The organism is Actinoplanes sp. NPDC048988 (assembly GCF_043197815.1).
GTDB lineage: Bacteria > Actinomycetota > Actinomycetes > Mycobacteriales > Micromonosporaceae > Actinoplanes.
Genome location: NZ_JBICTW010000009.1, coordinates 264,355 through 311,120, shown reverse-complemented (window position 1 = coordinate 311,120; position 46,766 = coordinate 264,355). Strand labels below are relative to the sequence as shown.

At 70.5% G+C, this 46,766-nt stretch carries 39 protein-coding genes and 4 pseudogenes; 21 read left to right on the top strand and 22 right to left on the bottom strand.

Going from position 1 to position 46,766, the window contains the following annotated elements; genetic code table 11:
• Positions 1-232 (bottom strand): annotated as a pseudogene (locus ACGFJ7_RS27740) (IS3 family transposase); the annotation flags it as partial.
• Entirely contained in the window at positions 229-540 is a 312-nt protein-coding gene (locus tag ACGFJ7_RS27735; protein ID WP_392644547.1) for a transposase, read from the bottom strand. The gene ACGFJ7_RS27735 and the pseudogene ACGFJ7_RS27740, both read right to left, overlap by 4 nt.
• A gap of 29 nt (positions 541-569) precedes the next feature.
• On the opposite strand from ACGFJ7_RS27735, the gene ACGFJ7_RS27730 reads away from it, so the two are divergent.
• The gene (locus ACGFJ7_RS27730) at positions 570-851 is read left to right on the top strand and encodes a hypothetical protein (protein ID WP_392644545.1); all 282 of its coding nucleotides are present in this window, start codon (positions 570-572) and stop codon (positions 849-851) included.
• A gap of 127 nt (positions 852-978) precedes the next feature.
• On the opposite strand, the gene ACGFJ7_RS27725 is transcribed toward ACGFJ7_RS27730, so the two are convergent.
• The 10 genes and pseudogenes from ACGFJ7_RS27725 to ACGFJ7_RS27680 form a co-directional block, all read right to left on the bottom strand.
• Positions 979-1,365, bottom strand: coding sequence for a DUF3040 domain-containing protein (locus tag ACGFJ7_RS27725; protein WP_360252937.1), 387 nt, complete (start codon positions 1,363-1,365; stop codon positions 979-981).
• A 101-nt stretch (positions 1,366-1,466) separates the two neighbouring features.
• Positions 1,467-2,762: a DNA polymerase IV gene (gene dinB / locus ACGFJ7_RS27720; RefSeq protein WP_360252934.1), complete on the bottom strand. Its 1,296-nt coding sequence runs from the start codon at positions 2,760-2,762 to the stop codon at positions 1,467-1,469.
• A 48-nt stretch (positions 2,763-2,810) separates the two neighbouring features.
• Positions 2,811-4,022: an alkaline phosphatase family protein gene (locus ACGFJ7_RS27715; protein WP_392644569.1), complete on the bottom strand. Its 1,212-nt coding sequence runs from the start codon at positions 4,020-4,022 to the stop codon at positions 2,811-2,813.
• Between the two features lie 49 nt (positions 4,023-4,071).
• Positions 4,072-4,818, bottom strand: a complete 747-nt coding sequence (locus ACGFJ7_RS27710; RefSeq protein ID WP_360252931.1) for a methyltransferase domain-containing protein — start codon at positions 4,816-4,818, stop codon at positions 4,072-4,074.
• Positions 4,819-4,867: 49 nt separating this feature from the next.
• Positions 4,868-5,269: an SSI family serine proteinase inhibitor gene (locus ACGFJ7_RS27705; protein ID WP_360252928.1), complete on the bottom strand. Its 402-nt coding sequence runs from the start codon at positions 5,267-5,269 to the stop codon at positions 4,868-4,870.
• Positions 5,270-5,327: 58 nt separating this feature from the next.
• Positions 5,328-8,678, bottom strand: coding sequence for an error-prone DNA polymerase (locus ACGFJ7_RS27700; protein ID WP_392644542.1), 3,351 nt, complete (start codon positions 8,676-8,678; stop codon positions 5,328-5,330).
• Between the two features lie 1,144 nt (positions 8,679-9,822).
• Positions 9,823-11,020: pseudogene (locus tag ACGFJ7_RS27695) on the bottom strand (DNA polymerase Y family protein); the annotation flags it as partial.
• 426 nt (positions 11,021-11,446) lie between these two features.
• A pseudogene (locus ACGFJ7_RS27690) lies at positions 11,447-12,223 on the bottom strand (hypothetical protein); the annotation flags it as partial.
• A 462-nt stretch (positions 12,224-12,685) separates the two neighbouring features.
• Positions 12,686-13,087 carry an SAV_6107 family HEPN domain-containing protein gene (locus ACGFJ7_RS27685; RefSeq protein WP_360253162.1) on the bottom strand — a complete coding sequence of 134 codons (402 nt, stop codon included), beginning with the start codon at positions 13,085-13,087 and terminating at the stop codon, positions 12,686-12,688.
• 549 nt (positions 13,088-13,636) lie between these two features.
• The gene (locus tag ACGFJ7_RS27680) at positions 13,637-14,500 is read right to left on the bottom strand and encodes a GNAT family N-acetyltransferase (protein WP_392644540.1); all 864 of its coding nucleotides are present in this window, start codon (positions 14,498-14,500) and stop codon (positions 13,637-13,639) included.
• Positions 14,501-14,563: 63 nt separating this feature from the next.
• Between ACGFJ7_RS27680 and ACGFJ7_RS27675 the strand changes: the two genes are divergently transcribed.
• The 8 genes and pseudogenes from ACGFJ7_RS27675 to ACGFJ7_RS27640 all read left to right on the top strand — a co-directional run bounded on the left by ACGFJ7_RS27675 (position 14,564) and on the right by ACGFJ7_RS27640 (position 22,307).
• On the top strand, positions 14,564-15,376 hold the full coding sequence (locus ACGFJ7_RS27675; RefSeq protein WP_392644538.1) for an SDR family NAD(P)-dependent oxidoreductase: 813 nt from the start codon (positions 14,564-14,566) through the stop codon (positions 15,374-15,376).
• A gap of 73 nt (positions 15,377-15,449) precedes the next feature.
• Positions 15,450-16,733 carry a ferredoxin reductase family protein gene (locus tag ACGFJ7_RS27670; protein WP_360252917.1) on the top strand — a complete coding sequence of 428 codons (1,284 nt, stop codon included), beginning with the start codon at positions 15,450-15,452 and terminating at the stop codon, positions 16,731-16,733.
• A gap of 10 nt (positions 16,734-16,743) precedes the next feature.
• Positions 16,744-17,217, top strand: a complete 474-nt coding sequence (locus ACGFJ7_RS27665) for a YbaK/EbsC family protein (RefSeq protein WP_360252914.1) — start codon at positions 16,744-16,746, stop codon at positions 17,215-17,217.
• An 863-nt stretch (positions 17,218-18,080) separates the two neighbouring features.
• A pseudogene (locus ACGFJ7_RS27660) lies at positions 18,081-18,470 on the top strand (monooxygenase); the annotation flags it as partial.
• Positions 18,467-19,045 carry a GNAT family N-acetyltransferase gene (locus ACGFJ7_RS27655; protein ID WP_392644536.1) on the top strand — a complete coding sequence of 193 codons (579 nt, stop codon included), beginning with the start codon at positions 18,467-18,469 and terminating at the stop codon, positions 19,043-19,045. The pseudogene ACGFJ7_RS27660 and the gene ACGFJ7_RS27655, both read left to right, overlap by 4 nt.
• Complete coding sequence (locus ACGFJ7_RS27650) at positions 19,046-19,780, top strand: carotenoid biosynthesis protein (protein ID WP_360252908.1); 735 nt, start codon at positions 19,046-19,048, stop codon at positions 19,778-19,780. It abuts the gene before it with no gap.
• The gene (locus tag ACGFJ7_RS27645; protein ID WP_360252905.1) at positions 19,777-20,871 is read left to right on the top strand and encodes a glycosyltransferase; all 1,095 of its coding nucleotides are present in this window, start codon (positions 19,777-19,779) and stop codon (positions 20,869-20,871) included. Before ACGFJ7_RS27650 ends, ACGFJ7_RS27645 begins: the two co-directional genes overlap by 4 nt.
• Positions 20,868-22,307, top strand: a complete 1,440-nt coding sequence (locus tag ACGFJ7_RS27640; RefSeq protein ID WP_360252902.1) for a phytoene desaturase family protein — start codon at positions 20,868-20,870, stop codon at positions 22,305-22,307. The genes ACGFJ7_RS27645 and ACGFJ7_RS27640 overlap by 4 nt, the downstream gene beginning before the upstream one ends.
• 81 nt (positions 22,308-22,388) lie before the next feature.
• Here the strand turns inward: ACGFJ7_RS27640 and ACGFJ7_RS27635 are convergent, their stop codons facing one another.
• Together ACGFJ7_RS27635 and ACGFJ7_RS27630 are read right to left on the bottom strand one after the other, a co-directional pair.
• Positions 22,389-23,279: a hypothetical protein gene (locus tag ACGFJ7_RS27635; RefSeq protein ID WP_392644534.1), complete on the bottom strand. Its 891-nt coding sequence runs from the start codon at positions 23,277-23,279 to the stop codon at positions 22,389-22,391.
• Between the two features lie 52 nt (positions 23,280-23,331).
• Entirely contained in the window at positions 23,332-23,727 is a 396-nt protein-coding gene (locus ACGFJ7_RS27630) for a hypothetical protein (RefSeq protein WP_392644532.1), read from the bottom strand.
• Between the two features lie 271 nt (positions 23,728-23,998).
• Between ACGFJ7_RS27630 and urtA the strand changes: the two genes are divergently transcribed.
• Positions 23,999-25,279: an urea ABC transporter substrate-binding protein gene (gene urtA, locus ACGFJ7_RS27625; protein ID WP_360252896.1), complete on the top strand. Its 1,281-nt coding sequence runs from the start codon at positions 23,999-24,001 to the stop codon at positions 25,277-25,279.
• A gap of 6 nt (positions 25,280-25,285) precedes the next feature.
• Positions 25,286-26,170 carry an urea ABC transporter permease subunit UrtB gene (gene urtB / locus ACGFJ7_RS27620; RefSeq protein ID WP_360252893.1) on the top strand — a complete coding sequence of 295 codons (885 nt, stop codon included), beginning with the start codon at positions 25,286-25,288 and terminating at the stop codon, positions 26,168-26,170.
• A 58-nt stretch (positions 26,171-26,228) separates the two neighbouring features.
• On the opposite strand, the gene ACGFJ7_RS27615 is transcribed toward urtB, so the two are convergent.
• On the bottom strand, positions 26,229-27,398 hold the full coding sequence (locus ACGFJ7_RS27615; RefSeq protein WP_392644530.1) for an RNA-guided endonuclease InsQ/TnpB family protein: 1,170 nt from the start codon (positions 27,396-27,398) through the stop codon (positions 26,229-26,231).
• Between the two features lie 159 nt (positions 27,399-27,557).
• Between ACGFJ7_RS27615 and urtC the strand changes: the two genes are divergently transcribed.
• The 6 genes from urtC to ACGFJ7_RS27585 are packed head-to-tail and all read left to right on the top strand — an operon-like array spanning position 27,558 to position 32,987.
• Entirely contained in the window at positions 27,558-28,655 is a 1,098-nt protein-coding gene (gene urtC, locus ACGFJ7_RS27610; protein WP_392644528.1) for an urea ABC transporter permease subunit UrtC, read from the top strand.
• Complete coding sequence (gene urtD, locus ACGFJ7_RS27605; protein WP_392644526.1) at positions 28,652-29,401, top strand: urea ABC transporter ATP-binding protein UrtD; 750 nt, start codon at positions 28,652-28,654, stop codon at positions 29,399-29,401. The genes urtC and urtD overlap by 4 nt, the downstream gene beginning before the upstream one ends.
• Position 29,402: 1 nt before the next feature.
• Positions 29,403-30,086 carry an ATP-binding cassette domain-containing protein gene (locus ACGFJ7_RS27600; RefSeq protein ID WP_392644524.1) on the top strand — a complete coding sequence of 228 codons (684 nt, stop codon included), beginning with the start codon at positions 29,403-29,405 and terminating at the stop codon, positions 30,084-30,086.
• Positions 30,087-30,142: 56 nt separating this feature from the next.
• Entirely contained in the window at positions 30,143-31,846 is a 1,704-nt protein-coding gene (locus tag ACGFJ7_RS27595) for a purine-cytosine permease family protein (protein WP_392644522.1), read from the top strand.
• Positions 31,846-32,415 (top strand): TetR/AcrR family transcriptional regulator, encoded by a 570-nt coding sequence (locus ACGFJ7_RS27590; protein WP_360252878.1) that lies wholly within the window; start codon positions 31,846-31,848, stop codon positions 32,413-32,415. The genes ACGFJ7_RS27595 and ACGFJ7_RS27590 overlap by 1 nt, the downstream gene beginning before the upstream one ends.
• The gene (locus tag ACGFJ7_RS27585) at positions 32,400-32,987 is read left to right on the top strand and encodes a TetR/AcrR family transcriptional regulator (protein WP_392644520.1); all 588 of its coding nucleotides are present in this window, start codon (positions 32,400-32,402) and stop codon (positions 32,985-32,987) included. The genes ACGFJ7_RS27590 and ACGFJ7_RS27585 overlap by 16 nt, the downstream gene beginning before the upstream one ends.
• 3 nt (positions 32,988-32,990) lie before the next feature.
• Here the strand turns inward: ACGFJ7_RS27585 and ACGFJ7_RS27580 are convergent, their stop codons facing one another.
• A complete protein-coding gene (locus ACGFJ7_RS27580; protein ID WP_392644518.1) occupies positions 32,991-34,328 on the bottom strand; it encodes an FAD-dependent monooxygenase in 1,338 nt (445 codons plus the stop codon).
• A 36-nt stretch (positions 34,329-34,364) separates the two neighbouring features.
• Here ACGFJ7_RS27580 and ACGFJ7_RS27575 point away from each other — a divergent pair, with 36 nt between their 5' ends.
• Positions 34,365-34,940 (top strand): TetR/AcrR family transcriptional regulator, encoded by a 576-nt coding sequence (locus tag ACGFJ7_RS27575; protein ID WP_360252869.1) that lies wholly within the window; start codon positions 34,365-34,367, stop codon positions 34,938-34,940.
• A gap of 126 nt (positions 34,941-35,066) precedes the next feature.
• Here the strand turns inward: ACGFJ7_RS27575 and ACGFJ7_RS27570 are convergent, their stop codons facing one another.
• Genes ACGFJ7_RS27570 through ACGFJ7_RS27560 form a run of 3 tightly spaced genes read right to left on the bottom strand, consistent with a single transcriptional unit; the run spans position 35,067 to position 38,496 of the window.
• Complete coding sequence (locus ACGFJ7_RS27570) at positions 35,067-35,813, bottom strand: succinate dehydrogenase/fumarate reductase iron-sulfur subunit (RefSeq protein WP_392644515.1); 747 nt, start codon at positions 35,811-35,813, stop codon at positions 35,067-35,069.
• Complete coding sequence (locus ACGFJ7_RS27565; protein WP_360252863.1) at positions 35,813-37,759, bottom strand: fumarate reductase/succinate dehydrogenase flavoprotein subunit; 1,947 nt, start codon at positions 37,757-37,759, stop codon at positions 35,813-35,815. Before ACGFJ7_RS27565 ends, ACGFJ7_RS27570 begins: the two co-directional genes overlap by 1 nt.
• Positions 37,760-37,761: 2 nt before the next feature.
• Positions 37,762-38,496 (bottom strand): succinate dehydrogenase cytochrome b subunit, encoded by a 735-nt coding sequence (locus ACGFJ7_RS27560; RefSeq protein WP_392644513.1) that lies wholly within the window; start codon positions 38,494-38,496, stop codon positions 37,762-37,764.
• A gap of 71 nt (positions 38,497-38,567) precedes the next feature.
• Here ACGFJ7_RS27560 and ACGFJ7_RS27555 point away from each other — a divergent pair, with 71 nt between their 5' ends.
• The gene (locus tag ACGFJ7_RS27555) at positions 38,568-39,491 is read left to right on the top strand and encodes a LysR family transcriptional regulator (protein ID WP_392644511.1); all 924 of its coding nucleotides are present in this window, start codon (positions 38,568-38,570) and stop codon (positions 39,489-39,491) included.
• 1,276 nt (positions 39,492-40,767) lie between these two features.
• On the opposite strand, the gene ACGFJ7_RS27550 is transcribed toward ACGFJ7_RS27555, so the two are convergent.
• On the bottom strand, positions 40,768-41,469 hold the full coding sequence (locus tag ACGFJ7_RS27550) for a maleylpyruvate isomerase family mycothiol-dependent enzyme (RefSeq protein WP_392644509.1): 702 nt from the start codon (positions 41,467-41,469) through the stop codon (positions 40,768-40,770).
• Between the two features lie 61 nt (positions 41,470-41,530).
• On the opposite strand from ACGFJ7_RS27550, the gene ACGFJ7_RS27545 reads away from it, so the two are divergent.
• Positions 41,531-42,286: a class I SAM-dependent methyltransferase gene (locus ACGFJ7_RS27545; RefSeq protein ID WP_392644507.1), complete on the top strand. Its 756-nt coding sequence runs from the start codon at positions 41,531-41,533 to the stop codon at positions 42,284-42,286.
• Between the two features lie 164 nt (positions 42,287-42,450).
• Positions 42,451-44,130, top strand: a complete 1,680-nt coding sequence (locus tag ACGFJ7_RS27540) for a substrate-binding domain-containing protein (RefSeq protein WP_392644505.1) — start codon at positions 42,451-42,453, stop codon at positions 44,128-44,130.
• 47 nt (positions 44,131-44,177) lie between these two features.
• Here the strand turns inward: ACGFJ7_RS27540 and ACGFJ7_RS27535 are convergent, their stop codons facing one another.
• Positions 44,178-45,341, bottom strand: coding sequence for an MFS transporter (locus ACGFJ7_RS27535; RefSeq protein ID WP_392644567.1), 1,164 nt, complete (start codon positions 45,339-45,341; stop codon positions 44,178-44,180).
• Positions 45,342-45,392: 51 nt separating this feature from the next.
• Positions 45,393-45,872, bottom strand: coding sequence for a hypothetical protein (locus tag ACGFJ7_RS27530; protein ID WP_392644504.1), 480 nt, complete (start codon positions 45,870-45,872; stop codon positions 45,393-45,395).
• Positions 45,873-46,766: the final 894 nt, after the last annotated feature.

The window sequence follows — 46,766 nt, the reverse complement described above, 5'->3', positions numbered from 1 at the left end:
CGCGGATCCCGTCGCGGCGCAGTTGCCGATGCACCCGGTCGGCGCCATAGGTGAACCCGGAGGCCTCCCAGATCTCATAGATGTTGGAGATCAAACCCAGGTCGACCAGGTCCCGATCACAAGGCTGTTCGGCCTGCTTGACCCACTGGTAGTAGGTCGACTCGGCGATCTGAAGGACCCGTAGCAGGAGCGCGACCGCGAAGCGGTCACGGTGTTCGTCGATGAACCTCATGACCGTCGCCGGGTCGGGCCGAGCTCCGAGGCGAAATACGAGGACGCGGCACGCAGGATCTCATTGACCCGGCGCAGCTCAGCGACCTCTTCACGCAGCCGGCGGTTCTCTTCGGCCATCTCGGTAGTGGGCCGGTCCTGACGTTCACCCGCGTCGGCCTCGGCCTGCCGGATCCAGTTACGCAGCGCCTCGTGATGCACGTTCAACTGCTCGGCCAGCCGGCGGATGGTCGGCTTTGGGTCCGACTCGCGATACAAGCGCACAGCACGCGCCCTGAGCTCGTCGGGGTACTTCTTCGGTGCGGCCACGGATACTTCCTCCCCATGATCAGTCGATCATGTTTGAGAAGCTCCGCCAAACCGGGGGGAACTCAGCGCCGGGCAAGGCAGCGAAGGGCAAGGCAGCGCCGGGCAAGGCAGCGAAGGGCAAGGCAGCGCCGGGCAAGGCAGCGCCGGGCAAGGCAGCGAAGGGCAAGGCAGCGCCGGGCAAGGCAGCGAAGGGCAAGGCAGCGCCGGGCAAGGCAGCGAAGGGCAAGGCAGCGAAGGGCAAGGCGGCGCAGGGATCAAAGGGCTGCGGTGGGCCTGTGGTGGGCGTGGGGAAACGGCAGATGGCGGCCTGAGGCCGCCATCTTGCGCTGCCGGTGTCTTTGGGCATCGGCTCGGAGCCCCGCTGACTGGGCCGGAGGCTGGTCAGGTGGGCTGGGGCCGGCCGGCGGGGCCGGTCGGCACGCTATGTGGTTGTGGGCTTCAGCGGTGGCCCTCGGGACGCTGGCGCCAGCGGTCCTCCAGGCGGTCCAGGAAGCCTGACTTGCGGGTCTGGCGGGTGCGGCGGGTGGCTGTGCCGCCCACCGCGTGGAGGTCGGGGGCCGAGCCCTTGCGACGGGACTGCATCGCGAAGGCGGCCGAGCCGAGCATGACGACGAAGCCGGCCACGCCGAGTGGTGTGTTGCTGCTGACCGTCCCGTAGACGACCAGGGCGAGGCCAAGGATGATCACGAACGCGGCGATGAGGAGCCGGCGCCGTGCGTGGAAACGCGGGTCGCTGGCCCGCACAGCCGAGGCGAATTTGGGGTCCTCGGCAAGCGACCGCTCGATCTGATCGAACAGCCGCTGCTCGTGCTCCGAGAGCGGCACGGCATTCCTCCCCGGGCGCGTAACCGACTCCTCGGGTTGGAGTCGGGGTGTCACTAAGGTAAGTGGCTCGGGACAGCCGTCGGCTGCCTTACCGAGCAAGTCTACGAGGGGGTTGGCGGGTCGGAAAGCGGGACGACCGTCGAGTGCGGGTGATTTTCGGTTCGGCGTAGATCGCTTTGTCCCAAAAGACTGGCCGGACCGACGCTGGCCCGGCCGAAGCGGGCGATCACCGCGTCGGTCGCGGCCTCCGCCTCGCGCCAGCCGCGCTCCGGTTCGCCCAGGCTGAGCTGGCGTGATGTGGTCGCGGCGGCGGTCAGGCCCTCGACCCGGACGCCGACCAGACGAATGTGGTCGCGCGCGCCCAGGGCCGTGAACAAATTCCAAACCGTCTCGAAAATCTCACGTGCCACATCGGTGCTCGTGGGCACCGTGCGAGATCGGTTGACGGTCCGGAAGTCGGCCAGCCGTACCTTGATCGCGATCGTCCGGCCGACGTGGCCGCTCGCGCGCAGACGGGCCCCGACCTTTTCGGAGAGGGCGAGCAGGCTGCGCCGGATCAGGAGCGGATCGGCCACGTCGGTGTCGAACGTCATCTCGGCGCCGATCGACTTCTCCTCGCGCTCGGGGGTGACCCGGCGCGGGTCGCGGCCCCACGACAGCTCGTGCAGGTGGGTGGCCGAGGCGTCGCCGAGCGCGCCCCGGAGCATGCTCACCGGCGCGTGGGCGATCTCCCCGACCGTGCTGAGCCCGAGCCGGCGCAGCGTCTCGGCCGCTCGCTCGCCCACGCCCCAGAGCGCGTCGACCGGCAGCGGGTGGAGGAAGTCGAGGACGAGCTCGTGTGGGATGACGGCCACGCCGTCGGGCTTGGCCCGGGTCGAGCCGAGCTTGGCCACGAACTTGGTCGAGGCGACACCGACCGAGCAGGTCAGCCGCTGCTCCTCGAGCATGCGCCGGCGGATCAGCTGGGCGATCTCGACGGGGCGTCCGAGCAGCCGCTGCGCGCCGGCCACGTCGAGGAAGGCCTCGTCGGAGGAGAGCGGCTCGACCAGGGGCGTCACGTCCCGGAAGATCGCCATGACGGCCCGGGAGGCCTCGCCGATGGCCGGGCCGTCGACCGGGAGGTAGATCGCTCGCGGGCAGAGCTGGCGGGCCCGGGCGGTGGGCATGGCGCTGCGTACGCCGTACCTCCTGGCCTCGTAACTGGCCGAGCTGACCACGCCGCGCGGGCCGACGCCGCCGACGACCACCGGTTTGCCCCGCAGTGAGGGGTCGGCCCGCACGGCGACGGACGCGAAGAAGGCGTCCATGTCGACGTGCAGGATCGTGCACCCCGCGTCGTCGGCATCGGGCCCGAAACGCGGGTCCCGCCCCCTCGGCACTGCCTGGCTTCGTCCCACGTCAGCGAGGCTAGCCGGACCCTCTGACAAAAATGCCGTGGGAACGGGTCACGCGCGGGCGATCAGGAGCGGGACTGTCATCTCGGCGGCGGTCACCGAGCCGTGGTAGGCGATCAGGCGGCCCACCGGCGGCGGCTCCCAGCCGCTGGCCAGGGCGACCGCCCGGTTCTGGCAGACGATCACCACGTCGCCGACGCGGGAGCGGTGTCCGGCCGGGACCGGGCCGAACCAGCCGCCGTCGATGATCTCGTCACGGGTCATGACCCACGCGTCGCCGCCCATGACCGAGCGCCAGGCCGCGATCAGGTCGTCCGTCGCGCCCGGCTCCGCGTGCAGGTAGCGGACCCGCGGCTCGCCGGCCACGGTCACCACCCCGTCCGACAGCGCCGGATCGTCAGCCATGTCGTAGCGGGACTCGACCGGCACGTTGAGCTGCCCGTGGTCGGCGATCACCAGAAGCGCCGAGCGTGGCGGCAGCCCGTGGACCAGCCGGTCGACCAGGCGGTCCACTCCTTGCGCGGCCATGCGCCAGTAGCGCGAGTCGACCCCGTACAGATGACCGGTCTTGTCCAGATCGGCGTGGTAGCCGTAGACCAGCGACGGTCCGGCCGCCAGCGCCTCCAGCATCTGATCGGCGAGCTCGGCCCCCTCGGAAGCGCTCCGGAACGCCGCTCCCCGATAGGCCGCCACCGTGAGGCCGCTTCCCTCGAACTCGGGGCGCACCACCTGCGTGGCCCGCACCCCCGCGGCCTCGGCCAGCTCGAAGCGTGTCGGCACCGGCTGCCAGGCCGCCGGGTCCGGGTCGTCGTTCCAGTGGACGTGGTTGAGCAGCCGCCCGTCCGGCCGCCGCGTGGTGAAGCCGAGTACCCCGTGCGCGCCGGGCGGCGCCCCGGTGCCCACCGTGACGAGGCTGACCGGTGTGGTGGAGGGGAAGCCGGTGGTCACGGTCCGTGATCCGGTCACCAGTTCGTTCAAGACCGGGGTGTACGGGTGCATGACCGGCAGCTGGTAGGCGCCGAGCCCGTCGACGAGAAGCACCGCGATCCGGTCGACGCCGTCGAGGCGTTCCCGCAGCCCAAGCGTGTCGGCCGCCCCCGGCACCCCCAGCACCGCGCTGGCGCTGGGAAGGACCTCGGCCAGGCTTGCACTGCCGTACGCCGGGCGGACCGGCTGGAAGGCGTTGTCCGGCAACCGATCGCCGGGCACGACGAGCGGCCCGGTCATGGCGGGCTGCGTGTCGGGCGGGATCCGCCCGGTCAGCGCCTCTTCCTCGGACAGTGACGCCGCCGTACGCCGGGGGATCGACATGTCACGAGTGGCGGGCGAAGACGTGCAGCTGGGAGGCGATGTCGCGGAACGGCGGCCGGGAGGACAGCTCGAGCTCCAGCGCCAGCAGGGCCTGCGGGTCCTCCTCGACGACAGCGGCCGGCAGGAGGTCGGCCAGAACCCGTACCCCATGGGTCTCCTCCGGCTCGAGACCCGCCGAGCGCAGGAGAGCCGTGGCACTTTCGGCGTCGAAGCGCCGGCGCAGGGTGTCGCGGGCGCCGGCCCGGCCCTCGGGGTCGGCGGCGACCGCGGCGGCCGCACCGAGGTGACCGTTTATCGCGCGGCCCAGGATGGCCGCGGCCTTGCTCGCGACCAGCAGGCTCACCGCTCCGCCGGGGCGCAGCGCGGCCGCGATGGCGGTGACCACGGAGGCCGGGTCGTCGACGACCTCGAGGACCGCGTGGCAGAGAACCAGGTCGGCGCTGGCCGGCTCGACCAGGCCGGCGAGCGCGTCGCCGTCGCCCTGGACGGCCCGGACCCGGTCGGCCACGCCGGCGTCGGCGGCCCGGCGGGTCAGGGCGGCCAGCGCGTCGGGGCTGGCGTCGACGACGGTGACGGTGTGGCCGGCCTCGGCCAGCGGCACGGCGAACCCGCCCGTACCGCCGCCGACGTCGATCACGGTCAGCTCGCGGCCGGCGTTCCGCTCCAGCTCCCGCCGGAGCACCGCCCAGACGGCAGCGGTCCGGGTGGTCACGAGCGGTCGGGCGGTACGCGTCGATGCGATTTCCACACGCGCAGCGTAACGGCCCTGTGCCCGGGTCGCGCTTGTGGAGCCCTGGTCAGAACTCGAACAGGACGCCCGTGGCGCGGCGCATCTCGCAGGTGTTGCCGAACTTGTGGGTCCACTTCACCGGCATGCGGCGCCACACGCCGGTGATCTCGGCCGTCACCGGGGCGTAGATCATGACGCAGGCGGTGGTCTTCGGCTCGATCCGGTCGGGGTCGGCGCCGACGGCGCTCAGGGTCTCGCAGGCCGCCTCGGGCTTGGGGTGCCCGCCGCCGGAGGGCTCGCAGTCCAGGGTGACGGCCATGGCGAAGCCGGACTCCGACGTGTACTGGAGCTTGAGCGCGACCTTCGGCTCGGTCGGGCGCGGCGGCGACCCGTACGGCTTGGGGTCGGCGACCGGACCGGGCAGAAGAGCAGCCAGAGCGGCGACGGAAGTAAGCAGAGTCGTGAACACAGAAGCCCCCTAAAACCGACAAATCATCCTCAAGGGTAACGAGGGCTGAGCCTGCCGGTTACCGGAAGTCACGGGAGGCCGGCGTCACCGGCGGGGTCACCGCCTCGAGCCGGTCCGCCACCAGGTTGAGCACCCCCTCGGACTTCTCCAGCCGCCCCCTGACGATCAGCGCCGAACTGGTGCGGGCCACCCGCCGGTAGCGCTGCCACAGCCCGGGCGAACAGGTCACATTGAGCATCCCGGTCTCGTCCTCGAGGTTGACGAAGGTGACCCCGCCCGCGGTGGCCGGCCGTTGACGGTGGGTGACGATGCCGCCCACCCGGATGCGGGTGCCCGCCTCGACGGCGCCCAGCCGGGAGATCGGCAGCGCGCCCGCCCGGTCCAGCTCGGCCCGGATGAACTGGGCCGGATGCGAGTCCGGGGACAACCCGGTGGCCCAGACGTCGGCCACCAGCTCGTCGACCTCGCTCATACCGGGCAGCATCGGGGCGTCGGTGCCGGTCACCGTGCCCGGGAGGCGGTCCGGCCGGTCCTGGGCGGCGGCGCCGGCCGCCCACAGGGCCTCGCGGCGGGTCAGCCCGAACCCGGCGAACGCGTCGGCCGTGGCGAGCGCCTCCAGATGGGCCGTCGTGCACCCGGTCCGGCGCGACAGATCCGTCATGCTGGTGAAAGGCCCGTTCGCCCGGCGTTCCTCCTCGATGCGCTCGGCCAGCTCCTCTCCCAGCGTACGAACGGAAGAAAGACCCTGACGCACAGCCGGGCCACCCAATCCCCAGGCGTGCGGCGGCTCGCCCGGCAATGACCCCCATCGGGTCTGCGGGGTCGATTCGAGAACGGCCGCGGCGTCGCTGAGATTGATGTCCGGGCGGCGGACCTCCACGCCGTGCCGGCGGGCGTCGTCGACCAGCGACTGCGGCGAATAGAAACCCATCGGCTGGGCGTTCAGCAGAGCCGCGCAGAAGGCGGCGGGGTGATAGCGCTTGAGCCACGCGCTCGCGTACACCAAATAGGCGAAGCTCATCGCATGGCTCTCCGGAAAGCCGTAACTGGCGAACGCGGAGAGCTTGAGGAAAAGGTCGTCGGCCAGCTCGCCGGTGATCCCCCGCTCGGCCATACCCCCATAGAGGCGGTCCTTGATGCGGTCCATCTTCTCGACCGACCGTTTCGAGCCCATCGCCCGGCGCAACTGGTCGGCCTCGGCCGGGTCGAAACCGGCGACGTCGATCGCCAGCTGCATCAACTGCTCCTGGAAAAGCGGGACGCCGAGCGTCTTCTCCAGGGCGTTGCGCATGAGGGGATGCGGATAGGTGATCTCCTCCAGGCCGTTCTTCCTTCTGATGTACGGATGAACGGAACCACCCTGAATCGGGCCGGGCCGGATGAGCGCGACCTCCACCACCAGGTCGTAGAACTCGCGCGGCTTCAGCCGGGGCAGCGTCGCCATCTGCGCGCGGCTCTCCACCTGGAAGACGCCCACCGAATCGGCGCGGCACAGCATGTCGTACACCTCGGAATCGGTCAGATCCATCGAACCGATGTCCAACTCGGACTGAATCATCTCGTGGGCGTAGCGCAGCGCCGACAACATGCCGAGCCCGAGCAGGTCGAATTTGACCAGTTCGATGGCGGCGCAGTCGTCCTTGTCCCACTGGAGCACGGTCCGGCCCGGCATCCGGCCCCACTCGACCGGGCACACCTCGATGATCGGGCGGTCGCAGATCACCATGCCGCCCGAATGGATGCCGAGATGCCGGGGAAAATCCTGGACCTGATTGGCGTACGAGACCACCTGCTCCGGAATGCCCTCGACATCGACCGTGGCCGCACTGCCCCACCGGTCGATCTGCTTGCTCCACGCGTCCTGCTGGCCCGGCGAGAAACCGAAAGCCTTCGCCATGTCCCGCACGGCCGACCGCGGCCGATAGGAAATGACGTTCGCGACCTGCGCGGTGTGCTCACGGCCGTGCTTGCGGTAGACGTGCTGAATGACCTCCTCGCGCCGATCCGACTCGATGTCCACGTCGATGTCGGGCGGCCCGTCCCGCTCCGGAGCCAGGAAACGCTCGAAAAGCAGATTGTGGGCGACCGCGTCCACATTGGTGATACGCAGCGCGTAACAGACGGCCGAGTTGGCGGCCGAACCGCGGCCCTGCGCGTAGATCCGGTTGTTCCGGCAGAACTCGACAATGTCGTAGACGACCAGGAAATACCCCGGGAAGCCAAGCTCCTCGATCATGCGCAGCTCGTACTCGATCTGCTCGTACGCCTTCGGATGCGCCTCCGGCGGCCCATAACGCTCGCGGGCGCCGCGCATGGTCAGCTCGCGCAGCCAGCTCATCTCGGTGTGGCCCGCCTCGGGAATCGGAAAATCGGGCAGCTTCGGCGCGACCAGATTGAGGTCGAAGGCGAGATCCTCACCGAACATCGCGGCATTGGCGACCGCACCCGGATAAGCGGCGAACCGGCGCGCCATCTCATCCCCGCCACGCAGATGCGCGGTACCGGCCGCGGGCAGCCAGCCGTCGATCTCGTCCAGGCTGCGCCGAGCCCGAACAGCGGCGAGAGCGGTGGCGAGACGCCGCCGGGCCGGAATCGCATAGTGGACGTTATTGGTGGCCACCACCTCCAGATGCCGGCTCTCGGCCAGCGCGAACAAAACATCATTGCGGTCGTCGTCATAAGGGTCGCCGTGCGAGGTCAACTCGACCGCCACATTGGGCCGCCCGAAAAGAGCGACAAGCCGGTCCAGCTCGTACGCGGCGGCCTCCACCCCCTCGGTGGCCAGCGCCAGGGGCACACTGCCCTTGCGGCAGCCGGTCAGCACGAGCACGTGGTCACGCAGCTCCGCCGCGACATCCTCCAGATCGCCGTACGCGGGCCGGCCCTTCTCCCCACCGGCCAGCTGCCCCCGCGAGATCACCCGGGCCAGCCGGGCATAACCCTCATGGCCGTGCGCGAGAGCGAGAAGATGACGCCCCTCGGGATCAGGCTCACCGTTCTGCGGCCGCGAAAGATCCAGGGAGAGCTCCGCACCGAAAATAGTGGGCAGCCCCAGCTCACGGGCGGCCTGCGAGAACCGGACCACCCCGTAGAACCCGTCGTGGTCGGTGACGGCCAACCCGTTCAGGCCGAGCCGGGCGGCCTCCTCGGCCAGCTCCTCGGGGTGGCTGGCCCCGTCCAGAAAGCTGAAGTTGGTATGACAATGCAGCTCGGCGTACGGGGTACGGTTCTCGCTCTTGATGAGGGCGGGCGCTTCGTACGGTTGACGCTTGCGCGACCAGGCGGGCGAGTCCCCACCGTCCCCGTCCACCGCGAGCGGATCGACGACATACTCGGGCTGCTTGCCTTTGCGGCCGGAGAGCGCGCCCTCCAGCTCCGACCAGGGGATACCGGGGTTATTGAAGCCCACGAGAGCTCCCGCCCACAGAGCCCGCCCCGCCCACAGAGCCCGCCCCGCCCACAGAGCCCGCCCTCCCGAGGGGGCCCCCGCCTGCTCCAGTCTGACGGAGAAGCGCAAGATCGCGGGGGCGTCCTGTGGACAACCGGTGGACTGTGGACAAGCTTGGGTGTTCGCCCAGACGTGTGCCAGCCATCGCGACGTCAGTCATAGACGGCCTCGACAGCCCAGTGTCCCGAAGCGAGAACCAGCAGGAACGCTCGCTCGTCGGCGAGAACAACCTGGAAGCGGGCCCGCCGCCGCGCCTCGCCGGCCGCCCACCACCGTTCGTCGAGCGGCCACGGCCCGGCCCAACCGGTGATCTCCACCGGCTGGCCCCGCTCGACCACGAGAGCGGACGGCTCGCCGGTGAGCTCGAGCCGAGCGCTGACCCCCACGGGCGTCCCGTTCTCGTCAAGGACCACGGCCCCCCACGGCTGCGGCAGCACGAGCGCCGGCGCCGGCTTGGGAAGCCGCCCCGGCCACGGCGGCCGAACCGGCGGTTTGGGGGGTTTGCGCCCGACTCGCTGAGCCCACGGCCGTACCGCGAGCACTGTGACCTCACCCGGCGAGCCCGACTCGCTCGTGGCCGCCGCACCTCCACCGGCAGCCGCCGAGGACGCAACAGACGCCAACGGCGCAGCGGACGTGGGCGGCACGACGGAGATGGGTGTCTGCGGCGCAGCGGACGTGGGCGGCACGACAGAGATGGGTGTCTGCGGCGCGGCGGACGTGGGCGGCACGACAGAGATGGGTGTCTGCGGCGCAGCGGACGTGGACGGCACGGCGGGTGGCTGCGTAGGTCGGTGGTCGGAAAGGTGGGAAACCGAGGCCAAGCCGCCCCGGGCCGTACCGGGAAAATCCGTTTTTGGTGGGGTGGAGGCGGGCGGGCGCTCCAACTCCTCCCAGGACGGGACAGGTCCGGTAGGGGGTGTCTTACGGCGCGAGGACAGGGCGATCACCGTGCCGTCGTCGGGGTGCTCCGGGCGTACCTCCGGAAGAGGGTTGGGGGTTGGGGGTTCGTAATCGGGCAGGTCGGGGCTCAAGGCGGGCGCTGTGGAACGCGGCAGCAGCGGAGCCGTGAGCACGCCGGGGATGGGGTCGTCGTGGATGGTCGAGGGGCGGGTGGGGTCGCGTTCGTCGCCCCACGGGACCAGGCGGATCTGGTCGTCGGTGGAGCGGCCGCCGCCGAGGACCGGTGTGACGACGGCGTGGGGGCCGAGCAGGCCCTGCACGCGGCTGAAGGCTCGGTGGGCCCGTTCCCGTTCGGCGCCGGTGTCGCCCCACAGGCCGGGCTGCAGTCCCAAGTGGACGAGGACGCCGTCGGGGATCAGTCGCAGCCGTACCAGGCCGGCGGTGGGGCGGGCCGGGGCGCCTCGGCGGGCGCCGGTCAGCCAGCCGTCGAGTTGCCAGCGGACGCGTTCGGCGATGGCGGCGGCGGTCAGGGTGCCGTCGTGGCGCCAGACGCGGTGCAGTTCCTGGCCGTCGGCGGTGATCGCCTCGATGCCGAGGCGGGTGCAGGCCAGTCCGTACGCCGAGAGCCCGTCATGTAACCGCTCGGCGAGGGCCCTTCCCGCGAAGGCCGCCACATCGACCCTTTCCAGCGGTTCGTCGTACGTCTCCTCGACCTCCAGATCCGGCGGCGGCTTCCGCACCGCGAGCGGCCGGTGATCGAAACCGCCGGCGAGCCGATGCGCGAGCGCCCCGTCGAACCCGAAGCGGCCGAGCACGTCCCCCGCCGGCAGCCGGGCGAAGTCGCCCAGCGTCGTGATGCCGAGCCGCTTGAGCAGGTCGATGAGCTCCGGCCGTTCCAGCGCCTCGATCGGCTCCCCGGCCAGGAAAGCGGTCGTCTCCCCCGGCGGAATCAGCAGCCCCTTCCGCGCCGCCAGCCCCGCCGCGAAGACCCCGTCGGCGACGCCGGCCTGACTCTCCACCTCGCACTGCTGCGCGACCTGCTCCACGATCCGCTCGGCGGCCGCTTCCTCCCCACCGAAGTACCGCGCCGGCCCCCGAGCGGCGAACGCGCACGCCCCCGGCCGAATCACCTCGACCCCGACCGCCACTTCCTCGACGGCCGCCACCACGGCTTCGAAGGCCCGGGCATCCCGCCCGGGATCGTCTTCGACGACAACCAGCTGAGGGCATCGGCTCTGCGCTTCCCGGCGTCGCAGTCCTTTCCGTACGCCCTCCCGCCGCGCCCCTTCCGAACAGGCCACCACCCGGTTCCCCCGCAACACGACGACCGCCCCCGCCGCCGGCACCCCTTCCACGATCTCGGCCGCCACCACGGCCCAGTCCGGACACCAGAGCAGCATCGTCCGGATCCCCGCCGCCCCGGTCGTCCCTGCCACAGCCACTCAAACCACCGCCGCCGACTCGGCCCGAAGCCGCCCCGCCCGAAGCCGCAGCACCTGCCCCAGCTCATCCCCCGCCCGCACACCGTCCACAGGGGACCCGTGTCCCGAAGGAGGCACCGAGGAGCCCTCCCCCGAAGAAGCAACCACAGCGGCCCGGGAGTCAACGGCGGGCGGCGCCCCGACCACGGCCAGCCGCCGCCCCGAGTCCGCCCCTGCCGCCCGCATCGGAGCGCCGGAAGAACCGCCCATCGCGGGCAAAACCGTCGAGGGCTGACCAGTCGCAACCGCCCGGGTCTGGTCGCTCGGGACCCCGGAAGACCCAGTGGACGACGCAGCTTCGGAAGACGCCGGGAGAGGTTGACCGGACGAGACCGCGGAAGACCCCGCGGGCGATACCGCGGAAGGCTGGGCGGGTGGACGCGAGGAAGGCTGGGTGGGCGGTGAATGTGCGGGAGGGCGGTGCGGGCTGGGGTCACCGGCGGAGGGTGCCGGGGGCAGAGTGATCGGGCGGATGGTGATGCCGGGCATCCACATGGTGGCCTGTTTGGGGCGGGCGGCGGCGCCTCGGCCGTGGGCTCGGATGGTTACCTCGCGGCGGCGCAGGCGGCCGTGGCCTGCGCCCAGGCCTTCCCAGCGGGCGGCGGTGACGTGCAAGGTGACGTCGGCGCCGGACCAGGCGCCGAAGGGGACCAGGACGCTTCCGCGCTGGCGGGCCCGGGCTACCAGGCGGGAGGCTATCGAGCCGGAGACGCCGCCGGGGACGGCCGTGACGACCACGTCGACGCCGTCGATCAGGGCGGCCACCACCGTGGGCCACTCGGGGCCGGGGTCGGGGACCAGGGCCAGGCGGTCCAGGGCCACGCCGCTTTCGGCGGCGGCGATGGCGCCGAGTGAGGGTACGCCGACGACGGCGCACCACGAACCGGCCCGGGAAGCCTCGGCGAGCAGGGCCAGCAGCAGTGACGTTCCACCACCGGCGGTGGCCTCGCGGCCGGTGGTGACCGCGACGGTGCTGCCGCGCCGCAGGCCGCGCCCGGGCAGCAGACCGCTCAGCTCGGGGGCCACCGGCAGCATCCGCTGCACGCCGCTGGTCTCGGTCTCCCCGGCCGCCCGAACCAGTTCAGCAAGGGCGGCCGCACCGCTGCTCATGCGTCCCGCCATGTGTTGCCTCGCTCTGTTGCTCTCGTCCCGGCCAGCAAGCCTGTGACGCCGTCGCCCAGCCGGCGGCCATCGCCGACCAGCCCGTGATGCCATCGCCCAAACCGGCGACCACCGCCGGCAGAGCACGTGACGCCATCGCCCAAACCGGCGACCACAGCCGGCAGAGCACGTGACGCCATCGCGTGCGAAGCCGGCGACCACCGCCGGTAAAGCACGTGACGCCATCGCGCGCGAAGCCGGCGACGCATCGCCCGGAACCGCGACCGGCACCGACGAGTCCAGGTCATCGGGAAACGGCTTCTTCGAACGGGCCGCCCTCCGTGGCGGCTGCCGTCCGGGCCCGCGCCGCCGCACGATCGCGAAGGCGGGGGCCATGTCTGCGCCGGTCGCTCCCACCGGCTGTCCCGCGGAAGCGGGCATGCGGAATCGAGCCGAGGGCTGCCCCGGCTCACTGCGACGGCGTCAGGCGGCCAGGCGGGGCTGGTAGGCCAGGCCCAGGGCGGACTCGACGACGGCCACGAACTGTTCGGCGGCTCGAAGGAGGTCGTCGGCCTCGCGGGGGCTCACCACGCGGGGGATGCCGGCCTCGGCGGCGGCTCGTTTGCCGGCGCCCAGGGCGAAGTAGTTGGCCCACTCGCCGAACTCGGGGGCGACCAGAACCAGCAGCGACCAGACGCTGGTCACGCGGCTGCGCCTCGTGGACGTGGCCGGGCGGGCGCGGGCGGCCAGGACCGCGGCGGCGGCGCGCAGGGCGGCCAGGTGGGCCGCGGCGTAGCGCAGGCCGTCGGGGCGGGTGCGTGCCGCCTCGTCGAGGCCCTGGCGGGCGATGGTCAGCAGTTGGGCTGGGGTGCGCTGCGGCAGCATGTGCGCCGGAACCGTGGGCGCCTCGGCCCGAGCCGCGGTCGGCGCGTGCGCCAGACCGGGCACCTGGGCACCGGGCGCGTGGGCACCGGGCACCTGGGTGAGGGCCGGCGCCGTGTTGCTCGCCATGGTTTCTCCTCGCGTGTGTCGCATCCGACGAACTGGTCGAACCGATCAGCTGCGGAGGAAGACGCAGCAGCTTGCCGTTCAGGGGCAGCCGGCCGGGCGTGAAGCTTCCCCACACCACACCCGGCCGGACTCACCGGCGGGTCCGTCGCCCGCCACCCGGGGGTCGGGGGCAGCGGACGACGGTCCTGCCTTGTCTGAAGGCCCCGGGCCCGCGAATGCCCGGTGCCTCACGCGCGGCACTTCGCGGGTGCCGCGCACCGGGCGCCGAGCCGCGAAACTCGGCCCCCGGCGTCAGAGCGGACGCTCGTTCGAACATCCGTTCTAACTAAGGAAGAGACTAGCACTCGTGTACGACAAAAAAGCAACTCCGCGGGCGCGGCGCCCCCGTCGTGTTGCGGCATGCGTCACACGGGAGGAAAAGGATCAGAGGGGCTTCTCGAAGGCCAATTGGTTGTACGGGGACTCGTCGTACGGCGGGATCTCCCGGTACCCGGCGCTGCGGTAGAGGGCGATGGCCTCCACCAGCGTGGAGTGGGTACCCAGGCGGACCGTCGTGACGCCGCGGGCCGCGGCGTCGGCCTCGAGGGCCGCGAGCAGCCGCCGCGCCAGCCCCAGCCCACGAGCACGGGGGCTGACCCACAGGTGCCGGATCTCCGCCGTCCCCGGGGAGCCGCCCTGCCACAGCCCGCAGCCGACGGGTTCGCCCTCCTCGGCGGCCAGCAGGAAGGTGCCGTCGTGCAGGGTGCCCGGTGGCAGCAGGGCACCCTCGGCGTCGTAACCCTCCGGGAAGCGGGTCACCAGCTCCGCCGCGTACGCCCGCAGGCAGAACCGGGCCTCCGGCGCGGCGTCGGGCACCGGGGTCAGGGTGATCGCGGCCAGCCGCAACAGGCGCTGGATCGCCGTCTGCGCCTCCACCAACTCGGCCCTCTGCCGCGGGCTCAACGGCTCCAGCAGCTCCGCCACGTACACCCGGGAACGCTCCTCCAGCTCGGCCACCTCCCGCCGCCCGGCCGGCGTCAACGTCGCCGTCCGCACCCGGGCGTCGCCCGGCCGTGGCGCCACCGCGACCAGCCCCTGCGCGCTCAGCGACCGCAGCATCCGGCTCAGGTAGCCCGAGTCGAGCCCCAGCCGGCGCCGCAGGTCGCGCAGGTCGGCCCCGGCGCCGATCTCGAACAGCAGGCGCGCCTCGCCCAGCGGCCTCCCCTGACCCAGATATTCGTCGTTCAGCACCCCGATGCGCCGCGTGTAGTACCGGTTGAAGTCGCGCACCAGGTCGATGTCGTCCACCCGTACAACCTAAGACCTGAGTCAGAGATTGCGGGACGAAGGATCGACAGGGAGGATCCGAAGATGGACCGGATCGTGGTGATCACCGGAGCGAGCTCCGGCATCGGCTTGGCCGCCGCCGAGCTGTTCGCCCGGCAGGGTGACCAGCTCGTCCTCGTCGGGCGCAACCCCGCCAAGCTGGCCGAGGCCGCGAAGCGCGTGCACGCCGCGGTCCGGATCTACGCGCCCGACCCGTACAAGGAGCCCGACGTCCAGCGGGCCGACTTCGAAGACCTCGACCAGGTACGGGAACTCGCCGCCCACCTGGACCGGACCTACCCCCGCATCGACGTCCTGGCCAGCAACGCCGGCGGCATGGTGGCCGAGCACCGGATCACCCGGGACGGCTTCGAGGCGACCATGCAGAGCAACCACCTCGCCCCGTTCCTGCTGGCCGGCCTGTTGCACGAGCGCATCGGGCGGCTGGTGGTCACCGCCTCCCGGGCCCACATGCGCGGTAAACCCGGCCCGCACGACTTCGCCGGCAAGAACACGAGCTGGCAGGCCTACAGCAAGGCGAAGGCGGCGAACGTCCTGTTCGCCGCCGAGGCCGCCCGTCGCTGGCCCGGCATCACCAGCGTCTCCTTCCACCCCGGGGTGGTGCGCAGCGACTTCGGCGCGGGCAAGCTGACCCGCTTCTTCTACCGTTTCGCCCCGTTCCTGACGACGCCGGAGACGGCCGGCGAGCTTCTCGTCTGGCTGGCCGACAACCCGGTCGTCAACGGCGCCTACTACGTGGGCCACCAGCCCCGGCAACCGTCGCGGCACGCCGCCGACCCGCAACGGGCCCACGAGCTCTGGCAGGCCAGCGTGGAGGCCACTGGCCTGGGCAAATAACCGAAATTCGGTAAGTCGTTAGCTTCTTCACGGGACCCTCCCGCGCGCGCGAGACAGACCGTACAAAGGCCTCGTGCCGAAGTTCATCGCCGCGTTCAGCCTGGTCGTCGTCACGGCACTGTGGACCGTCAACCGGGGCGAGGCGCCGGGCGGGATCGCGGCCGCGGGACGCCTGGCCGCGCTCTGGTCGGCCGACCTGCTGCTGATCCAGGTGCTGCTCATGGCCCGGATCCCGTGGGTCGAGCGGGCGTACGGGCAGGACGCGCTCGCCCGCTGGCATCGCTGGACCGGTTTCGCGTCGTTCACCCTGCTGCTCGCTCATACGGGGCTGGCTGTCATCGCGTACACCCGAATGGGCCGTCTGTGGGAAACCCTGGCCCTGGAGAGCATGGTTCTGGCAGTGGCGGCCCTGGCCGCCCTGACGCTCGTGGTGATCACTTCGACGAGGCACCGGCGACGTCGGCTGCGCTATGAGTCATGGCATTTATTGCATTTGTACGCCTACGCGGGCATCGCCTTGGCGCTGCCGCACATGCTGCTGCTCGGCAGCGATTTCCGATCACCGGCCGCGCGCGCCTACTTCTGGGGTCTCTATCTGATCGCCGCGGGCTCCATCCTGATCTTCCGCATCGGCCTGCCGATCTGGCGCACGGCGAGGCACCGGCTGGTCGTCCAAGGGATCAAGACCGAAGCACCCGGCCTCGTCTCCGTCTACCTGCGAGGACGGCAGCTGGAAAGGCTTCCGGCGCGGGCCGGCCAGTACTTCGTGTGGCGCTTCCTGGACGGGCGGGCCGGCCTGCGCGGCAACCCGTTCTCGCTCTCCGGCCCGCCGCGCCGCGACTCGCTGCGGATCACGGTGAAGGCGGTCGGCGACGGCAGCGCCCGCGTCGCCACGCTGCGGCCCGGCACCCGCGTGCTGATCGAGGGACCGTTCGGCCGGATGACGGCGGCGACGTACGCCGGCGGCCCGGTGACCATGCTGGCCTGCGGTGTCGGGGTGACGCCGCTGCTCGCGCTTCTCTGGGATCTGCCGTACGGGCGGGGGAAGGCCACGCTGGTCTACCGCACCCGGCATCCGCACGAGGTGGCGTTCCTGGAGGAGCTGGAGTGGCTGGCCGCCGACCGCGGGGTGCGGCTGGTGCCGCTGGTCGGCCCGCGCGCGTCGGACACGTCCTGGCTGCCGGCCGACTACGCCGAGTACGACGACGCGCAGGCGCTGCGGGCGCTGGCCCCGGACATCGCCGGCCACGACGTCTACGTCTGCGGGCCCGACCCGTGGGCCGAGGCGGTCTTCCGAGCGGCCCGCCGGGTGGGGGTGCCACCGGCCCGCCTGCACCGGGAGCGGTTCGGGTGGTGAGAATAGTGGGATGCAGGCACACCCGAACGTCATCGCCGTGCAGGACGCGCTGGACGCCGCCGGCGCCGCCGACTCACAGGTGATCATCCTGGACGAGGCCGTGCACACGGCGGCCGCGGCGGCCGACGCCCTCTGCATCGAGGTCGGCCAGATCGCCAACTCGCTGATCTTCGACGCGGACGGCGAGCCGCTGCTGGTCCTGACGTCGGGCGCCCACCGCGTCAACACCGATAAAGTGGCGGAAGGCCTCCAAATCGGACACCTCAAGCGCGCCACCCCCGAGTTCGTCCGCGAACACACGGGCCAGCCGATCGGCGGGGTCGCACCCCTCGGCCATCCGAAACCGGTGCGCACGCTGATCGACAAAAGCTTGCGGGAGTACGAGGTGATCTGGGCGGCCGGCGGCGTTCCCCAGGCGGTTTTCCCGATCACGTACGACGAGCTGGTGCGCGTCACCGCCGGCACACCGGCCGACGTGGCCTGATGCCGATCACGCTGCACGTCTGGCGCGTCCCCGCGCGGCGGGTCGGCTCCGCCATGCTGCGCATGGCCCGTCCCAAGGTCCCGCCCGGCGTGACTTTCGCCAAGTTCCTGGGTACGGCGAGCGGCTTCCGCCCCGGCGACGCCGATGTGACGCGGTACGCCGCGGTGACCGTCAGCGCCGAGCCGGTGAGCTTCCCCGAGTGGGACCGGATAGCGATCGCGCGGGCCACGATCGACCTGATACCGCTGCACAGCCGCGGCACCTGGTCCGGCCGCGAGCCGTTCTCGCTGGCCCCGACGCTCCCGGCCACAAGCCGTTCAACCCTCCCGGCCAGCAGTTCCCCGCCGTCGTCGGACAAAGATTTCCAGCCATCGTCGGACCGAAGTTCCCGGTCATCGTCGGACAGAAGGTCCGCGCCGTCATCGGACAGAAGGTCCGCGCCGTCGTCCGACAAGAGCTTCCCGCCATCGTCCGACAAAAGCGAAAAATCGGATATGGACGGCAGGATTGCGGCTTTCAACGCGGCGAGCACCGGCAGCACGGCCGCGGGCAACAGCGGCACGGCGGCGGGCAACAGCGGCACGGCGGCGGCAGGTACCGGCGATGCGGCAGCGGACTACGACGGCGGCGCGGCACCGGGTAACAGCGGCGGCGCGGCAGCGGGCGCCAACGGAGCAGCGGGTAACGGCGACGGCGCGGCAGCGGGCCACGGCGCGGCAGCGGGCCACGGCGACGGCGCGGCAGCGGGCGGTGGCGGAGCAGCGGGTCACGGCGGCGGCGCGGCAGCGGGTCACGGCGGCGGCGCGGCAGCGGGCGGTGGCGGAGCAGCGCGTCACGGCGACGGCGCGGGAGCGAATCACGGCGGTGGGGCGGCGGGGCGCGAATCGGGTGGGATGGTTCTTTCTCTCACTCGGGCGAGGCTTCGGCCGACGCGGGCGCTCACCTTCTGGCGGGCGATTCCGCCGGTTGTTCGGGAGCTGGACGGGGCGCCTGGGCTGCTCGCGTACTTCGGGATGGGTGAGGCGCCGATCGGCTGGCAAGGGACTGTCAGCCTATGGAGTGATGCGGCGGACCTGGCTCGATTCGCGTACCGTCAGCCGGAGCATCGCGCGGTGATCGCGCGGACGCCGACCGATCGGTGGTACGCGGAAGAGTTGTTCGCGCGGTTCGCCGTTCAGGCGATCAGCGGCGACCGGGCGGTGCTGGGCTGGCTGTCGGAAGATGTCGGAGCAGGGGGCGGGACCGGACGATGAGGCTCGTTGCGTGGCAGCCGGACGATCTGCTGCGGCGGCTCGACGACGTGGTCGGCGTCTACGGCGAGGCGATGGGCTACCGCCAGGAACTTTTGCAGACCCGCCGCGGTTACATCGGCGCCCACGTACGCCGGGCCGGCTTCCGGGCCGTGGCCACCCTGACCACCGACGGCCGGCTGGCCGGTTTCGGCTACGGGTACACCTCCGGGCCCGGCCAGTGGTGGCACGACCAGGTGCGGTCGGCGCTCGACGACCGGGACCGGCGGCGCTGGCTGGCCGACTGTTTCGAGGTGGTCGAGCTGCACGTGCGCCCGGTCGCCCAGGGGCACGGCGTCGGCGCCCGGCAACTGCGGGCGCTGCTGGCCATGGCCGAGGGTGAGACCGTGCTGCTGTCCACCCCCGAGGCCGACGAGCGCAAGTCGCGGGCCTGGCGGCTGTACCGCCGGTTCGGCTTCTCCGACGTGCTGCGCGATTTTCTCTTCCCGGGCGACGAGCGCAAGTTCGCCATCCTGGGCCGGGGCCTTCCACTGGTGGAGCGCCCGGCCGAGGAAGCACCAGGCATCGTCGGCATCTGAATGCGGCTTCCCTGGTTTCTGCTCGGCGCGCTCGTCCTGCTCCAGATCTGCTACCCGCTCACCAGCGGTGACACCCGGGCCGGCTTCACCGTCGCCACCGTGGTCCTGGGCTACGTGCTGTCGGTGTCGCACGCCTATCTCAGCCGGGGCCCGCGGGCCGCGCTGGCCCTGGTCGGCACGGCCACGCTGGGCGGCTTCGCGGTCGAGGCGATCGGCGTCGCCACCGGCTTCCCGTTCGGCACGTACGTCTACTCGGGCCAGCTCGGCCCGAAGCTGCTCGGCGTCCCGCTGATCATCCCGCTCGCCTGGACGTGGATGGCCTGGCCGGCGTGGCTGGCCGTGCAGCGGCTGCCGTCGCGGGCGCGGATCGCGGTGGCCGCGTTCGGCCTGGCCGCCTGGGATCTCTTCCTCGATCCGCAGATGGTCGCCGAGGGCTACTGGCGGTGGGAGTCGCCCACCCCGGCCCTGCCGGGTGTTCCAGGTATCCCGATCGGCAACTATCTCGGCTGGCTGGGCTTCGCGCTGCTCCTCATGACGGTCCTGTGGAGGACGGCCGGGGTGACCGGGCCACGGCCGGCGGACGCGCCCATGCTGGCCCTCTGGTTCTGGACGTACGCTTCCTCAGTGCTCGCCCACGCCGTCTTCCTGGATCTTCCCGGCTCCGCGCTGTGGGGCGGCGTAGTCATGGGCGCCGCCGTCCTGCCCGTGGCGTGGCGGCTACGGCCGCGCCGATGATCTGGCTCGCGCTTCTGCCCTGGGTCGCGCTGACCGCGCACACCGCCGTGAACGCGTTGCTCCTGCGCCGGGTGCCGCGGGGCGCGGTCACCGGTGAGACGGTGGCGCTGCTGTTGCCCGTACGCGATGAGGCCGCGCGCGTCACCGCCTGCCTCGAGTCGCTGCTGGCCCAGCGCGGCGTCGCCGGCCTGACCGTCTATGTGCTCGACGACGGCTCGACCGACGGCACCGCCGAGATCGTCCGCTCGATCGCCGGCGACAAGGTCGTGCTGCTCACCGGCACTCCCCCGCCGCCCGGCCGGCTCGGCAAGCCGCACGCCTGCCAGCAGCTGGCCGACGCCGCGCACGAGGCCGACGTGCTGTCCTTCGTGGATGCCGACGTCGTGCTCACTCCCGACGCGGTCGCCTCGGCGGTCACGCTCCTGCGCGACGCCGGGGTCGACCTGCTCTCCCCGTACCCGAGGATCGTCGGCGCCGGCCGCCTGGTCCAGCCTCTGCTGCAATGGTCGTGGCTGACATTTCTGCCGCTGCGGGCCATGGAACGCTCCCGCCGCACGTCGCTCGCCGCGGCCGGCGGGCAGTGGCTGGTGATCGACAACGCCGCGTACCGGAAAGCCGGTGGGCACGCCGCGGTCGGCAGCGAAATCCTCGAGGACATCGAGCTGGCCCGCGCGGTCAAACGCTCGGGCGGCCGCATCGCCCTCGCCGCCGGCGCGCCGCTGGCCACCTGCCGCATGTACGACTCGTGGCGCGAGCTGACCGACGGATACGCCAAATCGCTCTGGAAATCGTTCGGCACGCCTTTCGGCGCCGGCGCCGTCGTGGTCCTTCTTCTTTTCTTGTACGCGTCCCCACCGCTCGCAACCGCAATCTTCGCCCTTACGGGCTCTTGGGGTGCGGCGGGGGTCGCGCTGACGGCGTACGGCCTGGGTGTGCTCGGAAGGGTGATCTCCGCAAGCGCGACGGGCGGCCGAAGCTGGCCCGACGCCCTGGCCCAGCCGATCTCGATCGCGGTTTTCGGGTGGTTGGTCGTGAGGTCGTTCCGGCGGCGCCGCCGCGGCGCGCTGAGCTGGCGAGGAAGGCCGGTATGAGCAGAGTTGTCGTCATCGGCGCGGGGGTCGGCGGCCTGACCGCGGCCGTCCGCCTGGCCCGCGCCGGACACGACGTCACGGTGCTGGAACGCTCGGGCGTGCTCGGCGGCAAGCTGGGCGTCCACGAGCGGGACGGCTTCCGCTTCGACACCGGGCCCAGCCTGCTGACCCTGCCGCAGGTCTTCACCGAGCTCGACCTGAACCCGGTGAAACTCGACCCGGTGGTGCGGCACTTCTTCGCCGACGGCACGGTCCTCGACTCGTCGTCCGACCACGACGTCTTCCTGTCGCGGATCGCCGGCACCCTGGGCCCGGGCGCCGCCGAGGACTGGGATCGTTTCTGGAAGCGGGCCGCCCGCATCTGGAACGCCTCGTGGCGCTCGGTACTGCGCAAGCCGGTCACTCCCGCGTCGCTGCTGGGCCTGACCTGGCGGGTCGGCGACCTGGCGGCCATCGCCCCGGGCATGACGCTGCGCGGCCTGGGCCGCCACTACCTGCGCGACCCCCGGCTGCGTACGATGCTCGACCGCTACGCCACCTACACCGGAGCCGACCCACGCCGCGCCCCGGCCGCCCACGCCGCCGTCCCCTACGCCGAGCTGGCCTTCGGCGGCTGGTACCTCCCCGGCGGTCTGGGCACGATCGCCACCGCCCTGGCCGGCCGCTGCACCACGGCCGGTGTCCGGATCGTCCGGAACACCACAGTGACCGCGATCGAAACCGTCGACGGCCGGGTCCGCGGCGTACGGACGCCCGAGGCTGTCGTCCCCGCCGACATCGTCGTGTCCAACGTGGACGCGGTGACGGTCTACCGCGATCTGCTGCCCACCCCCGGCCGGCTGGCCGGGCTCACCGACCGGAGCCTGGCCGGCTTCGTGCTGCTGCTCGGCGTGCGCGGCGAGACCCCGTCGCTCGCCCACCACAACGTGTTCTTCCCGAGCCACTACGACGCCGAGTTCGACGCCATCTTCGGCTCCGCCTCACACCGGGCGCGCCCCGCCTCCGACCCCACCGTCTTCGTGACCCGGGCCGGCGACCCCACGGTCCACCCGCCCGGCTCCGAGGCGTGGTTCGTGCTGGTGAACGCTCCCCCGCACGGCACCGGCTGGCAGTCGGTCGACTGGCGACGCCCGGGGCTGGCCGAGGCGTACGGCAAACACGTCCTTGACCTCCTGGCCCGCCGCGGCCTGGACATCCGCGACCGCGTCTCCTTCATGGAGACCCGGACCCCCGCCGACCTGGCCGTTTCCACGGCCGCACCCGGCGGGGCCATCTACGGGACCGCCGGCGGCCTGATGCGCCCGGTCAACCACGGCCCGGTCAAGGGCCTGTACCTGGTCGGCGGCTCGGTCCACCCGGGCGGCGGCCTCCCCATGGTCACCCTCTCGGCCCAGATGGTCGCCGACGAGATCGGCCCCGCCCGGGGAGATCAGTAGCGGGCAGTGCAAATGGCCCCAGTCGTTCCGTTTCTTCACGCAGGCTTGCACCCATCCGGTCCGCAGCCCATCGTCCGCGGGTCATGGTGATGGCACGACGACCGGTGACAGCCGGCCGCCGGCGCGGGCTCGGCGACCACCGCCACCGGAACCGTGGTGACGAGGGCAAACGCCAGGACGGCCGTCGCCCGGCGGAACCATCCACTCATGGGGCGCTCGCGAACTCGACGACCAGATCGGCGAACGCGCGCGCCACGCCGGCCCGGGCGGTCCCGGACACCAGCACGGGGGTGGGTGCCAGCACGTCACGAACTGGTCCCACCAGAAGGCGTTCCGGATTCCAGCGGTCTTGGCGTCGCCGGGCTGATCGAACATGTTGGCCGCGCAGACCCGGGCCCGGTCGGCGTTGAGGCCGAACCGCCGGGCGAAGAAGCCGCCGAAGCGGTTGGCCGCCGTGTCCCGTGTCGCGTACTGCCGCCGGAACAGGGTGGACAGGGGAATCGCCGGGTCGAGCCGGCTCTGCTGTCCGATGACCCAGGCATCGACGTCGGCGAAGTAGTCGCCGAGGGACAGAAACGAGTTGTCGGCCCTGGTGGCGAACCGGTCGGCGGCGAACGCGTACGCCTCGTCGCTGGACAGCCCGCTCTGATACCACTGGCAGCCGTCCGGGCGGCCGGGGTAGCCGCGGACGACATCGATGAACCCGGAGTCGAGCTCGCCGAAGACGGTGTCCGCGCCGTGGAACGCGAACGCGTTGGAGCGCATCCGCAGCCACTGCGCGACCAACTCGGGGCCGGACCGGCCGGGGTGGTCGACCCACCACTGGCTCGCCCGGGCCTCGATCCAGATCAGCATGGTGGAGAAGCCGTCGTTCGGATCCCGGGGCCGGGTCACACTGTTCACGCCGAGGCCGCGGCCCGAGACGATGTCGTTGTCGATCTCCACCTCGCCGGCCGTGCCCGCGGCCAGCACGGTGTTCGTGATCTGGTCGAAGGCCCAGTTGGCGGGCAGCGGGAAGCCGAGGTCACCGCTGTAGCGGTGGACATGCCGCGGAGTGGGTCAGCACCTTGGTGGTGCCGCCGGTCAGGTACCGGCCGACGATTTCGTAGCCGTGATTCTTGACGGTTGTGATGGTGGCGCGGCTGAGCGGGATCTTGCAGTCGATCGCCTGGCCCACGCGATCGGGGTCGCCGGCACCGGTTTCCGGCAGCATGCAGAACCGCTGGAAGACCTTGACGATCCGGGTCATGTCGGCGGTGTAGACGCCGGCCCCACCAGGGCGGGCCGCACGTTGCGCGAGAAGTGCCCGTCGGCCGGTCCGATGAAGAACCGGCCGCGCCCCGATGCAGGCGCCGTTGAGCCACTGCTGGCAGGTCCGCACGGCTTCGCTGCCGCCCGCGGTCATCACGAAGGCGTCCATGGTGAGCAGGGCGGCGCCGGGTGGCCGTCTATCAAATCAAAGACGCAGCATGTCAGAACCATGCCACGAGCTCTCTGCGCGATCTTCAGATGGCAGAATCATGACATCAGTTTCGCCCGATTTATTGGTTTTTACCGGCGCTGCAAGTCTCTAACCGTCGCGGCGGCTACAGAGTTGGAACAGACAAGAAATGTCAAAGCAATGACACGAGACCAGTCTGCTTGCACCTGGCCGACGGCACGGCAGGATCCCAGGAACGGAGTTCCCGCTTATGTCCCTCTCCCGACTGCGCGCGCTCGTGGCTACGGGCGCCATCGTGACCGTGCTCGCCGGCTGCGGCGCCCGCGCCGGCGACGACATCGCCGGCGGCGGGTCGTCCGCCGCGGCCAGCTGCGTCGACACCTCCGGCAGCACCGTCAAGCTCGGCTTCCTCAACTCCCTGACCGGCGGCATGGCGATCTCCGAGAAGACCGTCTCCAACGTGCTGCACATGGCCGCCGACGAGATCAACGCCGGCGGCGGTGTTCTCGGCAAGAAGATCGAGTACGTCCAGGAGGACGGCGCCACCGACTGGCCGACCTTCGCCGAGAAGACCGAGAAGCTGCTCACCCAGGACTGCGTCGCCGCGATCTTCGGCGGCTGGACCTCGTCGTCCCGCAAGGCCGTGAAGCCGGTCGTCGAGAAGCTCAACGGCCTCTTCTTCTACCCGGTGCAGTACGAGGGCCTCGAGTCGTCGCCGAACATCTACTACACCGGCGCGACCACCAACCAGCAGATCATCCCGGCGATGGACTTCCTCGCCTCCAAGGGGGTGAAGACGCTGTTCCTCGCCGGCAGCGACTACGTCTTCCCCCGCACCGCGAACGCGATCATCAAACTCTACGCGGCCAAGCTCGGCATCAAGATCGTCGGCGAGGAGTACGTGCCCCTCGACAAGGACGACTGGACCAGCCAGGTGGCGAAGATCGCGGCGGCCAAGCCCGACTTCATTTTCAACACCATCAACGGCTCGTCGAACGTCGGCTTCGTCAAGGCGTACTACGACGCCGGCCTCACCCCCGCCAAGACGCCGATCATCTCGGTGTCGATCGCCGAGGAGGAGGCGCCGGCCATGGGCCACGAGGTCACCGGCAACTACGCGTCCTGGAACTACTTCCAGTCACTCAAGACCGCCACCAACCCGAAGTTCATCCAGAGCTGGAAGGCCTACCCCAACAGCAGCGGCGTCACCTCCGACCCGATGGAGGCCGCCTACATCTCGCTGTACCTGTACAAGGCCCTCGTCGAGGCGGCCGGCTCGTTCGACGTCAACGCGGTGAACGCCGCGGCGAAGAAGACCACCATCACGTTCGACGCCCCGGAGGGCAAGGTCACGCTCGACGGCGAGAACCACCACATCTCCAAGCCCGGCCACATCGGGCAGATCAACGCCGACAACCAGTTCGACATCGTCTGGGCCTCCGACAAGTTCATCGAGCCCGACCCGTACCTCGAAGGCTACGACTGGTTCCCGGCGGACATCCGCAAGCAGCTCACGGACGCGGCGGGCTGACCGCACGTGGACGCGCTGATCCCCCAGTTGCTGAACGGCAGCGCACAAGGTGCCCTGCTCCTGCTCGCCGCCCTGGGCCTCTCGCTCACCTTCGGGCAGATGGGCGTGATCAACATGGCCCACGGCGAGTTCCTGATGCTCGGCGCCTTCACCGCCTACCTCGTCCAGCAGGTCGTCGCGGCCAGCGACCTGTCGATCCCGGTCGCGCTGCCGGTCGCGTTCGTGGTCGCCGGCCTGTTCGGCCTCCTGCTGGAGGTCACCGTCATCCGGTGGATGTACCGCAGGCCGCTGGACACCCTGCTCGTCACGGTCGGTGTCAGCCTGATCCTTCAGCAGGCGGCACTGCAGATCTTCCCGTCCCAAGGCGTCCCGGTGGAGAAACCCCGGTGGCTCGACGGGCAGCTGACCGTCCTCGGCTACGACTGGCCGATGCGGCAGCTGTTCACCATCCTGCTCGCGGCGGTCTGCGTCGCCGCGCTGTCGGCCTGGCTCAAGTACACCTCGTTCGGCCGCCGCATCCGGGCGACCGTGCACAACCGGGACCTCGCCGAGACCACGGGGATCTCCACCCGCACCATCGACCGCCTCACCTTCTTCGTCGGCTCGGGCCTGGCCGGCGTCGCGGGTGTGGCCGCGTCACTCATCGGCGGAACGAACTCCCAGATGGGCGCGCAGTACATCATCCCGGCCTTCCTCGTCGTCGCCGCCGGCGGCATCGGCCAGCTCAAGGGCACCGTCATCGCCGCGTGGGCGGTGGGTGTCGCCCTCTCGTTCTTCGCCTACTGGACCACCGGCAGCCTGGCGCAGGTGCTCGCCTTCATCCTCGTGATCGTCTTCCTGCAACTACGCCCGCAGGGCCTGTTCACGGTGCGAACCAGGAGTCTGGCTTGACATCTCCCCGTCCTGAGGGACGGGAATTCCACCGGGTCGCCCCGGAGTGTTTCCTGTTTCATCGCCGATCGCCCGCTCGGGAGGTGGTTCCCCGTTGAGGTCTTATATCAGCTCCACAGGCCGTCGCCGCCAGCCCGGCGGCCAGAATGTTGCGGGCCGCGTTCACGTCCCGATCATGCCTGGTGCCACAACCGGTGCAGGTCCACTTCCGCACCGAAAGGTCGATCTTCTGCGCCAACAGCCGGCACACCGAGCACAGCCGGGTCGACGGGTACCACCGTGGAACCACGAGCAGCGTCCGCCCATACTCGGCGGCCTTGTATTCCAGCAAGGTACGGAACAAACCCCACGAGGCGTCGTGGATCGCCCGCGCGAGGGTGTGGTTCTTGAGCATGTTGCGTACGGCGAGGTCCTCGATCACGAGCACTTGGTTTTCACGCACGAGATCGGTCGTCACCTTGTGCCACAAGTCCCGGCGCCGGTCAGCGATGCGGGCATGCACCCGCGCCACCCTCAGCCGGGCCTTCTCCCGGTTCCGGGAGTCCTTCGCCTTACGCGCCAGAACCCGCTGCGCCCGAACGAGGGCGGCACGTTCGCGGCGTTCCTGCCGCGGGTTGTCCACCCGCCCGCCATCGGAACGGGTGAGCAGCCGGTTCAACCCGGCATCGATCCCGACCATCCCCTCGCTGGCAGGTGCGGTAGTGGCGGGCGCCTCGACACGCAGGGAGACGAACCATCGACCGGCCCGGTCCTGCGACACGGTGACTGTCGACGGCACCACGCCGTCGGGCAGCGGCCGCGACCACACCACGTCCAACGGTTCGCCCATCAGCTTCGCCAGCCGCAACTCGCCGTTGTCGTAGGTGAAGGCGCTCGCGGTGAACTCCGCCGACCGGCGGGACCGTTTCCGCGACTTGAACCGCGGAAACCGGGCCTCTTTCTTGAAGAACCTGGTGTAGGCGGTGTCGAGGTGCCGCAGCGACTGCTGCAACGGCACACACGACACCTCGTTCAAGAAGCTGTACTCAGGTGTCTTCTTCCATCCGGTCAGCAACGCCGACGTGCCGCTGTAGCTGAGCCGCTCCTGCCGCTGCTGCCACGCCTGCTGGCGGGCCTGCAAACCCATGTTGTAGACCAGCCGCACACACCCGAACGTCCGCGTCAGCAACGCGGCCTGGCCAGGCGTCGGGTAGAAGCGGTACCGGTAGCCCCGCTCCCCCGCAGACATCCTCAGAGGATAGAACACCCGTACGACCACCTGCGTCACGGGGCAACTGCTTCGACACCGATGCGGCGACGACGCCGCATCGGCTACCTCTGACCAGCTATGCAGAACATTCCGCTTCCTCCCCGGCCTGGAGGCCAGAGTGTTACCGGAAGGAACCTGATGACCAAGATGAAGCCATGGCATTCCATCGGCGGCATCGGGGCGTTGGCCCTCCTGCTCCTCGCGGTCGCTCCCCTCGTCCTCTCCGAGCATTGGCTCAACAACCTCGGCAAGTACTGCTGCTGGGCCATCGTGGCCGTCGGCATCGGCCTGGCCTGGGGCCGGGGCGGGATGCTCGTGATGGGGCAGGGGGTGTTCTTCGCCCTCGGCGCCTACTCGATGGCCATGCACCTCACCCTGGAGACCGCCGGTGACCGGATCCCCGGGTTCATGGTGCTCTACGATCCGCTCGCGCCGCTCCCGGTGTTCTGGGAGCCGTTCCGCAGCGCGGCGTTCACGCTGCTGGCGATCGTGCTGCTCCCGGTGGTGGTGGCCGGCGCCCTCGGCTACGCGCTGTTCAAGCGCCGGGTGAAGGGCGCGTACTTCGCGATTCTGTCGCAGGCGCTCGCCGTCGCGCTGGCCGTCCTGATCAGCTCCACGATCCGCGAGACCGGCGGCGACACCGGGCTCAGCGACTTCAAGTACTTCTTCGGCTTCGTGCTGAACGACCCGGCGAACAAGGTGCTGGTCTATCTGATCGCGGCCGGGCTGCTCATCGTGTGCCTGCTCGCGGTGTGGCAGCTGTACCGCAGCCGCTTCGGTGAGCTCCTCATCGCCACCCGGGACGCCGAGGAACGGGTGCGCTTCCTCGGATACGACCCGGCCAACGTCAAGCTCGTCGCCTTCGTCGTCTCCGCGCTGATGGCCAGCATCGGCGGAGCGCTGTTCGTGCCCATCGTCGGCATCATCACCCCGGCCGAGATCGGCGCCGCCGCCTCGATCTTCATGATCGCGGGCGTCGCCCTCGGCGGCCGCGCCTCGCTGTTCGGCCCCGCGCTCGGCGCGATGGCGGTCGGGTGGGGACAGTCGAGCCTCGGCTCGACCTGGCCCGACGGCTGGACCTACCTCCTCGGGCTTCTGTTCATCGTCGTCATTCTCTTCCTGCCGAACGGGTTGTCGTCGCTGCCGGCCCGGGTGACGAGGTGGGCGCGCCGGACCCCGGCCGAGCAGCCCGCCCCGGTGAGCCCGGCCGCCCATCTGGAAGAGGTGCGCTCATGACGGACGCTTCACTGGTTGTCACGGATCTCCATGTCGAGTTCTCGGGTTTCGTCGCGGTCGACGGCGTCTGTTTCGACGCGCACCCCGGCGAGGTCCGGTTCCTCATCGGCCCCAACGGGGCCGGCAAGACGACGTGCATCGACGCCGTCACGGGGCTGACCCGGGCCACCGGGTCGGCGCGGCTCGGCGACCGGGAACTGCTCGGCCGGCCGGTCCACAAGATCGTCCGCCTCGGGGTGGGCCGCACCTTCCAGACCGCGAGCGTCTTCGACGAGCTCACCGTCCTGCAGAACCTCGACATCGCCGCCGGGCTCCACCGCCGGTCGGCCTCGCTGCTGCGGGCCCGGCGGGGCGTCGAGGCGTCGATCGAGCACGCGCTGGAGGAGACCGGTCTCGCCGGCGAGCTCGGTACGCCGGCCGGCATCCTGTCGCACGGCCAGAAACAGTGGCTGGAGATCGCGATGCTGCTCGTGCAGGACGCGCGGGTGCTGCTGCTCGACGAGCCGGTCGCCGGCATGAGCCAGGACGAGCGCACCGCGACCGGCGAACTTCTGCAGCGCATCGCGGCCAGGCGCATCGTGCTCGTGGTCGAGCACGACATGGACTTCATGCGCCGTTTCGCCACCCGGGTGACAGTGCTGCACCAGGGCCGGGTGCTCTCCCAGGGGACGGTGGCCGAGGTGCAGGCCGATCCCCGGGTGCAGGAGGTCTACCTCGGCACCGCCGACGCCATCACGGAGGGCTGACATGCTGGAACTCACCGACATCGAGGCCGGTTACGGACGCACCCGGGTGCTGCACGGGGTGACGGTGCCGGCCGGCAAGGTGGTGGCCGTGCTCGGCCACAACGGCGCCGGCAAGACGACCCTGCTGCGTCTCGCGATCGGCCTCATCAAGCCGTCGAAGGGCCGCGTGTTCTTCGACGGGGAGGACATCGCGTCGCTCGCCCCCCACCAGCGCGTTGCTCGCGGCATGGCGTACGTGCCACAGGGCCAGCAGGCGTTCGGCCAGCTCACGACGCTGGAGAATCTGCAGCTCGTCGCCGGCGGGCGCCGGCGCGGCAAGGCTCTCATCGACGCGCAGATGGCCCGCTTCCCCGCTCTGGCGACGTTCGCCACCCGCAAGGCGGGCCTGCTCTCGGGCGGGCAGCGCCAGCAGCTCGCCATCGCCCGCGCCCTCATCACCGAGCCGAAGCTGCTCATCCTCGACGAGCCGACCGAGGGCATCCAGCCCACGATCGTCGCCGAGATCGAGCACACCATCATGCAGCTGGCCGGCGAGGGCATCAACGTGCTGCTCGTCGAGCAGCACATCGGCTTCGCCCTGGAGGCGGCCGAGCACTACGTCGTACTCGCCTCGGGTTTCGTCACACAGACCGGATCCGGTGGCATGGCGGCCACCTCCACCGTGCGAGCCGCCATGGCGATCTGAGCGGGCGTGACTCGCACCCGCAATGCCGTCGTAACATCGGGCAGCGACGATGCCCTGTGTCGACGGACAACGCGCGCGCGGCCGCAGAGGACAGTCTCGAGGACTACGCCTTCCGCTACGTGCCGCGCACCTTCCGGCGCTGGAGCGCGGCCTCCGTCGGCGCGACCGCCCTCGGATCCATCGCGTTCCTGGCCGACTTCTCGATCGGCGCGAGCATCGGCATCGACCACGGCACCCCCAACGCCGTACTCGGCATCGTGTTCGCGTCGGTCATCATCGTCATAGTGGGCGTGCCCGTCGCCTACTACGCCGCCCGCTACAACCTCGACCTCGACCTCATCGCCCGCGGCTCGGGATTCGGCTACTACGGCTCCATCGTCACGACCGTCGTCTTCGCGGGTTTCACCTGCATCTTCTTCGCCCTGGAGGGCGCCATCATGGCGCAGGGGCTCCAGCTGGCGACGGGGATGCCGCTGTGGCTGGGCTATCTCGTCTCGACCGTCGTCGTGATCCCGATCGTCATCTACGGCATGCGGGCGCTGGAGCGCCTGCAGTTCTGGACCACGCCCCTGTGGCTCGCCCTCGCCCTGCTGCCGCTGCTGTGGATCGTCGTCTCCGACCCCGAGGCGGTACGCGCCTTCACGTCGTTCACCGGCGACTCCGACGGCTCGATCAGCTTCGGCGCCGTGGTCTCGAGCGCGGCGGTGTGCTTCGCCCTCACTCCGCAGCTGGCGGAGCAGATCGACTACATCCGCGCCATGCCGCCGCGCACGCCGTCGAACGCCCGCTCATGGTGGACGTCGTTCGTGTTCTCCGGCCCGGGCTGGGTCGTCTTCAGCGGCACCAAGCAGGTGATCGGGGTGTTCCTCGCCGTCTACCTGCTCGTCCGGGTCGAACCCGCTCTCGGGCACCAGGCGACCGAGCCGGTCAAGCAATTCGTCGTGATGTACCAGACCCTCGTCCCCGACTGGCTCGCGATCGTCCTCGCCCTGGTGCTCATCGTGGTCGCGCAGGTGAAGATCAACGTGACCAACGCGTACTCGGGCTCGCTCGCCTGGTCGAACGTCTTCACCCGGATGGCGAAGCACTACCCGGGTCGCACGATCTTCGTGCTGTTCAACCTGGTGATCGCGTACGGGCTCATGATGCTGGACGTCTTCACCCTCATCTCCTTCGTGCTCAGCCTCTACGCGAACGTCGTCATGGCGTGGCTCGTGACGATCGCCACCGACATCGCGATCAACAAGCGGGTGCTGCACATCTCGCCGCGCTTCCCCGAGTTCCGCCGCGGCATGCTGCACGACTGGAACCCGGTGGGGCTCGTGTCGGTGGGCCTCGCCTCGGCGCTGTCCCTGCTCGCGTTCGGCGGGCTGCTCGGCGACGCGGTCAAGCCGTTCTCGGTGCTCATCGCGATCGGTGTCGCCTTCGTGACCACGCCGGTCATGGCCCTCGCCACGCGGGGGCGGTACTACCTGCGCCGCCGCTCCGACGGCATCGACTCGCCCCGGTTCGACGAGCACGGCAACCCCTCCAGCGAGCGGCTCCGATGCCACGTCACCGGCTATACGTTCGAGCGGCCGGATATGCTGGCCTCGGCTGAGAGAGGGCCGCGCGGCGAGGTGCAGTACGTCTCGTCGCTGGCGCTCGCGCTCGACGATTCCGATCGCTACGTGCTCCCGCCGGAAGTCACCGGGCCCCCGCGCTGGGCGGCTGCCCGCCGGGCATCACACCGACGGGCATCTCAACGGGGAGAGACGTGATGGAGGAGCCGGTCGACACCGCGACCGCGATTCTCGCGAGCGCCGCGGTGCTGCTGCGCGAGCGTACGTTCGACGACATCTCCTACCGTGTCCTCGCCGACGAGGTCGGCATCTCGGAGCGCACGATCTACCGCCAGTACCCCACCCGCCCGCACCTGCTCGCCGCGCTCTCGAACTGGATCGAGCAGACCTGCTTCCCGCTGCCGCCGTTCGTGACGGTGTCCGATTTCCGCGCCGCCGTGCACGAGCGTTTCCGGGCCTTCGACGCGTCACCCGCGTACGCGCACGTCGGCGCCCGGGCGTCCGCGATCTCGCCGACCCTCGACACCGAGCCCGCCTACATCACGCGGGCGATCGAGGCGATGCTCGACGTGGCGGCGCCGACGCTCAACCGCCGGGACCGGCGGCGGGTCGCGGCATCCCTGCGCTACTTCTCGTCGGCGATGTTCTGGGCGCGCCTGCGCACGGGCTTCGACCTGGACGCCGGCGAGATCTGCGACGCGTTCGACCGCGCCGTCGACGCGGTACTGGCCAAGCTGCCCTCCTCCGCGACGTGGGCGCAGCCGTGACCGTCCCCGAACTGAGCGGGACGCAGGAGGCGATTCTCGCCGCCTACGCGGAGCTGATCGAGGAGGTCGGCAGCGACGACGTGTCGTACCGGGTCATCGCTCGCCGGGCCGGCATTGCCGAGCGCACGGTGTTCCGTAACTATCCGACGCGCGTCGACCTGCTGCTGGCGACCGCGGCGTGGATCGAGGCGACCCTGTTCGCCCGCGAGGAGTCGCCGTCCCTCTTCGACATCCCGCTCGCGATCCGCGAGGCGATGCAGCGGTACGACGAGCGGCCGGAACTCGCGCACGTCGTCGCCGAAACGGCGATGCGCGGCGTGAGCGGCGCGGCGCCCTCCCCCGGCCGCGCACAGCTCGAGCGGCTGCTGGACGCCGAGGTGCCCTCCCTCGACCCGGCACAGCGCAGGTCGATCATCGCGGCGCTGTCCCACCTCGACTCCGTCGGAACCTGGGTGACGTTCCGCCGCGAGTTCGGCATGGACCGGCGAGACATCGCCGACGCCGCCGCCTGGGCCGCGGAGGCCGTGCTCGACAGCATCCGCGACCGCGTCACTCCGGAGCGGGGCGCATAAGCCTCAGACGCCGAGCAGCGACCGGTAACGGGCGATGTCGTCCGGCGAGTGGGAGACGCAGCCGATGTAGTTGTCGGGGCGGATCAGAAACAGGGTCGGCTCGTGGACGTCGTAGATGTCCAGGACCTCGGGGTCGTCGACGCGGTGGGCGCCCGGTGGCAGGTCGCCCGGCCAGGCGAGGGCCAGCAGGGTGAAGCCGGGGCCGCGCAGCAGATCGAAGATCGGGCCGGGGGCGCGGTCGCCGGCCCGGACGCGACCGGGGCTGGGGCGGTGGTCGCGGGAGAGCGCGCTGTCGCGGTAGTTCAGGGTGAGCTGGCGCAGCGCGGGGTCGTCGCGGCGCATGGTGGCCTCGCGATGCAGGCGTGTCGTGATGCCCAGGACGTCCGCCGCGACCGGGAGGCGCTCACGTTCGTACGACTCGATCAGCTCTGGTGTCCCCAGCGCGAGTTTCCAGCCGAGGTTGTAGGCGTCCTGGATGCCGGTGTTGAGACCCTGACCGCCGGCCGGGGAGTGCACGTGCGCGGCGTCGCCGGCCAGGAAGACGTTGCCGACCCGGTACCGCGAGACCATGCGCATGTTGGCCCGGTAGAGCGACCGCCAGCCGACGTGCGTGAGCTTCAGGCCCACCCCCTCCACGAGCTCGTCGAGGGAGACCTCCGAAGGGGACGCGGTGAGCTGGAAATCCTCGGTGCCGGGCAGCGGGCACAGGCCGAGCTTGAGCGACTTGCCGTCGCCGCCCGGCCACACGTGCCAGTGATCGCGGTCCAGGCCCTCCACGCGGACGTCCGCGATGAGCATCTGCTCCGTCTCGAAGGTCTCGCCTTCAAAGGGCACACCCAGGGCTTTCCGTACGGTGCTCCGGCCGCCGTCCGCTCCGACGACGTACCGGGCCGTGATCGTCTCGCCGGTGTCCAAAGTGACGTGCACCTGGTCTTCGTCCTGCGAAAGTCCGGTGACGCCGGCGCCGAGCTCGACCGGCACGCCGTCGGCCAGCAGCTCGGAGGTGCGCCACTGCGGCTGCATGAGCCCGTTCGGGTAGGGCTCGGCCGGGGTCGGGTCCCGCGGCTCGGCCATGCGCCGCGTCATGGTGCCGCCGTCGGGCCGGTGGACCAGCAGCTCCGGGTAGGCGCCACCGGTCGCCAGGAAGCGGTCGAGCAGGCCGAGATCGTCGAGGATCTCCAGGGTGCGGGGCTGCAGGCCCTTGGCCCGGGAGCCGTCGAAGAGCTTGGTCTCGCGCTCGACGATCCGGAACGGGACGCCGTGGCGCCGCAGGACGCGGGCGAGGGTGAGGCCGGTCGGACCGGCACCCACAATGACGGTGAACATGGATTCAGTGAACATGGATTCACCGTAGAGCGGACTGATAACCTGCGTCAAGTGACGGGAGTTCGACAGCAGCAGGCGGCGCAGACGGGGGCCGAGCTCAAGGCGGCCGCCATCCGGGTCTTCGAGCGCACGGGCTACCTGAACGCCAAGATCACCGACATCACCGCCGAGGCGGGACGGGCGACCGGGTCGTTCTACAAGCACTTCGCGAGCAAGGAGCAGCTGCTCCAGGCGCTGCTGGCCGACCTGCTGGCCGAGAGTGACCTGGCCGCGCTGAGCCCCGGGCACACGAGTGACTTCGCCGACCGGGAGGCGGTCCGCTACCACGTCGCGGCGTACTGGGACTTCTATCGGCGGCACCGCACGGTGCTGGGGGCGCTGCGGCAGGCGGCGAGTGTCGACGCGTCGTTCGCGCGGATCGTCGACGAGATGATGGAGCCCGACCAGCACCACCTGGCCGAGCATCTGGTGGGGCTCGACCTGCCGGGGCGGCCGCTGGTGGTGGCGTCGATGTTCGGGATGCTGGCGTCGGGGTTCGCGGACGCCTGGTTCGGCAAGATCCCGGACGAGGAGGCGATCGAGACGTTGACCGGCTTCATCCACGGCGGCATCGGGGCGGCCCGCTGAGCTCGGGCCGGCTGTCACGGCGTACCGGGAAACGGTCTTGACTTGGCCCTGGACCTGGCCCTGGACCTGGCCTTTGACACGCCGAAGGCCGGGCACGCCGTTGTGCCCGGCCCCGGAGATCAGGCCTCAGTTGCTGTTGCGCAGAGCCTTGCGGTAGTCGCTGTTCAGGCGGCCGATGAGGTGCAGCGGAATGCCCTTGGGGCAGACCTGGGCGCACTCGCCCATGTTGGTGCAGCCGCCGAAGCCGGCGTCGTCCTGCGCCTGGAGCATGTCGACGACGCGGCTGTCGCGCTCGGGCTGGCCCTGCGGCATGAGGCCCAGGTGGGCCACCTTGGCCGCGGTGAACAGCATCGACGAGCCGTTCGGGCAGGCCGCCACGCAGGCGCCGCAGGCGATGCAGGTGGCCGCCTCGAACGCCAGGTCGGCGTCCTTCTTGGGTACGGGAGTGGCGTGCGCGTCGGGCGCGGTACCGGTCGGCGCGGTGATGTAGCCACCGGCCTGAATGATCTTGTCGAAGGCCGAACGGTCGACGACCAGGTCCTTGATCACCGGGAACGCGGCGGCCCGCCACGGCTCCACGTCGATCACGTCGCCGTCCTTGAAGTGCCGCATGTGCAGCTGGCACGTCGTGGTGGCCTTCTCCGGGCCGTGCGCCACGCCGTCGATGACCATGCTGCACATGCCACAGATGCCCTCACGGCAGTCGTGGTCGAAGGCGATCGGGTCGTCGCCGGACAGGATCAGCGTCTCGTTGAGGACGTCCAGCATCTCCAGGAAGCTGGCGTCGGGCGAGATGTCCTTCACGTCGTACGTGACCATCCGCCCGGCCTCGTCCGCGGCCGGCTGACGCCACACCCTTACTTTGATGTCCATTACTTGTAGCTCCGCGTGCTGGGGTGGACGTACTCGAATTCGAGCTGTTCCTTGTGCAGAGTCGGCTTGGCGGACTCACCGGTGGCGTACTCCCACGCCGCGACGTAGCTGAACTGGTCGTCGTGGCGCAGCGCCTCACCGTCGGGGGTCTGGCTCTCGGCGCGGAAGTGGCCGCCGCACGACTCGCGGCGGTGCAGCGCGTCGATGCACATCAGCTCGGCCAGCTCGAAGAAGTCGGCCACCCGGCCGGCCTTCTCCAGGTTCTGGTTGAGCTGCTCGCCGGTGCCGGGCACCTTCACCCGGGTCCAGAACTCCTCGCGCAGGCTGCGGATGAGGCCGATGGCCTTGGTCAGGCCCTCCTCGGTGCGCTCCATGCCGCAGTACTCCCACATGATGTGGCCGAGCTCGCGGTGGAACGAGTCCACAGTGCGGTCCCCGTTGATCGACAGGAACTTCGCGATGCGGTCCTCAACCTGCTGACGGGCCGCTTTCACGTCTTCATGATCTTGCGAGATCTTCTCGAAGGGGCCGGCGGCCAGGTAGTTGCCGAGGGTCGTCGGCAGCACGAAGTAGCCGTCGCCCAGGCCCTGCATCAGCGCCGACGCGCCGAGGCGGTTGGCACCGTGGTCGGAGAAGTTGGCCTCGCCGACCACGAACAGGCCGGGGATGGTCGACTGCAGGTCGTAGTCGACCCAGAGGCCACCCATCGTGTAGTGCACCGCGGGGTAGATACGCATCGGCGTCTCGTACGGGTCCTCGCCGGTGATCCGCTGGTACATCTCGAAGAGGTTGCCGTACTTGGCCTCGACCGCCTTCTTGCCGAGCCGCTTGATGGCGTCGGCGAAGTCCAGGTAGACGCCGAGACCACCGGGGCCGACACCGCGGCCCTCGTCGCAGACGTTCTTGGCGGCGCGGGACGCGATGTCGCGCGGGACCAGGTTGCCGAACGAGGGGTAGATCCGCTCCAGGTAGTAGTCGCGGTCCTCCTCGGCGATCTGGCCGGCCGGCTTCTGGCAGTCCTCGGCCCGCTTGGGCACCCACACCCGGCCGTCGTTGCGCAGCGACTCGCTCATCAGGGTGAGCTTGCTCTGGTGGGCGCCGGACTCGGGGATGCAGGTCGGGTGGATCTGCGTGTAGCAGGGGTTGGCGAACAGGGCGCCCTTGCGGTGCGCGCGCCACGACGCGGTGACGTTGCAGCCCTTGGCGTTGGTGGAGAGGAAGAAGACGTTGCCGTAACCGCCGGAGGCGAGCACGACGGCGTCGGCCATCTCGGTGGTGATCTCGCCGGTGACCATGTCGCGGACCACGATGCCGCGCGCCTTGCCCTCGACGATGATCAGCTCGAGCATCTCGTGCCGGGCGTTCATCTCGATGTTGCCGAGGCCGATCTGCCGCTCCATCGCCTGGTAGGCGCCGAGCAGCAGCTGCTGACCCGTTTGGCCCCGGGCGTAGAACGTCCGCGACACCTGGGTGCCGCCGAACGAGCGGTTGTCGAGCAGGCCGCCGTACTCGCGGGCGAACGGGACACCCTGGGCGACACACTGGTCGATGATGTTCACCGACACGCTGGCCAGCCGGTAGACGTTCGACTCGCGGGCGCGGAAGTCGCCGCCCTTGACGGTGTCGTAGAACAGGCGGTAGATCGAGTCGCCGTCGTTGCGGTAGTTCTTGGCGGCGTTGATGCCGCCCTGCGCGGCGATCGAGTGCGCGCGCCGCGGGCTGTCCTGATAGCAGTACGACTTGACGTGGTACCCGGCCTCGGCCAGGGTCGCGGCGGCCGAGCCGCCGGCCAGGCCGGTGCCGACCACGATCACGGTCAGCTTGCGGCGGTTGGCCGGGTTGACCAGCTTGGCCGAGAACTGGCGGCGCTCCCAGCGGGTCTCGATGGGCCCGTCCGGCGCGGCGGTGTCGGCGATCGGGTCGCCCTCGGTCCAGAAGTCACTCATGATCAATCCACCAATCCGATGGTCACCGCGAACGGCACCGAGAGGTAGCCGACGACCAGCACCAGGGACAGCGCGAGGGCGCTGGCGCGGGCGATGCGCTCGCCGCGCTGGGTCTGCTGGCCCAGGGTGCGCACGGCGCTCCAGATGCCGTGGCGCAGGTGGAAGCCGACGGCCACGATCGACACCACGTAGAAGAGCGTCACGTACCAGCGGCCGGGAGCGAAGTCCTCGGCGACATTGCGGTACGCCTCGCCGTGCACCCCGTTCGGGTTCAGCGTGAGCGTGGTGAGGTCGAGGATGTGGTAGATCACGAAGAGCAGGACGATCACGCCGCCCCAGCGCATCGTGCGGGCCGCGTAGCTGCCCTGCACCTTGGGCCGGTGCGCGTACTTCACCGGGCGGGCCTTGCGGGCACGGATGGCCAGCACGGTGGCCGCGTAGATGTGCGCGACGACGGCCAGGGTGAGTCCGCCGCGCTGGATCCACAGGTACCACTCGTCCGGCAGCAGGGGCGTGCCGATGGTCCGCAGCCAGTGCGCGTAGTGATCGAAGGTCTCCTCGCCGAAGAAGATCTTCAGGTTGCCGACCATGTGCGCGAACAGGAACAGGACCAGCAGAATGCCGGTGCCCGCCATGAGGAACTTAAGGGCGACCGAGGAGCGTCGCCGCGCCTTGTCAGCCGGGGCCGGGGCCTTCGCGGCCGCCGCCTTCCGGGTCGTAGTCGTATCTACCGCCACACACTGGAAGGTAGGAACCTCAGCGCGATTCGTCTAATGCATGATCCACGCAGTCATCATAGAGATAGGCTATGGACGTGCAGCTCCAGCAGCTTCGCTACTTTCTCGCAGTCGAACAAACCCGGCATTTCACCCAAGCGGCGGACAATCTGGGCGTCTCCCAGCCGACTCTCAGTAAGCAAATTCACACCCTCGAACAGACCCTCGGCGCTCCCCTTTTCGAACGCATCCGCGGCGCGGTCACCTTGACCGCCGCCGGCCACACCTTGCTGCCACTGGCCCAGCGCATGGTGGCCGACGCCGACGCCGCCCAGGAGGCCGTCTCCGACATCGTCGGCCTGCGCCGCGGCGAGGTGCGCCTGGGAGCCACCCCCAGCCTGTGCTCGTCCTTGGTCCCCGAGGTGCTGCGCACGTTCCGCACAGCCCACCCCGACATCCAGCTGTACGTCAACGAGGGCGGCTCCCAGGACCTCATCGAGAACCTGCACGCGCACACCTTGGACCTGGCCCTGATCGTCCAGCCCGAGGAGGGCGTCGACGAGGCGTTGACGGCAACCCCCGTACTGCGCGAAAGCCTGGTGGTGGCCTCGGTGGCCGACGGCCCGGCCCCCACGATCCATGCCCAGATCGCCCTGTCGGAACTGGAACACACCCCCTTGGTCATGTTCCGAGCCGGCTACGACATCCGAGGCGTCACCCTGGACGCCTGCCGCAAGGCCGGCTTCACCCCCAAGTTCGCCGTAGAGGGCGGCGAGATGGACGCGGTCCTGGCCTTCGTCGAGGCCGGCCTGGGCGTAGCCCTGGTCCCGAGCATGGTGCTGGCCAACCGCCCCCTGCTGCGCGCCACTCCCCTGGCCCCACCCGGCATGAGGCGGACCATCGCCCTGGCCCACCGCAAGAGGTCGGTGCTCCCCCACGCCGCCGAGGCCCTGCGAACCACCCTCCTGCACCACGTGGCAACCCAACAGCTACCAGCCGGCGTACGCCCGTTGTAGACAATCCCTCCCGCAATACGAACCGCATTTCGGCCCACCCTCACCGAAAGCACAGTCATAACGCAGTAGATCGCAATTCCGGAAACCACGTATTCAAGTACCGCAGTTCTCAGCAGTCACCTTTTCAAGTGCCGCATTTCCGGACGCCGCGCTTTCAAGTGCCACAATTTCCAGCACCGCACCCCGCCGCCGCCATCTCGAACGCTGCCATCCCAGGCGCCGCCATTCCGCACGCCACCATCCTGGACGCCGCCACTCCGGACGCCGCCACTCCGGACGCCGCCACTCCGGACGCCACCATCCCGGACGCCGCCATCTCGAGCGCCGCGGTCCCCGGCGCCGTAGTTCTCGGCGCCACGAACTCGGACGCCGCGGTTTCGGGCACCGCACCCTCCCGCGCTACACACCCCGCCGCCACACCCTCAGACACCGCCGTCTCCGGCGCCGCGATCTCGGATATCTCTGTTCCCGGCGCTGCGGTCTCGTGCGACGCAGCCTCGGGTTCCGCCTCAGTCACGACGCCCGCCTTGGGCGTTACCCACGGCGACCGAAACTGAAATTGCCCCTCCGCCGCGCCTTCTACGCTCGCCTCCTCAGTGGACCGCGCCGGCGGCTGCGAGGGAGTCAGCCCCAACAGTTCCGGCGCCAGGTTGGCGCGCGGTCGCGCCGGTGCCGACTGTTGCGCCGGCCCGTCGCGCTGCCGCCGGAGCCAGAGCAGTTTGAAACCGTGGCGCTGAGCGAGACCCCACGCGCGGCGACGCGCATGTTCACGCCGAAACGCATCCATCTCGGGCGACCAATTGCGCGCCAAAGTGCGGTCACGCATGGCATTCATCTGCTTGCGGGTAAATAATCCAAGCTGTTGGTATCGCATGACCAATTATCCCGCGCTCGGCCCGCCAGATCCATCCGGAACCAATGTTGATCGTGCCAACTTGGGCGCCGGAATAAGAACAATAAAAGGGCCTCAATAACGCAGCCGCCACCCGGGCAACCAAGCGCAACCCCGCACCCACCGGGCCGTGGCAAACCACCCCAACCACCAACCCAGCCGCCAGCCGGGCCACCCAGCCCAACTCCGCACCCACCGGGCCGTGGCAAACCACCCCAACCACCAACCCAGCCGCCAGCCGGGCCACCCAGCCCAACTCCGCACCCACCGGGCCGTGGCAAACCACCCCAACCACCAACCCAGCCGCCAGCCGGGCCACCCAGCCCACCCCCCCACCCACCGGGCCGCGGCAAACCACCGACCCCGGGCCGGGCACGCACGCGGCTAGAAGCGGGACCCCTCCCACCACGACTCCCAAACCGCCCGCTCCCCCTCCACCGCGGACGGCCGCATCCGCCGGTTGAGGATCAGCACCAGGTCGCGTGCGGGAGCGGTGACCGTGACCTCCGCCGCCGCCCCCGGCCTCTCGCCCCACTCGATGCCCGGCTTCGTCCGGGTCACGTGCCACGCCCGCCCGGTGTCGGAGGCGACGAACCGCAACGTCTCCCCCTCCCCGCTCAACCGGTCGAACATCTCGAACGTCCCCAGCGTGTCGGCCACACCGTCCGCCGCCAGGTCGGTCGCCGGGTCGCCGGACGGGTCCGCGTCGAAGCGGTGCACCACCAGGTCGTGCACCATCCGGCGCAGCCAGAAGCCCGCGATCAGATGTCTCGGCTGCCACGTCCACACCCGCCCGTGGAACCCTCGCTCCTCGACCGCCTCGTTCAGCTCCCGCGCCCCGTCGGCCAGCCACGCGGTCCGATCCGCGGGAGCGGTGATCACCTCGTACGGCTGCATCTGATCGGTCTTGATGATCAGCGCCGCGTAGCGATGACCCGTGCCGACGTGGTTGACCAGGTCCTTGACTGTCCACTCGGGGCAGGTCGGCACCACCCGGTAGGCCGGCAGTGCGCTGACCGCCGTGGCGAAGCGGGCCGTTTCGGCCTCGAGTTCGGCGGCGTATCGCTCCGGCGGCAGCCAGTCCATCACCGGACCTTACCTTCACGAGCGATGGGGCACGGGCCCGTAAAGATTTAGCATCATCGCTGTGTGGCACGGTGAGTTCCGGGATCCTCGGCTCGTGGCGGTGTACGACGCCGAGAACGTGTGGGGGTGGGACGACGACTTCTTCATGGCCGTGTTGGCCGAGAGGTCGGCGCCCCGCGTACTTGACTTCGGGTGCGGTACGGGCCGGCTCGCCATCGCCATGGCGCGGGCCGGGCACGAGGTGACCGGTGTCGACCCGGCTCCGGCCTCGCTGGCGGCGGCGCGGCGGAAGCCGGGCGCCGAGCTGGTGCGGTGGGTCGAGGGGTCGTACGAGGTGCTGCCGGCCCTGTCGTTCGACGCGGCGCTGCTCACCAGTCACGTGGCGCAGTTCCTCGTCGGTGACGAGGAGTGGTCGGGCGCCCTGCGCGCGCTGCGCCGGTCGCTGCTTCCCGGCGGGCGATTGATCTTTGACAGCCGCGACCCCGTATATCGGGAGTGGGAGAGGTGGAACCCCGCCGACTCGCGCCGGGTCATCGTCCGGCCGGACGGCGACGTGGTGCACGCATGGACGGAGGTAAATGGTCGAAACGAGGGAACGATCTCCTTTACGCATCACTTCGTATTTACGGAGAGTGATGAGTTGATCAGCGAAGCCACGCTCCGTTTTCGATCCGAAGAGGAACTTCGGGCGGATGTCGAAGCGGCCGGCTTCGATGTCGATCGCGTCTATGGGGGATGGGCCCGCGAGCCCGCCGGCCTGGGCGAAGACGGTGAATTGATCATGGTTGCGGTGGCGCGGCCGCAGGGTACGGGCTAGACGTCCCGCGCACTGTCGGGAACCTGCCAATCCGGGGCTGGGCGTTGTCAACGATGAATATGTGACTACTATTCGCTCTCGTCCGGGGAATCGGTAACAGTTGTGGACCTTGTGATGGAGAGGTGGGTGCGATGTCGGATATAGCGCGGCGTAACCAGCCGCCCATGGATGAACCGAGCTCGCACCGGTCGCCCGAGGGCGGCGGCGCCGGCCGTTTCCTGCTGGCCGCGGCGATCGTCCTCATGCTCGTCGCCGTCGCCGGCGCCACGACCTGGTGGATGTACAGCCGCGAGCCCGCCGACCCCACGGCCGGGCCGGCCCCGGCCGCCTCGGCCTCCCAGTGCCCCGACGCCGACCTGGTCGTCGCGGCCGCACCCGAGATCGCCCCGGTGGTCCAGGCCGCCGCGCGCACCTTCAACGACGACCCGTCCGACAAGTGCGGGCCGATCGAGGTCGTCGCCGAGGAGCCGGCGGTCACGGCGTCCGCCTCGGTCAAGTACGACGTGTGGATCCCCTCCAGCAGCGCCTGGGTCGCGCTCGCGGGCGTGCGGGGTGCGTCGTACAAGGTCGAAAGCGAACCCCTCGCCCGTACGCCGGTGGTCATCGCCGGACCCACCAGCCTCACCGACCAGATCGCCCCGGGTGGCAAGACGTCCTGGGCCAAGATCACCGCGGGCGCGGCCAAGGGACAGATCCCGGCCGTGACCATGGCCGACCCGCAGACCAGCACGATCGGCATGCTTTCGGTGTACGCGGTGAACAAGGCCATGGCGCGCACGACGCCCGACGCCGGCATCGCGCAACTGCGCGCGCTCACCCTGCGCAGCCGGCTCACCGACGCGACGTCCGACCCGGCGCAGCTGATGGCCCGGCTCGCCACCGAGTGGAACAACAGCAGCGTCGTGTCCTCGATCGGCGTCTTCCCGACGACCGAGCAGCAGCTGAAGGCGTACCAGGCCGGCAATCACACGCTGAAGCTCGACGGGGCCACCCCGGTCGACGGGCTGGTCGAGGCCGACTACCCGTTCGCGATCGCGCACAACAACCGGGACGCCGACCTGACCCAGCGCCTGCGCGCGGCCATCACCAAGCCGGCCCTGACCCGCGCCGGTTTCCGCACCACCGCCAGCCCGAACGCGATGCCGCTGACCGGCGAGCCTCAGCAGCTGCTCGCCTCGGCCGCGCTCTGGTCCGGCTACAAGTCGCTGACCACGCAGGTGCTGCTGTTGATAGACGCCTCCGGCTCGATGAACCAGAAGATCACCGCGCCCGGCGGCCGCAGCACCACCCGGGCCGCGCTGCTGCGGGAGTCCGGCGGCATCGCGGCCGAGCTGTTCGCCGAGGACACCAGCGTCGGCATGTGGTTCTTCGGCCAGCCGACGCCGTCCAGTCCCGCGCACGTCGAGGCCGTCCCGTTCGGGCCCATCACCGGCGCCGTCAAGGACGCGACGCGCCGCGAGGCCCTGGGCGCGGCGATGGCCGGATACCGGGCGGCCGACAACTCGGGCACGCCGCTCTACCAGACCGTCCTCGACGGTGTCGCCGAGATGCGGCCCAAGGTGCGGCAGGGCGCGGTCACGCTGGTCGTGGTGCTCACCGACGGCGTGGACGGCGAGTCGACGTTCAAGATGTCGCAGCCCCAGTTCATGCAGAAGCTGGCCGAGCAGCAGGACCCGAACCGGCCGGTGCCCGTGCTGGCGGTCGGCTACGGCCCGGACGTCGACATGAAGGCCCTGAACGACATGTCCGCCGCGACGGGCGGCAAGGCCTTCGCCGCGACCAACCCGGCCGACCTGTCCTCGGCGATAGCGAAGGCGTTCCTGGCGGCCCACGCGCCCCGCTGAGTCATCAGCTGCCCGGTCGACGAAACAAGCCGGGCGACGCCTGGGCCTCATCGGCTGCTCACCGCCGGCTGGGCGGCCGGGTGGCGGCGCCGGACGAGGACGGCGGCGGTCACGGTGACGGCGGCGGCGATCCACAACGGCAGTACGGTGCCGAGGTGGATCAGGACTGAGCCGAGCGGAATGCCGAGCGCGACCGGGCCGAACATGACAGTGGTCGAGGTAGCGCCGACCCGGCCCAGCAGGTGGTCGGGGGTGCTGGTCTGCACCGCGGTGATGCCGGCGATCAGCGCCCACGGCAGTCCCACCCCGATCAGGACGCTTCCGGTGATCATCGCGGGCCACCAGGGCAGCGACGACGACAGGCAACCGGCGGCGAAGACGAGGGAGCCGTACGCGGCCACGGCCACCGGGCTGCCGCGGGCGAGCAGACGGCCGACGATCAGTCCCCCGGCGATGGAACCGGCGCCCTGCGCGGTGGCCAGAAAACCAAGATAAGTCGAGGGCAGACTCAGGTCCCGTACGAGGTGAGCCAGCACCGCGGCGTTGCACAGGCCGGACATTCCGATGGCGATCCCGGCGACCACTACCGGCGTACGGACCTCGGGAATCCGGAAAAGCGCCGTCAGGCCGCCCTTGTGCCGAGCGGTCGCCTCACCGATCACGCTGGTCACCCGCAGAGCCGCGTAGCAGGCGGCCGTGAGCAGAGGTATCGCGGCGCTCATCAGGATGACCGGGGCGACGCCCCGCCAGGCGTAGAGGGCGGCGCCGGCCAGCGGCGCGACGAGCTTCATCCCTTCCTGCGCGCTGGAGCGCCAGCCGTTGACGTCGCCCAGCATCGCTTTCGGCAGCGCGGACGGCAGGATCGCGGTCTCACCGGCGTCGCTCACCACATAGACGACGCCCCGGAAGAGCAGCACGGCGAAGATCAGCCACACCCCGCCCGCGGAGTGCACCGTGAGCAGTGTCAGCAGGACACCGCCGAGGGCCAGGTCGGCCCCGATCAGAAGCGGACGTCGCGGCAGACGGTCGACCAGAACACCGAGCCACGGCCCGGCAAACGTGGGCAGGTACAGGCAGACGGCGGTCAGCGCCGCGAAACTGACCGACCCGGTCAGGTCGAGAACCCAGAGGCCGGCGGCGATGCTCATCGCCGTACTCCCGAACCCCGACAAGATCGAGATCAGAACAAGCAGAAACGCGTTACGGCGCATGGCCACCCCCGAAGGTTGAGCCCACATCTTCGGGAGTTGAGTGTCAATGTGTCAAGTACGGGGCTTGGCCGCCTCCAACGCTGCCCGAAGCCGCTCGATGGCCGCCCGGGTCGGCCCCGGCATCGCCCCGGCCGCCTCGGACAGGTCCCCCACAGATGCCTCGACCAGGAAGAACAGTGCCCCCGCAGGCGCTTCGGAGGCGGTCGCCAGCGTGTCCCGAACCAGGGCGGCCCGAGTGAACCGCCGATCCCACCGCCGATCGGCCCCGATCCGCCGATACACCTCAACGGCCGCCGCCCGCAGCGCGGCAACCCGCTCCCCGAACTCCTCGTCGACCACCGGCCGCCCAGCCGCCGCCACCAGCCGAACCCGCCGCTGCTCAGCCGCTTGCCGGCTACCCAGCCCCAGCGCAGCCGCAATGTCCGACCAGGTAGCCCCCGCCCGCCGAGCCTGATCGATAAGCCCCAGCTCCTCCGCATCAAGCCGAGCCCGAGCCGCAGGAATCCGCCGCAGCCCTTCAAGTCCTTCCATGCTCTCACCTTAGCGCACTTGTCAATAAATCATTGACAATCTAGGCGCCCCGCCCACCTCCTTCGCGGCACTTGATTCCCCAAGTTCGCCAGCCTCGCGCCGCCCCTCGAACCGCCCCGCCGGGCCGACTCTGGCCCCCCGTCACTCCGCCGCACCCCGTCACTCCGCCGCACCCCGCCGCACCCCACCCCCGCTGCGCCGCGTCCCGCCCACCACGTCCCGGCCTCCCACGCCTCGCAACCGTCACGCCGCGCTCAGCCACGCCACCGTCACGCCGCGCCTCGCCCAGCCGCGCCACGCCCCAACCGCGTCTCGTCTCGCCCCGCCGCGCCTCGCTGCAGAGCCTTCCCGCCGTCCCTCGGTCCTCGACGCGCTCGGGCGCCGGCCCGCTTTACCTGCCGTCGCCCGCCTAACCCCTGGACCCGCTGCGCCGGTTCCCGCCGCACAGCCTTCCCGCCGCGCGTCGACCCTCCACGTGCTCGACGCCGGCTCGCTTCGCCAGCCATCGCCCGCTCTGACGCGCCTGAACCTGCACCCCACTACCTCGGCCTGCTGCGCCCAGCCATCGCAGAATTCCGCGCAATGGGCACGGAAGATGGGCGCAAAGCGCTCGGAACAGAGGCATGACACGAGCGCGCACCCGGCGCTGGAAGGCGGACCGGACCCAGCGCAGAAGGGCGGACTGGACCTGGCACGGCAACGCGAACCGGAACCAGCACGGCAACGCGAACCGGAACCAGCGGGGGCGCGGAACCCGGTCGGGAAGCGGGCGCGGAACCCGCTCGGAAAGCGGGCGCGGAACCCGCTCGGGCGCGGAACCCGCTCGGGCGCGGAACCCGCTCGAAAAGCGGGCGCGGAACACGCTCGGGAAGCGGGCGCGGAACCCAGACGTAC

Coding starts and splice junctions, on each gene's coding strand:
- ACGFJ7_RS27730 (WP_392644545.1), top strand. CDS start 570: ATGTTTGAGAAGCTCCGCCAAACCGGGGGGAACTCAGCGCCGGGCAAG.
- ACGFJ7_RS27685 (WP_360253162.1), bottom strand. CDS start 13,087: ATGCTGCCGCAGCGCACCCCAGCCCAACTGCTGACCATCGCCCGCCAG.
- ACGFJ7_RS27675 (WP_392644538.1), top strand. CDS start 14,564: ATGGACCGGATCGTGGTGATCACCGGAGCGAGCTCCGGCATCGGCTTG.
- ACGFJ7_RS27665 (WP_360252914.1), top strand. CDS start 16,744: ATGCAGGCACACCCGAACGTCATCGCCGTGCAGGACGCGCTGGACGCC.
- ACGFJ7_RS27655 (WP_392644536.1), top strand. CDS start 18,467: ATGAGGCTCGTTGCGTGGCAGCCGGACGATCTGCTGCGGCGGCTCGAC.
- ACGFJ7_RS27650 (WP_360252908.1), top strand. CDS start 19,046: ATGCGGCTTCCCTGGTTTCTGCTCGGCGCGCTCGTCCTGCTCCAGATC.
- ACGFJ7_RS27645 (WP_360252905.1), top strand. CDS start 19,777: ATGATCTGGCTCGCGCTTCTGCCCTGGGTCGCGCTGACCGCGCACACC.
- ACGFJ7_RS27640 (WP_360252902.1), top strand. CDS start 20,868: ATGAGCAGAGTTGTCGTCATCGGCGCGGGGGTCGGCGGCCTGACCGCG.
- ACGFJ7_RS27630 (WP_392644532.1), bottom strand. CDS start 23,727: ATGGACGCCTTCGTGATGACCGCGGGCGGCAGCGAAGCCGTGCGGACC.
- urtA (WP_360252896.1), top strand. CDS start 23,999: ATGTCCCTCTCCCGACTGCGCGCGCTCGTGGCTACGGGCGCCATCGTG.
- ACGFJ7_RS27615 (WP_392644530.1), bottom strand. CDS start 27,398: ATGTCTGCGGGGGAGCGGGGCTACCGGTACCGCTTCTACCCGACGCCT.
- urtC (WP_392644528.1), top strand. CDS start 27,558: ATGACCAAGATGAAGCCATGGCATTCCATCGGCGGCATCGGGGCGTTG.
- urtD (WP_392644526.1), top strand. CDS start 28,652: ATGACGGACGCTTCACTGGTTGTCACGGATCTCCATGTCGAGTTCTCG.
- ACGFJ7_RS27600 (WP_392644524.1), top strand. CDS start 29,403: ATGCTGGAACTCACCGACATCGAGGCCGGTTACGGACGCACCCGGGTG.
- ACGFJ7_RS27590 (WP_360252878.1), top strand. CDS start 31,846: ATGGAGGAGCCGGTCGACACCGCGACCGCGATTCTCGCGAGCGCCGCG.
- ACGFJ7_RS27580 (WP_392644518.1), bottom strand. CDS start 34,328: ATGTTCACTGAATCCATGTTCACCGTCATTGTGGGTGCCGGTCCGACC.
- ACGFJ7_RS27570 (WP_392644515.1), bottom strand. CDS start 35,813: ATGGACATCAAAGTAAGGGTGTGGCGTCAGCCGGCCGCGGACGAGGCC.
- ACGFJ7_RS27565 (WP_360252863.1), bottom strand. CDS start 37,759: ATGAGTGACTTCTGGACCGAGGGCGACCCGATCGCCGACACCGCCGCG.
- ACGFJ7_RS27555 (WP_392644511.1), top strand. CDS start 38,568: ATGGACGTGCAGCTCCAGCAGCTTCGCTACTTTCTCGCAGTCGAACAA.
- ACGFJ7_RS27550 (WP_392644509.1), bottom strand. CDS start 41,469: ATGGACTGGCTGCCGCCGGAGCGATACGCCGCCGAACTCGAGGCCGAA.
- ACGFJ7_RS27540 (WP_392644505.1), top strand. CDS start 42,451: ATGGATGAACCGAGCTCGCACCGGTCGCCCGAGGGCGGCGGCGCCGGC.
- ACGFJ7_RS27535 (WP_392644567.1), bottom strand. CDS start 45,341: ATGCGCCGTAACGCGTTTCTGCTTGTTCTGATCTCGATCTTGTCGGGG.
- ACGFJ7_RS27530 (WP_392644504.1), bottom strand. CDS start 45,872: ATGGAAGGACTTGAAGGGCTGCGGCGGATTCCTGCGGCTCGGGCTCGG.